Origin of the sequence: Candidatus Methanodesulfokora washburnensis, from assembly GCF_003947435.1 — an archaeon.
GTDB lineage: Archaea > Korarchaeota > Korarchaeia > Korarchaeales > Korarchaeaceae > Methanodesulfokora > Methanodesulfokora washburnensis.
Genome location: NZ_RCOS01000027.1, coordinates 1 through 52380, shown reverse-complemented (window position 1 = coordinate 52380; position 52380 = coordinate 1). Strand labels below are relative to the sequence as shown.

The 52380-nt window shown below is 41.7% G+C and carries 52 protein-coding genes, 1 tRNA gene and 1 pseudogene; 22 read left to right on the top strand and 32 right to left on the bottom strand.

Annotation, left to right across the window (positions count from 1 at the left end; translation table 11 throughout):
* From D6D85_RS02040 to D6D85_RS02000, 9 genes are all read right to left on the bottom strand, one after another.
* A partial coding sequence (locus D6D85_RS02040; protein WP_125670417.1) for a CDC48 family AAA ATPase occupies positions 1 to 1628 on the bottom strand: 1628 nt, incomplete at its 3' end.
* Positions 1629 to 1688: 60 nt separating this feature from the next.
* Complete coding sequence (locus tag D6D85_RS02035; RefSeq protein ID WP_125670416.1) at positions 1689 to 2822, bottom strand: nucleoside-diphosphate kinase; 1134 nt, start codon at positions 2820 to 2822, stop codon at positions 1689 to 1691.
* Positions 2823 to 2846: 24 nt separating this feature from the next.
* On the bottom strand, positions 2847 to 4877 hold the full coding sequence (locus tag D6D85_RS02030; protein WP_161969634.1) for an STT3 domain-containing protein: 2031 nt from the start codon (positions 4875 to 4877) through the stop codon (positions 2847 to 2849).
* A 4-nt stretch (positions 4878 to 4881) separates the two neighbouring features.
* Positions 4882 to 5169 carry an RpoL/Rpb11 RNA polymerase subunit family protein gene (locus D6D85_RS02025; protein ID WP_125670414.1) on the bottom strand — a complete coding sequence of 96 codons (288 nt, stop codon included), beginning with the start codon at positions 5167 to 5169 and terminating at the stop codon, positions 4882 to 4884.
* Positions 5170 to 5742: a DUF2067 family protein gene (locus D6D85_RS02020; RefSeq protein ID WP_161969633.1), complete on the bottom strand. Its 573-nt coding sequence runs from the start codon at positions 5740 to 5742 to the stop codon at positions 5170 to 5172. It abuts the gene before it with no gap.
* 22 nt (positions 5743 to 5764) lie between these two features.
* Positions 5765 to 6319 (bottom strand): exosome complex RNA-binding protein Csl4, encoded by a 555-nt coding sequence (locus tag D6D85_RS02015; RefSeq protein WP_125670412.1) that lies wholly within the window; start codon positions 6317 to 6319, stop codon positions 5765 to 5767.
* Positions 6304 to 6918 (bottom strand): METTL5 family protein, encoded by a 615-nt coding sequence (locus D6D85_RS02010; protein WP_125670411.1) that lies wholly within the window; start codon positions 6916 to 6918, stop codon positions 6304 to 6306. The genes D6D85_RS02015 and D6D85_RS02010 overlap by 16 nt, the downstream gene beginning before the upstream one ends.
* On the bottom strand, positions 6899 to 7423 hold the full coding sequence (locus D6D85_RS02005; protein WP_125670410.1) for a 50S ribosomal protein L16: 525 nt from the start codon (positions 7421 to 7423) through the stop codon (positions 6899 to 6901). Before D6D85_RS02005 ends, D6D85_RS02010 begins: the two co-directional genes overlap by 20 nt.
* Complete coding sequence (locus tag D6D85_RS02000) at positions 7395 to 8138, bottom strand: RNA methyltransferase (protein ID WP_125670409.1); 744 nt, start codon at positions 8136 to 8138, stop codon at positions 7395 to 7397. Before D6D85_RS02000 ends, D6D85_RS02005 begins: the two co-directional genes overlap by 29 nt.
* Between D6D85_RS02000 and D6D85_RS01995 the strand changes: the two genes are divergently transcribed.
* Positions 8129 to 8797 carry a CDP-alcohol phosphatidyltransferase family protein gene (locus D6D85_RS01995; protein WP_161969632.1) on the top strand — a complete coding sequence of 223 codons (669 nt, stop codon included), beginning with the start codon at positions 8129 to 8131 and terminating at the stop codon, positions 8795 to 8797. The genes D6D85_RS02000 and D6D85_RS01995 overlap by 10 nt on opposite strands.
* A gap of 9 nt (positions 8798 to 8806) precedes the next feature.
* Here D6D85_RS01995 and D6D85_RS01990 read toward each other — a convergent pair whose 3' ends face one another.
* Entirely contained in the window at positions 8807 to 11017 is a 2211-nt protein-coding gene (locus D6D85_RS01990) for an elongation factor EF-2 (protein WP_125670407.1), read from the bottom strand.
* A 266-nt stretch (positions 11018 to 11283) separates the two neighbouring features.
* On the opposite strand from D6D85_RS01990, the gene D6D85_RS01985 reads away from it, so the two are divergent.
* From D6D85_RS01985 to D6D85_RS01975, 3 genes are all read left to right on the top strand, one after another.
* The gene (locus tag D6D85_RS01985) at positions 11284 to 12558 is read left to right on the top strand and encodes a hypothetical protein (RefSeq protein ID WP_125670406.1); all 1275 of its coding nucleotides are present in this window, start codon (positions 11284 to 11286) and stop codon (positions 12556 to 12558) included.
* A 175-nt stretch (positions 12559 to 12733) separates the two neighbouring features.
* Positions 12734 to 13441 (top strand): acetate--CoA ligase family protein, encoded by a 708-nt coding sequence (locus tag D6D85_RS01980; RefSeq protein ID WP_125670405.1) that lies wholly within the window; start codon positions 12734 to 12736, stop codon positions 13439 to 13441.
* 6 nt (positions 13442 to 13447) lie between these two features.
* The gene (locus tag D6D85_RS01975) at positions 13448 to 13648 is read left to right on the top strand and encodes a PRC-barrel domain-containing protein (RefSeq protein ID WP_125670404.1); all 201 of its coding nucleotides are present in this window, start codon (positions 13448 to 13450) and stop codon (positions 13646 to 13648) included.
* A 4-nt stretch (positions 13649 to 13652) separates the two neighbouring features.
* Here D6D85_RS01975 and D6D85_RS01970 read toward each other — a convergent pair whose 3' ends face one another.
* Positions 13653 to 13982, bottom strand: coding sequence for a transcription factor S (locus D6D85_RS01970; RefSeq protein ID WP_125670403.1), 330 nt, complete (start codon positions 13980 to 13982; stop codon positions 13653 to 13655).
* Between the two features lie 129 nt (positions 13983 to 14111).
* Here D6D85_RS01970 and D6D85_RS01965 point away from each other — a divergent pair, with 129 nt between their 5' ends.
* Positions 14112 to 14663 carry an NYN domain-containing protein gene (locus tag D6D85_RS01965; protein ID WP_237558713.1) on the top strand — a complete coding sequence of 184 codons (552 nt, stop codon included), beginning with the start codon at positions 14112 to 14114 and terminating at the stop codon, positions 14661 to 14663.
* A 6-nt stretch (positions 14664 to 14669) separates the two neighbouring features.
* Here D6D85_RS01965 and D6D85_RS16760 read toward each other — a convergent pair.
* The 4 genes and pseudogenes from D6D85_RS16760 to D6D85_RS01945 all read right to left on the bottom strand — a co-directional run.
* Positions 14670 to 15620 (bottom strand): annotated as a pseudogene (locus D6D85_RS16760) (DUF373 family protein); the annotation flags it as partial.
* A 127-nt stretch (positions 15621 to 15747) separates the two neighbouring features.
* Complete coding sequence (locus D6D85_RS01955) at positions 15748 to 16650, bottom strand: coiled-coil protein (RefSeq protein ID WP_125670400.1); 903 nt, start codon at positions 16648 to 16650, stop codon at positions 15748 to 15750.
* A 117-nt stretch (positions 16651 to 16767) separates the two neighbouring features.
* On the bottom strand, positions 16768 to 17178 hold the full coding sequence (locus tag D6D85_RS01950) for a methyltransferase RsmF C-terminal domain-like protein (RefSeq protein ID WP_125670399.1): 411 nt from the start codon (positions 17176 to 17178) through the stop codon (positions 16768 to 16770).
* The gene (locus D6D85_RS01945; RefSeq protein ID WP_125670398.1) at positions 17175 to 18128 is read right to left on the bottom strand and encodes an NOL1/NOP2/sun family putative RNA methylase; all 954 of its coding nucleotides are present in this window, start codon (positions 18126 to 18128) and stop codon (positions 17175 to 17177) included. Before D6D85_RS01945 ends, D6D85_RS01950 begins: the two co-directional genes overlap by 4 nt.
* Before the next feature lie 97 nt (positions 18129 to 18225).
* Between D6D85_RS01945 and D6D85_RS01940 the strand changes: the two genes are divergently transcribed.
* Positions 18226 to 19983 (top strand): redoxin domain-containing protein, encoded by a 1758-nt coding sequence (locus D6D85_RS01940; protein WP_125670397.1) that lies wholly within the window; start codon positions 18226 to 18228, stop codon positions 19981 to 19983.
* On the opposite strand, the gene D6D85_RS01935 is transcribed toward D6D85_RS01940, so the two are convergent.
* The 4 genes from D6D85_RS01935 to D6D85_RS01920 all read right to left on the bottom strand — a co-directional run bounded on the left by D6D85_RS01935 (position 19942) and on the right by D6D85_RS01920 (position 23544).
* Entirely contained in the window at positions 19942 to 21498 is a 1557-nt protein-coding gene (locus D6D85_RS01935; RefSeq protein WP_125670396.1) for a PEP/pyruvate-binding domain-containing protein, read from the bottom strand. The genes D6D85_RS01940 and D6D85_RS01935 overlap by 42 nt on opposite strands.
* A gap of 371 nt (positions 21499 to 21869) precedes the next feature.
* Complete coding sequence (locus D6D85_RS01930; RefSeq protein WP_125670395.1) at positions 21870 to 22634, bottom strand: SAM hydrolase/SAM-dependent halogenase family protein; 765 nt, start codon at positions 22632 to 22634, stop codon at positions 21870 to 21872.
* A gap of 6 nt (positions 22635 to 22640) precedes the next feature.
* Entirely contained in the window at positions 22641 to 23204 is a 564-nt protein-coding gene (gene thpR / locus D6D85_RS01925; protein WP_125670394.1) for an RNA 2',3'-cyclic phosphodiesterase, read from the bottom strand.
* A 10-nt stretch (positions 23205 to 23214) separates the two neighbouring features.
* Positions 23215 to 23544: a cupin domain-containing protein gene (locus D6D85_RS01920; protein ID WP_237558711.1), complete on the bottom strand. Its 330-nt coding sequence runs from the start codon at positions 23542 to 23544 to the stop codon at positions 23215 to 23217.
* A gap of 208 nt (positions 23545 to 23752) precedes the next feature.
* Between D6D85_RS01920 and D6D85_RS01915 the strand changes: the two genes are divergently transcribed.
* Both D6D85_RS01915 and speD read left to right on the top strand, forming a co-directional pair.
* Positions 23753 to 24760: a hypothetical protein gene (locus tag D6D85_RS01915; RefSeq protein ID WP_125670393.1), complete on the top strand. Its 1008-nt coding sequence runs from the start codon at positions 23753 to 23755 to the stop codon at positions 24758 to 24760.
* 280 nt (positions 24761 to 25040) lie between these two features.
* On the top strand, positions 25041 to 25460 hold the full coding sequence (gene speD / locus D6D85_RS01910; RefSeq protein ID WP_125670392.1) for an S-adenosylmethionine decarboxylase: 420 nt from the start codon (positions 25041 to 25043) through the stop codon (positions 25458 to 25460).
* Here speD and cas6 read toward each other — a convergent pair.
* A complete protein-coding gene (cas6, locus tag D6D85_RS01905; RefSeq protein WP_125670391.1) occupies positions 25389 to 26234 on the bottom strand; it encodes a CRISPR-associated endoribonuclease Cas6 in 846 nt (281 codons plus the stop codon). The genes speD and cas6 overlap by 72 nt on opposite strands.
* Positions 26235 to 26323: 89 nt before the next feature.
* On the opposite strand from cas6, the gene D6D85_RS01900 reads away from it, so the two are divergent.
* Positions 26324 to 26890 (top strand): AAA family ATPase, encoded by a 567-nt coding sequence (locus D6D85_RS01900; RefSeq protein WP_125670390.1) that lies wholly within the window; start codon positions 26324 to 26326, stop codon positions 26888 to 26890.
* Here the strand turns inward: D6D85_RS01900 and D6D85_RS01895 are convergent, their stop codons facing one another.
* The gene (locus D6D85_RS01895) at positions 26891 to 27952 is read right to left on the bottom strand and encodes a radical SAM protein (RefSeq protein ID WP_125670389.1); all 1062 of its coding nucleotides are present in this window, start codon (positions 27950 to 27952) and stop codon (positions 26891 to 26893) included.
* Positions 27953 to 28259: 307 nt separating this feature from the next.
* Between D6D85_RS01895 and D6D85_RS01890 the strand changes: the two genes are divergently transcribed.
* From D6D85_RS01890 to D6D85_RS01845, 10 genes are all read left to right on the top strand, one after another.
* Positions 28260 to 29102, top strand: a complete 843-nt coding sequence (locus tag D6D85_RS01890; protein WP_161969630.1) for a TIM barrel protein — start codon at positions 28260 to 28262, stop codon at positions 29100 to 29102.
* Positions 29103 to 29221: 119 nt separating this feature from the next.
* Positions 29222 to 29295, top strand: a tRNA-Asp gene (locus tag D6D85_RS01885).
* A 28-nt stretch (positions 29296 to 29323) separates the two neighbouring features.
* Positions 29324 to 29830, top strand: a complete 507-nt coding sequence (locus D6D85_RS01880) for a DUF1947 domain-containing protein (protein ID WP_125670387.1) — start codon at positions 29324 to 29326, stop codon at positions 29828 to 29830.
* A gap of 102 nt (positions 29831 to 29932) precedes the next feature.
* Entirely contained in the window at positions 29933 to 31555 is a 1623-nt protein-coding gene (locus D6D85_RS01875) for a cytochrome ubiquinol oxidase subunit I (RefSeq protein WP_125670386.1), read from the top strand.
* Positions 31556 to 31557: 2 nt separating this feature from the next.
* The gene (locus D6D85_RS01870) at positions 31558 to 32712 is read left to right on the top strand and encodes a cytochrome ubiquinol oxidase subunit I (protein WP_125670385.1); all 1155 of its coding nucleotides are present in this window, start codon (positions 31558 to 31560) and stop codon (positions 32710 to 32712) included.
* A 222-nt stretch (positions 32713 to 32934) separates the two neighbouring features.
* Positions 32935 to 34302 (top strand): acetate--CoA ligase alpha subunit, encoded by a 1368-nt coding sequence (gene acs / locus D6D85_RS01865; protein ID WP_125670384.1) that lies wholly within the window; start codon positions 32935 to 32937, stop codon positions 34300 to 34302.
* Between the two features lie 64 nt (positions 34303 to 34366).
* Entirely contained in the window at positions 34367 to 36265 is a 1899-nt protein-coding gene (gene iorA, locus D6D85_RS01860; RefSeq protein WP_161969629.1) for an indolepyruvate ferredoxin oxidoreductase subunit alpha, read from the top strand.
* Between the two features lies 1 nt (position 36266).
* Positions 36267 to 36866 (top strand): indolepyruvate oxidoreductase subunit beta, encoded by a 600-nt coding sequence (locus tag D6D85_RS01855; protein WP_125670382.1) that lies wholly within the window; start codon positions 36267 to 36269, stop codon positions 36864 to 36866.
* 34 nt (positions 36867 to 36900) lie between these two features.
* The gene (locus D6D85_RS01850) at positions 36901 to 38670 is read left to right on the top strand and encodes a ribosome biogenesis/translation initiation ATPase RLI (protein ID WP_125670381.1); all 1770 of its coding nucleotides are present in this window, start codon (positions 36901 to 36903) and stop codon (positions 38668 to 38670) included.
* Between the two features lie 11 nt (positions 38671 to 38681).
* A complete protein-coding gene (locus D6D85_RS01845) occupies positions 38682 to 39371 on the top strand; it encodes a YIP1 family protein (RefSeq protein WP_125670380.1) in 690 nt (229 codons plus the stop codon).
* On the opposite strand, the gene thyX is transcribed toward D6D85_RS01845, so the two are convergent.
* The 7 genes from thyX to D6D85_RS01810 all read right to left on the bottom strand — a co-directional run bounded on the left by thyX (position 39313) and on the right by D6D85_RS01810 (position 44316).
* On the bottom strand, positions 39313 to 40194 hold the full coding sequence (thyX, locus tag D6D85_RS01840; RefSeq protein WP_125670379.1) for an FAD-dependent thymidylate synthase: 882 nt from the start codon (positions 40192 to 40194) through the stop codon (positions 39313 to 39315). The two genes, D6D85_RS01845 and thyX, sit on opposite strands and share 59 nt — an antisense overlap.
* Positions 40191 to 40727 carry a dCTP deaminase gene (dcd, locus tag D6D85_RS01835; protein ID WP_125670378.1) on the bottom strand — a complete coding sequence of 179 codons (537 nt, stop codon included), beginning with the start codon at positions 40725 to 40727 and terminating at the stop codon, positions 40191 to 40193. The genes thyX and dcd overlap by 4 nt, the downstream gene beginning before the upstream one ends.
* Positions 40728 to 40775: 48 nt before the next feature.
* Positions 40776 to 41882 (bottom strand): inositol-3-phosphate synthase, encoded by a 1107-nt coding sequence (locus D6D85_RS01830; RefSeq protein ID WP_373695737.1) that lies wholly within the window; start codon positions 41880 to 41882, stop codon positions 40776 to 40778.
* Positions 41883 to 41924: 42 nt separating this feature from the next.
* On the bottom strand, positions 41925 to 42152 hold the full coding sequence (locus D6D85_RS01825; RefSeq protein WP_125670377.1) for a hypothetical protein: 228 nt from the start codon (positions 42150 to 42152) through the stop codon (positions 41925 to 41927).
* A gap of 34 nt (positions 42153 to 42186) precedes the next feature.
* Entirely contained in the window at positions 42187 to 42444 is a 258-nt protein-coding gene (locus D6D85_RS01820) for a hypothetical protein (protein WP_125670376.1), read from the bottom strand.
* A 68-nt stretch (positions 42445 to 42512) separates the two neighbouring features.
* Positions 42513 to 43862, bottom strand: coding sequence for an acetyl ornithine aminotransferase family protein (locus tag D6D85_RS01815; protein ID WP_125670375.1), 1350 nt, complete (start codon positions 43860 to 43862; stop codon positions 42513 to 42515).
* 49 nt (positions 43863 to 43911) lie between these two features.
* On the bottom strand, positions 43912 to 44316 hold the full coding sequence (locus D6D85_RS01810) for a transcriptional regulator (protein ID WP_125670374.1): 405 nt from the start codon (positions 44314 to 44316) through the stop codon (positions 43912 to 43914).
* Positions 44317 to 44458: 142 nt separating this feature from the next.
* On the opposite strand from D6D85_RS01810, the gene D6D85_RS01805 reads away from it, so the two are divergent.
* Together D6D85_RS01805 and D6D85_RS01800 are read left to right on the top strand one after the other, a co-directional pair.
* Positions 44459 to 45223 (top strand): hypothetical protein, encoded by a 765-nt coding sequence (locus D6D85_RS01805; RefSeq protein WP_125670373.1) that lies wholly within the window; start codon positions 44459 to 44461, stop codon positions 45221 to 45223.
* The gene (locus D6D85_RS01800) at positions 45220 to 46365 is read left to right on the top strand and encodes a hypothetical protein (RefSeq protein WP_125670372.1); all 1146 of its coding nucleotides are present in this window, start codon (positions 45220 to 45222) and stop codon (positions 46363 to 46365) included. The genes D6D85_RS01805 and D6D85_RS01800 overlap by 4 nt, the downstream gene beginning before the upstream one ends.
* On the opposite strand, the gene D6D85_RS01795 is transcribed toward D6D85_RS01800, so the two are convergent.
* Positions 46304 to 47449 (bottom strand): FAD-dependent monooxygenase, encoded by a 1146-nt coding sequence (locus D6D85_RS01795; protein ID WP_125670371.1) that lies wholly within the window; start codon positions 47447 to 47449, stop codon positions 46304 to 46306. The genes D6D85_RS01800 and D6D85_RS01795 overlap by 62 nt on opposite strands.
* Positions 47450 to 49171, bottom strand: coding sequence for a tetraether lipid synthase Tes (tes, locus tag D6D85_RS01790; RefSeq protein ID WP_125670370.1), 1722 nt, complete (start codon positions 49169 to 49171; stop codon positions 47450 to 47452).
* Positions 49172 to 49253: 82 nt separating this feature from the next.
* Between tes and D6D85_RS01785 the strand changes: the two genes are divergently transcribed.
* On the top strand, positions 49254 to 50513 hold the full coding sequence (locus tag D6D85_RS01785) for a tRNA (N(6)-L-threonylcarbamoyladenosine(37)-C(2))-methylthiotransferase (RefSeq protein WP_125670369.1): 1260 nt from the start codon (positions 49254 to 49256) through the stop codon (positions 50511 to 50513).
* Here the strand turns inward: D6D85_RS01785 and D6D85_RS01780 are convergent, their stop codons facing one another.
* Positions 50514 to 51653: an RNA-guided endonuclease InsQ/TnpB family protein gene (locus D6D85_RS01780; RefSeq protein WP_125670368.1), complete on the bottom strand. Its 1140-nt coding sequence runs from the start codon at positions 51651 to 51653 to the stop codon at positions 50514 to 50516. It abuts the gene before it with no gap.
* A gap of 22 nt (positions 51654 to 51675) precedes the next feature.
* On the bottom strand, positions 51676 to 52338 hold the full coding sequence (locus tag D6D85_RS01775; RefSeq protein ID WP_161969628.1) for an AAA family ATPase: 663 nt from the start codon (positions 52336 to 52338) through the stop codon (positions 51676 to 51678).
* Positions 52339 to 52380 lie beyond the last annotated feature (42 nt).

The following is a 52380-nucleotide window of genomic DNA, read 5'->3' as shown; positions in this document are numbered from 1 at the left end:
AATATCTCCCTTATCGCTTTCTCGCTCTCTCCAACCCACTTGCTCATTATCTCAGGTCCTTTAACGCTTATGAAGTTTGCACCGCTCTCATTTGCAACTGCCTTTGCCAACAATGTCTTTCCAGTTCCAGGAGGTCCGTAAAGGAGGACTCCCTTTGGAGGCTCTATTCCAAGTCTTTTGAATGCATCTGGTCTCTTAAATGGAAGTTCCACAAGCTCTCTTAGTTCTTTCTTGACTTGCTCCAGATCCCCTATGTCAGACCATCTCACTTCAGGGACTTCTACCGCTATTTCTCTGAGTGCAGACGGTTGAACCATTTTTAATGCCTCATTTATGTCTTCTCTTGTGACTTTGAGCTTTTCCAGAACCTCTAATGGAATAGATTCTGCATCTACATCTATACTTGGAAGAACTCTTCTCAGAGCCGCCATTGCTGCCTCTCTTACCAGAGCTGCAAGATCCGCTCCTACAAAACCGTGTGTTATTTCTGCTATCTCATCTATCTTTACATCTTTTGCAAGAGGGACATTTCTCATGTGAATTTGTAGTATCTCCTTTCTGGCCTCCTTATCAGGAACTGGTAGTTCTATCTCCCTGTCAAATCTTCCCGGCCTTCTTAAGGCTGGATCTATTGCATCTGGCCTGTTTGTCGCTCCTATAACTATGACATCCCCTCTTGACTTGAGTCCGTCCATCAGGGAGAGAAGCTGGGCAACTACCCTTCTCTCCACATCCCCCATTGCCTCATTTCTGTTCGGAGCTATCGAGTCTATCTCATCTATGAATATTATACTGGGTGCATCTCTCTCAGCCTCTTCGAATATCTTTCTCAGTCTTCTCTCGCTCTCCCCGTAGAACTTGCTCATTATCTCAGGACCGCTTATGCTTATGAAGTTTGCACCGCTCTCATTTGCAACTGCCTTTGCCAACAATGTCTTTCCAGTTCCAGGAGGTCCGTAAAGGAGGACTCCCTTTGGAGGCTCTATTCCAAGATGCCTGAACAGCTCTGGCTTCTTTAGAGGGAGTTCTACCATCTCTTTTATCCTCTGTATGGCTTCCTTTAACCCTCCTATGTCGCTGTATGTCACCATTGGAACTTCTACTTTCTCCATCTCAGCGGGTTGCTCCTTTATCTCTAGGACAGTCTCCTGTCCTATTCTTCCGGATACCCTAGGACTAGTGCTCACCACAATTAATGGAACAAACTTCTGAAATGTGGGTATGTAGACTAGATCCCCTCTAGTGACAGCCATGTCCATAAGCTTGCTTTTAGCCCATTTAGGGAAATCTGCCCCGAATCTCACCATTTTATCCTGAGGTGCTAGTACAACCTTGCTTAACTCAACTATCTCCTCTTTCTTTACTCTTACTTTGTCTCCTGTCTTGACTCCTGCATTTCCCTTTATTAACTTGTCCATCCTTATCAGCCTTGTCCCGTAATCCATCGGCACAGATGGAAGGGCTCTAGCCACAGTTACTCTCGAACCAGTTAGCCTTACATAAGAACCGCTCTTTATACCAAGCTCGTTCATAGCTTCAGGATCTATTCTAACCACTCCTCTTCCAAAATCGCTTTGCCTTATTATATCCTCCACAATAAGCACTATCTCCTTGTTTTTCTCTTCCATTCTAGGCCCCTCTTCAACCTCATTTTCTCAAGAAATTAGGAGCTTTTAATACCTTCTTCGTTATTTAGTAGCTTCTAATATTGTTATTGGTTTTTTCCCAACCTTCTTCAGATCTGCCATCATTTGAGGTGCTACTGCCCATGTGCTATGAGCCACTACCTCTTGATAGTTCTCCGTTATTATTCCAGCTGAGATTCCTTTTAGCAATAGAAAGTCGAAGTTTTTGTATCTGGAGAGTTTCTCCTCATCGCTTAATAACTCTATTATCCTGAGGGAGACGAGGGATTCCTCCATCCTTTCAGAGAATGAGATCTTTCTCCCTATATCTGCTGGAGATCTAGCCTCTACTACAGCTGAGTTCAGGATCTCTCTCCTTATTTTCTCTGCCTTTGCGGAGATTGCTCTCTCTATCTCCATAAGGCTTTCTCTCTCCTCATCTATAGGCAGATCCATTTCCACTATCTCAGCTTCTTTATCCAGAAGGGAGAGAATATCCTGTCTTCCCTGCTCCAACAGGTCAGCTGCCTCAAGTTTTATCTCATTAAATACCCTCCACCTTCTGAGATCCATTGGCTCCTCTGGCGTGAATTCCCTACTTTCCACATCTAATGGCTCAAATCCACCGCTTAAAACATCAAGTATTTCTTCCAAGGAGAAGAAGACTAAAGCTTCTCTTAGAGCAGAAGCTGGGTCATCAGATGCATGAATTATGTTGAGAACTCTGTTTGCCCCCTTAAGGTCATATCTCATGCCTCCAGGCCTGCCTGCATCTGGAGTGGTGGGTCCTATAAGCTCCCTTAGTCTTTCTGATAGATGATCGAATCCCATTGTATCTCCTGTCAGTATCATGGGAACAACCGGTGCCATGCTGAAGACCTTGGGCATTATCCACCAAGATTCCCTGTATTTATTCTTGACAAACATGTAGAGCTCATCTATCTCCCTGCTCTTCATCTTCCTTACATCGAATTTTGCAACGTGGAAGCCCTCCTCCTCGAGTCTGCTGATCACAGTAGGAGCAAGCCCTCTCAAGTAAGCATCCGGCTTTATCATCGCAAAGGATATTTTGGGGAGCATTTTTATCTGTCCGGGATCTGCCTCTGCCTCTAACATCTCCTTAAGTTTGCTGTAAACCTCATTTTCAAGCTGATCTTCCCTATAAAAGAAGGATAATGGATCTCTCCCTGTTATCATTGGCTATCACCAAATCTCCTTAAGTTATTCTTTTATCCCAGCTACTACTACATAAGCTAGCTTATATTCCCTACCAAGGGGGACTATTACAGGACCCCAGATATAAGCTGGTCTGAAATATATGGAGCTGTTTGTAAATGGAGATAGAGCCATTTTACAAAGTGTTGTATTCAGAAATATTCGTGTAGGATAAACTACCTGTTCAGTTTGATCTATTGTAAAATATTTTTGAAGATCATACCGATAGTAATCATATGGATCCCTGAATGGACTATAGGTAAATCTCTGTGCTATCCAAAATATTGCCTGCCATTTTCCTGTAGGTTCGATACTTATTCTTTTATTAACAATGTCATATCCAATATCTATTTCACCACCTCCAGCCATGGGAATAACGTTTACTATTGCATAGCTTGCATTATATCTCATCATCAGATCCAACATGTCCTCCTCGTTTCCAGAAAATGCATATGCTATTTCCCTTATCTGGCTGCTGTTTATCGTAAGACCATCTGCTAATGTTACCCTAGAGGCACCGAGCTGTATCCAGTACCCATAATCCCACCAAGATACAACAACAGTGCCGTTTTTTGTATTGTTTTTCAACCATGAAAATACTTTTTCCCAGCCCTCTTCAAACCCAAGAGGATATGTCCTCGAGGCTTCATATGAGAGGTATGCTGAGGCGAATATGGGAGCAATAAGCAGCAGAGCTATTAAGAGCGTTGGAAGCATGAAATTAGACAAAATTCTCCTTCTTGAGGATTTTCCCTTCCTGCTAAGAAGTTTTGATATTCTTTTAGCTGATTCTGCTCTAGATTTTGTTAATTCAACTATCTTCATCGTGATATATCCAATACCCAATCCAGCAAATGGAGCTGCAAGAGGCGGTAACCTAGTTATGCTTTCAGCAAAGTACAGGCTTATGATAGCATTTATTACTATAAAAATATGAGTCTTGTCTCTCCACATCTCCCAAGCCATCAAAGAGAGACCGAATGCTATTGGAATTAGAAGGTAGTTAAAGTATCCTAGGACAGATCCAGGAGCATGCTCAGCTACTGTCTCAACTACATTTCCAGGAGGAAGTTTTACTCCAGGAAATACCACTCTTAGGAGCCTTCCAGTCAGAGGTGCATAAGTTCCTGTCAGGAAGAAGAAAAGGAGAACTGCTAAAAAGCCTCCAGCTGCTGGAATCCTAGCATCAATTTCCTTTCTATACTTCTGAAATATAGTATACAGTATTGATGCAACTAAAACAGCCCATACAAATGTGGACTCCATCGATATCAAAACCGATCTTGAGCTAAGAGATGGAATTGATATGGATGCCAAAAGCACGTAAACAGGTGGAAGCCCAAGTGATATGACATCTTTTAGCTCAGCTCTTCTGAAGAGCATGAAGATGAAAAGCATCAGAGGATATGCATCATATAGCTGCCTAAATCCAGCCCATGTTCCAGCAGATACTGCCAAAAACAGGCCGCTGAAACCGGAGAGCACCACAGATTTCCACAGATCTCTCTCCCTCATGGACTTAACTGTGAGATAGAATGATGCTGTGAGAAATGGTATTGCTATCTGTTCATGCCTGAAGAATCCAGCTGTGGTCCTGCTCATATAAGCCCAGGATGTGATGACTCCTATTGACGTGAAAAATGCCGGCCACCTTCCCCAGAGCTCCTTTACAAGCAGATATAGGGGTATGACAACAAGAGGAGCAAAGAATGCTGGCATTAAAACCACAAAAGTGTAGAGATCAATGCTATGTATCGTAGTTACTATCTTGTACAGGTAGGCTGAGATATAGTAGTGAAGATCCGGAAGTACTTTCTCCGGATCATATCCCCAAGGATGCCATGCCAAGGCATTATACGTCGGCAATCTCCCGTTTTCCAGCAGATACTTCGTGACCCAATAGTGAATCAGGGGATCATCAGCTGTTAGATGAACTCCATAGGTGAATATAGGGAGAATTCTCAGGTAAACTCCTATTATATATGATGCTAAAAGGGATACCACATCAAAAATTATGTTGAAATACTTCTTCTCCATAAGATCACCCAACTTTCTTGAGCTGTTGCTCCACATCCGGTTTTATCTTTCCAAACTCTGCTTTCAGCTTGTTTAAGGCTTCTAAGATCACCTTATCTGGGGATACTCCATCTCTTGTTCTGACAGTGAGAACACCTTCCTCTTTAAGAGGATGCGGTACATCGTATCCAGCGAACTCAACACCATCCATTCTCAAGAGGACATCTGTCAGCGGGTCCAAGAGGGTATATGTCTCCCCATAAACTCTTATTGATAGGAGATTTTTCTCCTTTTTTTCTATCTTCAGCTCCACTCAATCACCTCCTACCAGCATTCTTATAATCTCATCCGGATTTTTCCTCAGGTAATAGATGCCGTTAACTTCCTCTATCAAGCCTAAATCAATTGCTTTTTCCATCATGTCTACGACATTAACTCCAGATATAAAAGATGCTAATACTAATACCTCCCTCACCATCTTCTGCTTGACGAAGGGCCTTATCTCATCAAGAGAGTATCTGAGTTCATTTATCATATCCGTTATCTCATCCGGCTCAAGATCAGTTATTAGCACATCCTTTCTTCTCTCCAGCTTTCTTCCTTTAAGCTTTATAGATTTCTCCACTAAACCTATGGAGACTCCTGCGGCTAGCTCTGCTATTACCTCAACAGGATACCTTCTCAATCCCATTTTTCTATCTTTCATTATATAGAAATTCCTGTATGCATTTCTTATCTTTCTCTCCGCAAATCTCTGGGATGATTTATCCCCAAAAATATCTATCACAAGTTTTCCTTTCTCATCAAGTCTGTATGAGTAATCTAGTCCGGAGGCTGCTCTCTCAAAAAACTCCAGAAAGTCCTCTCTATCCTCTTCATCTATCATCAAGACAACAGATCTCCTCAAATTACCTTCTTTCGAACGGATTAAGCCCATAATGATCACTTATCTTTCTATCAAGATATACCTGCTGACACTTGTTACAGACCAAGGTGTAGCCTACTCTATTAAGCTTAACGTTACACTTCCTACACATCGCACTTATCACCCCAAGCTCAGTAGAACCGGTCATTGTTAGATATATATCCCCTCCAATAAAGCTTTCAACTTTTGCAAGAACAAAATCTCCAGGCAGAGCTGCCCTGTTCTCCGGGGTTTTCTTCAGAATTATAGCTGACATAAGTGATTTGAGGAGCAATTCCTTTGGCTTGAACAAAGCCAGTATTTTTGCTAGAAATTGAGATCTTTCACTGCTCCATATGATGGCTATCACGATATCTCCTGCAGAAAGTGGATATCTCACCTCTCTAACGGGCTTTACTGCTATCTTTCTATTTTGAGAAATGGCTTCTCCAAGAAGGTTGGAGACCACCACTCCGGATGAGTTCAGATAAGTTCCCTCTCCTGGAAGATACTGCTCTATTACCCCTAGTTTTTCTCCAGGAATTACAATCCTTTCCATTTAACCACCCTGAATATCTCCACATCCACTGGATATACAGCTCTTAAATGAAATTTATGAATCTTGGGAATTTTTATCCTAGAGAACCATATCTCATCCACAGCTCCTCCGAGTCTCTCCACAAATTTCCTTATAAAATCGGTGTTGCCAGCTTTGTGAACAGAATACACAACTTTTGATACTGATAGTGCTTTTTCTAAAAATATTATATCCATATGTCTCCTTTTTGTGCCAAAAGGTGGATTTTGTAGCACAGTGTCCACCTCGATATTGAAATCCCTCACATCCATTAGGAAAAACTTTGTTTTGTCACTAACTTGAAGCATCTCTGCATTTCTCTTAGACTCTGATATCGCGACTGGATCTATATCTATCCCTATAACTTCAGAAGCTCCCAGTATCGCTGCACCTATCGCAAGAATTCCACTTCCACATCCAAAATCCGCCACTTTCTTACCCTCTATGTCACCCTTTTCAACAGCTGTGTATAAAATAAAAGATGCCAAATCTGGTGGAGTTTGATACTGCTCAGACCAGATGTCATACTTGGGAAGTGGAGATATTTTCTGCAGTATTATCTCAAGCTCCTTTCTTCTCATTGCCTGCTATCCTCTCTACGACGACCTTGGTCATATGAGGAAGTTTTAATTTCCCTATTCTGATAGCCTCCTTTGCCAGCTCAAGATCCTGTGCTCTCACTCTGAGCACCATTATCTCCTGCCCTTTCATTATCCTAGCTGCCCTTCCATCTGGTTTTCCGAAGGCAAGCCTCATTCCCTTTTGAAGCCTCTCAGCTTTATGAACTCCAGCAAGAGCATGCCTCCTTATCACTTGATGAGGATACGGCACCACTTTAAAGAGGAAGAATTCCTCTGGAACAGAGTTTCTAAGCTGGGATAGAACGCTCATTCTAGCAGCTTCCAGCGCATTGCTTTTAACTTGAAAGCTAGCAGTTGCAACAATCTTAATCTCGTAATCATAGGCTCCCTCTGGATTTCCGTGAACGAACTTCGTTATCTTGCTTGGTGGAATGCTTCTTATGTACTCCTTTCTTGTATAGGGTCTCTGCAAGGCCCTATAATTTCTTCCCGGTCTGGTCGACATCGATCACCACTCTCCTCAACTTCTCCTCCACTGATCTCAACGCACCTAATAAATATATAGCCTCATCCCTCGCTAGACCGCATGGATATATTCTCCCAAGTATCCTCTTGCAGAGGGAGGAAAGCCTTCTTTTCTTGTAAGCAGGAAGATCTGTCATTTCTATTATATTTTTAATCGATTCCAGCATCAGCTCCCTGATTTCTCTTGGCACAGGTTCATATAACCTGTCCTCTTTCTCCTTCTTTAAGATAAAAAGCTCATAGAAGATTATGGATGCCGCGTTAGATAGATTCAGCGTTGGGTATTCCTCGGATGATGGTATATTCAAGACAACATCACACATCTCCAATTCCTCGTTTGTCAGTCCTGTTGACTCTCTGCCGAAAACAAATCCATAGCTAGTATCAGCACGGATCTCGGAAACAAACTCCCTTAAAGAGACAGCTCTTCTGGATATCACCCTTATGGAGGGCTTGGCTGTCGTCCCAACTATTACATCTATCCCTTTTATTGCCTCTTCCAATGTGCTGAATATCTTTGCCTCTCTTAGCACATCCGATGCCATCATCGCTGCTACATAAGCTTTTTCAAAAGATTCAAACATGGGTGCAACTATCCTCATGTCCCTGAGGCCAAAGTTTTTCATAGCCCTAGCAACTAGACCTACATTTAATGAGCTCTCAGGTTCAACGAGGATCACGTGATATGTCGGCATCTAGTAGCACCAGAAGGTATATAATCCCGGATATTATAACCCTTACAGCGCTAGCCACATCATTTGAGTCGATCATATCAGCTGCAAAGCTAAATTTTGAGCTATCATCCAGACTTTTCTTCTTTGCTCTCTTCTTGGATTATTTAGATGGAGCAGTAGCCCGACTTCTCAATGCCAAAAGCCCCCATGGAGAGATGTTAGACAGGTTTACGGATAGAGTAAATCAGTGTATTGCCCCAGCAATCCTTCTATCGATGAGGGATGGTTTTATTGCCCAGATTCCATCAGTACTTCTAATAATAGCAGGTGCTATTAGGATATCGATGCCAAAAGGAGAGAGGCATTTCAACGGCGCTCCTACATTCATACCAGCTCTTCTGATAGAAACCCCTGTGCTTGGAGGTATGAGCATACCAATTGCTCTAGTGATAATATCGATTATAATGACATTAGTGCCCTTGAGGTATCCCAGATCCAAGGAAACTGCAGGAAGTGGGTTTTTGTGGGATCTCAGGTTTTTGCCTCCCCTGATAATATCCATCGCACCTCATCCTTTAGTGGATGTGATATGCACTTTTGTTTCTATCCTCTCTCTCCTTATTCTATTCATAGGGCCATTTATATACAGAAAACAAGAAGCAAAGGGAAAAGAGGAATAAATTGTTGGGTCAAAGGGTGTCCATAAATTCTTCTGCCCTTGGAATCTCCTCTTTCATTCCCTTTCTCCTTCTTATCTCCATTATTGTCTCTATCATCAGGTTCTTTGGCATGGGCTCCCAGTGAGAGAACTTTGTCTGCCAGAAGGCTCTTCCACTCGTCACACTTCTCATCTCATTGCTGAAAGTTCCAAGAGTTTCTCTCACAGGTATCTGTCCTTTCACTATGCTTATCCTCCCTCTCTCCTCTATTCCCTCTACCTTTCCTCTCTTCTGCGATATCAGACCTATCACATTTCCTATGAGTTCTGGAGGGGTTGACACCTGAATTTCGTACACTGGCTCAAGCAAAACAGGATCAGAGCTAAGCATAGCACCATATATAGCCCTTCTCATCGTTGGAGTTATCTGGGCTGGTCCTCTGTGAGCTGGATCCTCGTGTATCATTGCATTGACAAGCCTTATGACAACCCCCATTACAGGCTCGCCAGCCAAAGGCCCTTCTTTCATCGACCAGATGAATCCCTGCTTCAATAGCTCCTTGACTTCGTCTAATCTCTGCACTCCAACTGTTCTATTTATAAGCAAGTTGTAGTTCTCCTCATCTATCTTCATGACATTTCTGGCATCCTCGGTCTCCATTCCCCCTCTTTCCCTAAGCACTGTAGCAAGCGTTCTTCTGTCAGTTCTCTCATCTATCTCCCTCATTTTTATCATGTTAACGACTTTATCGTCTAATCTTGCTGCTGTCACCCATATTCTGTTTAGCTTGTTTGGAGATTTGGCCAGAACAACATCGCTTGATCCTCTTATGCTCTCCCTATACACAACAGTGGGCTCGCCAACTTCGAACTCTAAACCCTCCTTCTGAAGCTCGTACATCGCTATTTCGAGATGAAGCTGCCCTGTTCCCTTGAGCAATATCTCACCGGTTTCAGTGTTGTGTATCATTATCAGGTTTGGATCCTGTATAGTGAGCCTTCTAATGGCATCCACGAGCTTTGGCAGATCCTGAGGTTTCTTTGGCTCTATCGCCACTGTTACAACGGGCTCTGTGACGTACTTTATCGACTCAAATCCCTGAATAACCCTATCCCTTATATCCTGAGTTATAACGGTCTCCCCTGGACTTGCATAACTGAGCCCCATTATCGCCACTATATTACCAGCAGGAACTTGCTCGGATCTTATCCTGTAAGGTCCCATGTAGAGAGATGCCTGCTGTACCCTTTGAGTCTGCCTTGCATTCACAAGATATACCTCCTCTCCCTCTCTAAGAGTTCCGCTGAATACCCTGCCTGTCACAACTACCCCTGCTTGTGGCTCAACCTTTACTGCATTTACCCCAATTACAAGGGGCCCGTTTGGATCGCAGTTTTTCATTGCATTTATTATATCCTCCGCTTCCTTGTCCCTCCATATCTTGTCTATTCTGTAGCTCTGTGCTTCCTTAGGGGAGGGTATGTGTCTGATAACCATGTCCAGTATTGCATCATACACGGGAATTATTGGCTTTAAATCAGTCCCTTCCTCATATGCCTTAATTATATCAGAGAACTTAATTCCCTTCTTCTGTGATATGCTATTGTTCATCCCCCATCCGTGAAGAGCCGAACCAAGGGCAACGGAGTCGTTTTCCCAGCTCACCTTCCAGCTGTCCTTGAATTGTTCCTCTGCATAAGCCTCTATTAAATTATTAAAGTCTTTTATTATTCTGACTATTTTCTTTTGCACTTCCTGTGGGGTGAGCCTGAGCTCTTTTATCAGCCTATCTATTTTATTTATGAAAAGTAGGGGCTTTACTCTCTCCTCAAGCGCCTGCCTAGTAACAGTCTCTGTCTGAACCATGACCTCCTCCACTGCATCCACGACCACTATTGCACCATCTATAACTCTGAGAGATCTGGTCACATGGCCTGTAAAGTCTATGTGGCCTGGTGTATCTATCAGATTTATTGCATATTCCCTTCCATCTTTTTGATAGTACAAAGATACATTCGCAGCTTTCACTGTCATCTGCCTCATTTGTTCTATCTCCAGATAATCTAGCATCAGCATTTCCCCAGCCATCTTATCACTTATCATCCCGGCCCCGGAGAGCAATTGATCGGATAGTGTGGTCTTTCCATGATCTACATGAGCCATTATACCTATATTTCTGATGTTTTCTTGATTGCCCATTAGATCTTTTAGATGGTCAACTATTTTCTTATACTTCTGCAATATCACCACCTCTTCGTTCCAGATAAGAACTTGAGTGCAGTTAAAAATGTGTCTGAATGCTTTTTTCTTACAAATATATAAGTCATGAACATATTGAGAACTGAAAGAAAATACTTAAATAAACTTTTCTGTATAACTCCTAGTGAACGAGATGCCTCATATAAAGCCCGATGTTATGCTGCAGAAAATGTCAAGTACTTTTATGGAAAGGCATATCTATTGCATAAGTTGTTCTGCTCTTAAAAAGCTTCCAAGAAGGTGATCTAATGGGAACAAGCCCATATTATGTGGACAGATATTCTAGCATACTTGGCTTATCTAGGAACCCTTTTACAAGAAATCCTCTTTTAGAGGAATCTGATCCTATCAGAATATTCTCTAAGCAGGAAAGTGACTCATTACTGGAGCCCTTAGTGGATGAAGCTCTATCAAATGTAGGATCAAGCTTCCTAGTGATAACAGGTTCTACTGGATCCGGCAGAACTATGAGATTGAGGGTTATATCGCAGATATTCAGGGAGAACGGCGCTTCCACCATGTATTACCCAACTGAACCGATGATAGGCCAGCAAATAGTTGAGGAGATAATTCTAATGGCATATAGAAACTATAGAGGAGTAGATAAGGTCTTAAAGAAGACTATCTTTGGAACTAGTGACCAGCTTACTAAGGAAGAGATGAATGAGATAATAAGCTCTGCTAGCAATGCCGGGAAGGTTGTAGTTAAATCGCTAAAGTCCACCAGACCATCATGCATTCTTTTAGATGATATACATAATGTATTCTTTACTGATGAATCTTGGATCTTCTTCATCTTCGAGATGATAAGGGAGGTGGTCTCCAACATGCCTGAGGGATCAATTCTAGCCATGACAAGCGGAAGAGAGGCATTTGATGAAATAGAGCGCAGATTTCCTGCTCTTTCCTCTAGGATTCATGACATCATAAGAGTAGAGCCTTTAAGGGATCATGAGGCCATTTCCTTGGTGTCAAAAAGAATTGATCTGGTGAAATCAAGGAATTTTCAATCCCCTCTTGGACCTATAGATCAAGAAGTAGTCGTAGAAGCCAATAAAATAGCTAGTGGAAATCCAGCCAAGCTTTTATCTATTTTAGAAAGGGCTGTAGACTTGGCAGTGGTCCTAGGAAAAAGCACTGTAGATATGAGAATTCTCGAAAGCATAATGGAGACTGAGGGTCCTCTCTTGGAATTCCTCTCCAGTCTTCCTGCTGATATTAGAGATACAATGGAGGTTATTATAAGAAAGTTCAATGGAGGACCGGTCTCTGTAGGAGATGTAGCCATAGAAATAGAGCTACCTGTATCCAAAACGTTCTCCAGACTTGAGGCAATGACAGCAAAGAATTTGCTAAAAAGGGATTCATCAGGAAATTACCTTGTTCCAGAGGACATAATAGGAAGGATGAAAGAGGTAAAGGAATCCCTAATCAAGGAGAAAAAAGAGAAGACTGAGAAAAAGATAGATGAATTGAGAAAGAAGAGCCTAGACAGAATTATGAGGAGACTAAAAGCAAAATAACATCCTTCACGGCTAAAGCCAGAGTTCCCGGTTTTGCTAGGCTTTACATAGCTCTCATCCTGCCGAGTTTGGGATGAACATACAATGCATATGTATACATTTTTATCATGATATTATGCTTCATGGCACGACAAAGTTAAAAAAGCAATGCCTTCTCTGCTTGGAGGTGTCCATCATGACTCAAGTTAGTAAAATCGTCCCAGAAGAGATAGGAATTGCTTTAAAGGAGGGCAGGAAGTTATTACTAGAGCACGAGGCGAAAAATCTCGTCAGCAGATATGGTATACCTGTTACAAAGATCCGGGTTGCAAAGAATGAGGAGGAAGCTGTGAGAATCGCCGAGGAAATAGGATTTCCCGTTGTTCTGAAGATAGTTTCCCAGGATATAGTCCACAAGAGCGATGTAGGGGGAGTTCTCGTTGGAATTAAAAACGAAGATGAGGTAAGAGCCGGTTTCAGAAAGATAATGGAAAATGTGAGGAAAAACAAACCCAATGCAAGAATAGAGGGCATAGCCGTGCAGGAGTATGCACCAAAGGGAGTAGAGGTAATAATAGGGTTGATAAGAGATCCGCAGTTTGGACCTGCTGTGATGTTTGGCTTGGGAGGGATTTTTGTAGAGATATTTAAGGATGTATCCTTTAGAATAGCACCTCTAACAGAGAGGGATGCTGATGAAATGATCAGGGAGATAAAAGGATATCCTCTTCTCTCAGGGTACAGGGGGTCCGAGCCTGTGGATATAAACTCCTTGAAAAAAGCTTTGATTGCTGTCGGGAAAATGGGCCTTGAGATAGAGGAAATAGCTGAGATGGACCTGAATCCAGTGATGGCTTATCCAAATGGTATAAAGGTTGTGGACGCCAGAATTCTACTAAGGTGATCTCTTATGGTCAAGAAGATATCTGAGCTATACAAAATGCCAGTTTTTTCCACGGAAGGAAAATATTTAGGAGAAGCTGAGGACTTTATAATGGATGATGCAAAGGGTCAGATAGCCGAAATAGTGGTTTCTCAGAAGAAGGAGAAGAGAAGGATACCATATGAACTAGTAAAAGCATGTGCAGATATCTATATAGTTCAAGTATAAGGTTTTATGTATATTCTCTCCAAGTATACTTACATTTTGTACATGTATATATCCTAGTTGGAGGTTCATCAGCGCTTCTCGTCTGCACTACTTGTACATATGCCCCACGATTGCCACATTTGGGACACACGACATCCTCATCTACAGGCAACGCTATGAGCTTTTCCGGATTATCTATTACAATCACATTATCCTCCGGTCTTCTAGCGACATGTCTTGATACCTTCAAATTCCCATTTCCGGCAGAGATAAAACCACAAACCGGACATTCAAAGACAATAGCGTTTTTCTCTTTTTTGGGTCGCATTAAATGACCGCACTTGGGACAGATCATATGAGACTTTGACTAGTGCCCTAATAAGCTTTTTCCCTAAAGAATAAGTTATTAATTTATTCATATAAGTTTAAATAAAAAATATCCTTTTTAAATTCCAGCTAGCTGATAGAGGGATCAAAGTTGAAGGTGCTGAGAACTGTTAAAAAAGCTGTTAAGAGGAAACAGGTAGCTGTTGTAGTTGATGGGCCTAATATGCTCAGAAAGGATCTTAATGTCGATTTAGAAACAGTTAGAAAGATAATAATGGATATAGGAAGACCTGTTATTTCAGCAGTTGTCTTGGACAGAAAGGCCTCAGAAAAGCTAGTGGAAGCGGTAAATAATGCCGGTTTTAAGCCTATAATATCTGCTGGCAAGGTGGAAGTTGACTTCACAATAGCAGCAATGGATGCAATCTACATGGATAAGATAGACAGCCTGATAATAGTCGCAAGAAGTGCCGCATACCTTCCTCTCATACACAAAGCGAAGGAGAAGGGAAAGGAAGTTATTGTAATAGGAACAGAGCCAGGATTTAGCATAGCTTTAAAAAAGGCAGCAGATAAATTTGTTTCACTGAGTGAGTCCGCCGAACTTCCTCCATCCGAGGTGAAGAGTGAGGAAGAAGAGGGCTATGAGGAAGAGTATTATACTGATCTCGAAGAAGATGAAGGATTGGAGGGAGATAGTTCCGAGTAAATACAGGGATGTATACTGAAGAATGGGCCATATTGTCATCATAGCAATAGCTCCGAATAGTCTCTCGAAAGCATCCTTTGATTTCTTCTGAAATTTCTCCAAGAAACTTCCCCAGAACATGATGGATAAAGATATTGCTATATGCAAAGAGAAATCTTGAAGGAGCTTGGGAAGAAGGATCTCAAACGGATAATTCCTTATCAGATAAATTGCCTCATTATACATCAATATTATTGATATAGTAAGTCCGGATAGACCTCCGATAAAGGAGATAAGGCCCAAGCTTCCACCAAAGTACCCTATTGCTGACTGAACTCTCCTTGATATATCAAATGCCTTGTCTAATAGAATTAAACCTATGAGCAAACCGGCACCTGCATAGAAATATCTCTGTATGTTGAGAATATAGAACAATGCCCCTAAAAACAGGATTACTCCTGGTATTCCAAACGCTATAGCCCTGTTCTTTGGATTCTCAAAAAGCTTTTCTAGATACCTCTTAAGCAGGAAGTACATGTCCTCCATCTCCCTGCTCTGTTGAACAAGCACTCTTCTGATGCTTATTGTGTTTGAGAATCTGCTCAATAGGGGTATTACTCTTTCATCATCAGCGCCATCTGAAACAAGTATTATCATGTCTGGACGGAAATCCTTTGTTATCTCGCTCATCTGTCTTATTATCTCCCTGTCTGCCAGAAATTCACTCTTATTGCTACCTGTAACGGTTGCTATTAGTAAACTATCCTCAGAAAGCTCCTTCAACATTTCATCATAGACTTTTACGGCTCCAAAAATAGCATTGGCATCTGCTTCCGAGGGATCCGCCATCGCCAATCTGGAGGCTGCTTCAACATTTCTATCTCTTCCAACTATTGGGCCCTTTATTCCCGTCTTAACCCCTACATCGTCGTCTCTGTCAACGCAGAGCACCAAGACCTTCTCAGGATTGCTCACCATGTGCTCTCATCTGGATATCTCCTGAGACACTTTTAAGTGTTTCTACATATCAAGATTATTCAGGAAAACTCAATGGAATACTGCAGTTAAAAATAAATATGCTATTTAGAGGAGAATATTAAAGAACTTAGCCTTTGGATTCTCCAACTATTCCAGCCTCCATAAGGGCCTTGAGTTCCTCTAAGGAAAGCTTTTCTCCTAGTTTTAGCTTTTCTTTAGCCTCACCTACTATTCTGCTCCTCACCTCTTCCTCCTTTTCTCTTGTTTCGAGTTCTATCTTCCCCACATGTTCCTCTATCTGGCTTCTTATTGCAACAATTTTGTTGAATATCTCGTCCATCTTGCCTTTCATCTCATCTACTTTCCCACTGAGCTCCTTTATTTTAGCTGTAATCGCCTCAACCTCAGGTCTTCTAGCATCAAGTTCCTCTATTATCTTAGAGATAGTCGAGTTTATCTCCTTTATTCTCTGTCTTTTTGCCCTTATCTCCTCAGATGCATCCCTTATGAAGAATCTCCACCTCTCAAGATCAGCCAGAAATTCTATTTGTTTTCTCTTTATTGCCTTTGCTCTATTTATATCCTGAAGAAGAGATTCTAGATGACTTATTCTCATTACTATGTCTCTTTCTGCATCCTTTGAAAGAGGCTGCGTCTCTATTCTCTTCTCAAGTCTCTGAATCCTCTTTCTTATCACTCTTTCCGGTATGCCTATGGAGTTCATTATGGACTCATATTCCTGTCTTATTTTCTCTACCTTCTCCTTGGCTTCCCTGAATTTAGCTAAAGCCTCTTCTTTTTCCTTCTCTAGTTTTTCTATCTCTTCTCTGAGCTTTCTTTTTTCCTCAAGCAGCTTACTCAGCTCATCCCTCTTAGCTCTCAGCTCATCTATGATAGATCTTCTTTGTTCTCTTAACTCCCTCAGCTGGCTTATAAGTGCTCTTCTTTCATCCCTTAACTGGATTAATTGCCTTCTAAGTTCATCTCTTTGGCTTCTCAGCTCCTCTAAGATTCTCTCGGCGTCCTCCATCTGACTTCCTCCTTATTTAATACTAGAATCCGGAGTGAATAATCTATCAAGGCAGTGATCGAGGGAGAGTGTAGAATATAAACCTTTTTCTGTCAGCACTTAATATATTGAAATATATTACTCCAGCCTTCTCTCACCAGGAACATAGTTTCTCACTTTCTGACCATCAAAGTATCCGCTCCCCATGAACACCCACTTGTATTTTACCATCACAGTCCCTTTTTCCATGCTATGATCCCCCAGAGGAATATCCTCGCCTTTCATCCACATTAGTGCTACTTCCTTGCTAAGGTTAACTACATTCTTTCTAGCATATTTCCCCAGTATCTGAGATCCCTCTATACTTAGAGAAAAGCCGAATGGCGTTATTTTTGCTATATAAATTCCTCTTATCGCTCCATTAATCTCTCTAGATTCTGGAGATATCATCCTTATCCTTTTTTCTCCCGAGATTATAAGAAAATCCTTTAAGTGGCTTATATCTCCTCCAAATCTATCCTTAAACCAAGCAATAAATTCATCTATCATACAGGCACCTTTCTAATTAGGGCTACATAGAAACCCTCTGTGTCATTTAGGTGTGGGTATATTCTGTGCGTATATGCCAGTGAATCATCAAGCTTCACACCATTCCATTCAACAAGTCCCTCTCTTGTCCTCATACCAGGGATTTTGGACTTCACTATTTCTGCTCCTTTATCTACCAAACTTTGAACCACAAACTCATTTTCTTCAGGATCAAATGTGCAAGTTGAGTACACCATTAAGCCTCCTGGCTTTAATGCTTTATACGCAGCAATTGCAAGACTCTTCTGAAGCACCGATATTCTCTCCACTAGGTTTTGATTCCACCTTTTAAGAGCTTCCCAAGACCTTCTCACCTGTCCTATAGAGCTACAAGGAGCATCTAGGAGAACCCTATCGAAGATCTCACCATACATCCTGTATATTCGTCTCCCATCAGCCCTGCTTATCACCACATTTATACATCCCATCCTCTGAACATTTGAAGAGAGCGCATTTATCCTAGAGGGACTTACATCGTTCGCCACTATTACTCCTCTCCACTCCATCATCTCAGAGATCTGAGTTGTCTTTGAGCCAGGTGCTGCTGCTAGATCCAGAATAAATTCCCCTGGTTTTGGATCTAACACAACAGGTGGAACCATGGATGCCGCTTCCTGCACATATATAAGGCCTAGCTTGTGGGCAATCGTATTTCCTATTCCCTCTGCTTGAGGCTCTATCCAGAAGCCATAGCTATACCATGGTATCTCCTTGAGATTCCAGCCATCCTCACTCAACAGAGCAATTATGTCCTCTTTTTTCCCCTTCATTTTGTTTATTCTTATGCTTTTCCTTGTTCTTTTTGCAAGAAAGGACAGGAATTCTCCATACTCATTTCCGAGCATTTTTCTGTACTTCTCCTCGAAGGAAGGCTTCAACAATCCGCTCGGGATTTCATTTGATGAAAACATCCAGATCCCTGCTGCACAGCAACCTTCACGGCATGTCTACAAGTTGTTTAGAAAATAGCTCGGAGGAATTTTTAAAGGATTCCCTATCTGACACTCAATGAGGATATATTGGATATTATTTTTCATCATAATAAATGTTACTATAATTCTGGCTCTGCCTCAGACTAAGGCACCTGATTTTTCCGTTAAAACATACGATGGAAAAACCATAAGCACTAATGATCTGAGGGGAAAGGTCATAATATTGGTTTTTTATCAGTACTACTGCCCTCATTGTCGCGTGGAAATTCCAAAGCTAAGCGCAGGTCTATCCGGCTGCGATGGAGATTATATCGTTTTAATGGATGGGCTTGGAGGAGATGTAGAAGAAGATTACAAGTTTTTCTCCTCTTATGCTAATGAAAACTGGTTCTTCATTCCGGAGGATTTCGATCTAGCTAAAAAGTATGATGTGAGCGGAGTGCCAACTATAGTAATAATAGATATTAATGGAAATATATTTAAAATAATTTCTGGTGAAAGCAATGAAAGTTTCTGCGATCTGGTTACCGCTGCTGGTGGGGCGAAAAGTCCTTCTGTAGGCAGAGCTCAGATGCCCATACCTACTTATATATCCCTGAGTGCTGAAATCAGCTATCCAGAGAAAGTAATAGTAAAAGGTAGGTTATACAGCGAAACATTTGGTATCCCCAGCAGAGTTGTTATAATAAGCCTAGCTGAGATGGAAACATGGACGTTAACTAATCCAGAGGGAGAGTTCTCCGCAACTCTAGATATAAGCCAGCTTCCTGACGGAAATTATGTTATTAAAGCTAGATTTCCTGGAGACCAGAATTTTTCAGCTTCAGAAGCAAGCAAGGATATCCAAATATACAGGGAGAAAAATATTTCAGTAAAGTTGTCCAGTCAATTGATCGACCTCGATAGAAACAGCTGTTTCTATGTTGCTTCGGATAAAGATATAGATAATATATCTTTTGTTTATAATTATAATAAATTTAATTTTCACTTGGAAAAAATTAATAAAACTTCTTACAAAATATGCATAACCCCTGTTGAGGAGTTCTTTGGGAATCTATCGACCAAGCTTCAGGTTAAATCAGGAAAAACAGATGAAAATATTACTATATTCCTTTTCAGGAAACCACCAGGGGAGATTCTCAACAAAAGTGCCTGGATAGAGAGAAAGAGAGTGCTGGAGAATATAATAGAGAAGATCAACGGAACGACACCATGTGAAAACTCCTCTGAGGAATGTTTAGCGGCTCTATTAATAGCAAGAAAAGCAAAGGACTTGATAAATAAGATGTACTCTGATGTGTCCTCACTTTTAGATTCAATTCAAGAGGAAAATCTAACAAGAGCACATGCATATTTCATCTCATACTTATCGGAGGCAAGAAGACTGAAAGATGTTGTTGGGAATGCTACCAATGAAACGCTAGAGCTAAATATGAGCCGTTATGTGAATAAAGGAGAATTTATATCTTTTGATATACCTATGCTTTCTAATAGTATTAAAAATTTATCTATTTATATAAAGCAAGAACCACTACCTCAGCTATTGCTTGGAATGTTCGGAAAGCCGGAGAGTGATGTGGTAATACATGCAGGCAATCTCGTTGAAAAGTACAGCCTAGAATGGGATTATGGGTATCATCTCTTCCTTTCCTACGCTGATATCCCAAGCAAGAAATTACATATTGATATAAACTTCAAAAGTTTAGGTTCTGAGAAATGGATATTCATATTTCCAATAGAAATGAAGAAAGCAAGGGTAGATATTACTATAACTGTGAATTATAATAATGTATTATTGATTAATTACATTAAAGTTCTTTTTCCATATCAATGATATAGTGCTCAGAAGGAGCTCTTTCTCTATCTCTCTCAGCCTGAGCATTTTTTCCTCATCTATAGATCTGAGGACAATTCCTGTGATCCCAAGGGACATCATGATCTTAACTGTATCAACATCCGGTATCTCATCCAGCTGAGCTAAGACCAGCCCCCCTTCCAAGGGATCCACTATTTTTCTTATCATATTGAGCAATTCCTTGTATCCCATATCTAATTCTTTAGAAATGACATCTAGATACATCACCATACCAGAAAACCCTCTTTTATAGAGTAGAAGGTCTTTTAGGCTTTCTACCTTAAGCAAACTTCTTTTTCCAGACTCTTTTGACAGGAAGTAAACCCTTTGCGCCAAGTCCTGAGGGATCTCTAGCTCTCCATCTATTATTATAGTATGTCCTAATTTATATATAAAATTCAATATTTTCTGAGCTATCTTACTATCAATTATAAATCCATCCACTATACTTTCAAGACTCTCGGCTTTTACAGGATCGTCCACCCAGAGAAACAACTTCAGTATAGCAGGAGGTGGAATAACTGAAGGCAGCTTTATCTTTTCCTCCTCTTTTTCGGTGTATATCTCCTCCTTCTTTATTCCTATTTCTACCTCCTTTCTTTTCACAGCAAGAAGTATAATTGGCTCCTCTCCAATGGCCCACTGAAGGATAATATTACCTCCCAGGTGCCACTCAACATCTAGACCAAGCGTGGCCAGTTTTATTAGCATATCCTCGCTTATAGAAGAAGATACTGCTTCCTCACTTCTCATCCTCTTGATCACCTTGAATCCTCCCCTCTCGATTATGATTTTCGTGCTTTTCTCAGCTATTTTTCTCTCTTTTATCGAGAGATTTGATCTATTTATGGTAAATAAATCATATCCCTGATCATTAAACCCCTTGGGATAGCCAAAGGAGGATTTTATCAGTATATTTAACTCATCCGTTACAAGCCACCCAGATAAGCCAATCTCTACCGGATCCAGCATTATAACAGAGCTTAAGATTATGTTTAGATCATTTCTAGCCAGATCTATAGCCCTAGGCATGAAGTTCAGTTTCCACATCTCTTTTAATCCTTCCTCCAATCCTTTCAAGCTAACTCCATGCATGAATATATTCCCTTCATTCCATAAAATCGGCAGGAGCTTGTGAGAAGGAGAGGCTATTAATGAGACCCATCCTAGTTCATTGGCTTTCTCCATGTTATAATCTATGCTTTCCAATAAGCTTTTCATTAACTGTTGACTAATAACTCCAGATGTTATCATCTTGGAGATTCTCTCGGATACCTCAGCCCCGCTCCTTCCAGATTTCATCATGGAAAACAGCTCATGTGCAATCCCATTTTCCCTTAAAAAGGAGTCAAGTACCTTATTTGATACTACTATACCTTTTGGTACAGGGTATCCGCCAGATTCCAGCTCACCCATCCATACAGCAACTGGTCCTAGATCAGGAGTCTCTTTTCCAGCCGATCTCAGGTTTTTTATGAGCTCGTGTTCCTCCATGAACTCACCTTTTATTATAATAAATTTTTAAGTGGAGCAGAACTCTTCTACGGGGTTTACAACTACACACAACAATCCCTAAAATCTCTGAGGAAATCCTTTATGTGAGCTGCTTCACGACCGAAGTCGGGAGCTTCCAGCGTTCAGGGAGGCTTTGCGCCTATCCCCTCATCTGCTGGTTCGGGGGGCTCACAACTCCCCCATCCCGCAGATCTCATTAACCTGCGGGCTAAGGACATATCCTCGCTGACCCGGAACATCCGAGCCATGGATTTCAGGGGAGGTTTGTATTTAAACTTTGCCCATCCATCCCAGAGCTAAAGCTCTGGGTTTTCTGGGCTCCCATTTCATAATTTTTGTGACTGAAATCCTCATGGAATAATCAGCTCTATGGGATCGCCTACTTCTAGACCTGTTATTTCTGCAGCGCTTCTCATCTTAGAGGATATCTCCAAAAGCCCCGAGCTTCCCTCAACTAGAAAAACTTCATCCTCGGCCTCAGCATAGGAACTCATGGTCTTCACAGGAATCTCAACATTCTTTATCCTCATAATCATATTATTAATATTTAGATTTGGTATGTTTGTTACTATGTTCCCGAATCTGTCTATATGCAGGATCTTGCCGTATACAGTTCTTCCAGCTTTTCTCCAATCAAATAAATCTATTTTGATAAAGTTATCTATTCTAACCCCTATTTCCTCTACAGGAACTCCTCTTGATATATGAGCAGCGACAGGCGCAAATATATCCCTTCCATCGAATGTCCCCGACCTGTGTAAAGTGTACTTTCCCTCCACTATCTTGAACACCTCTAGTTTATCTGACAACTTTTTTGCTGCGGGAAAAAGAAGTCCATTATCAGGTCCAACTAGGAAACTTCTTCCAGCTCGGATAACTATGGGATTCCTCCCTGTTCCAACTCCAGGATCCACAACACCCACATGCACAGACCCATCGGGAAACCAAGAAACTGCTTGCCATAAAATAAAAGCTCCCTCCAGTATGGAGAAGGGCCTCACCTCATGAGTTATATCCACTATATCTGCCGCTGGATTTATGGATTTTATCACACCTTTCATAGCTGAGACATAGTAATCCTTCGTACCGAAATCTGTTAGGAGAGTTATTATCATTTCTCATCACACCAAGTGAATTGTAGTTAGATCCTTGTAAATAGGTCCAGAAGGAGTTAATGTGCTGCTCTTAACCTTCACATCTGATACCTCCATGGAACCTATTTCTATGTCTGAGAGGGATCTCAGAAGAGAGGATATGCCATCCTTTGATGGTTTTTTAACTCTCGCTATTGTAAGATGCGGTACTGGCTCTCTTTTCTCCCTAGGAAAACCTATTCTCGCAAGATAAGTTTCCAGTGTTGTCATTATTTTAATTAAGCTTTCCATTCCCTCTCCAAGCCCAATCCATATCACCTCAGGCCTCGTAACAGAGGGAAAAGCGCCTACTCCCCGCAGCACTATCTTAAATGGACTTGCACCAGACAATGCCTCTTTAACAGTATGAAATACTCTTTCCATTCTGCTTTCATCAACATCGCCGAGAAATTTAAGGGTTATGTGAAGATTTTCTGGCTCAACTAGCTTTAGCACATAGTCTGTTGATTTCTCCAATCTAGACTGGATATCAACTACTTTTCCTCTCAGAGAGTCATCCAAATCCACTGCTATAAATGTTCTTATTCCCATATAATACCACCTAAGGAGCACCCTTTAGCGGTATCATGCAGAGAAACTCAGACTCCTCAATAGCTAGATAGGAATGGGGAATGTTTGGAGGTACGTATATAGCGTATCCCTCTGATACCTCTGCTTTCTCCTCTCCAGCTGTCACAATTATCCTCCCCTTCACCACATAGATTTCATGCTCCCAGTCGTGAAAATGCTCCTTTATCACAGATCCCTTCTTCATGTGGAAATATCTCATTGCAAAATTTGGCACATTCTCCGGCTTGCTGAAGATCCATCTCACAGTTACTCCCTCGGCATCCACAACAGGCTGGGGCTCTACATCAGAGACTTTTCTCACTATCAGATTTCCTCACCCCATTAAGGTAGTTATATTCAAAGATAAAACTTTTACCTTCAGTTTTTAATAAGTGCTAAACCTAATTCTAAGGCTAAGGAGAACTTAAGGAGACTATTTCGTAGAGTTATTACGACATCGTGGCCCTGAGTATTGCAATAAGTTTATTAAAAGGGCAACTATTGAAAGCAGAAAGTGATGAGGTAATCGCATGCGAACACCAAGAAAGTTATTCTCAGGGATTTTAAGAGATATAATGGAGGAGAAGAGCTCTTGGAATGTAATTGGGATAGCTGGAATGGATATAGAGGCAGAAAGAGATTTTTACCACAGGAATCTGTTGATAAAGCTGTGTGTTAGATGCTCTCTTTCCTATGACAAGGAGCTAAGATATTTCACCTATGCACTGAAACCCATTGTTGGCATTGAAGGCGCAGATGGTTGGGTTGTAGTTGACTCTCCTGGATCCCTCACTAGATTGTATGGACAAAATTTCCTGAAGGGAATGGATGAAAATCCTGCCTTGTTTTTAGACGAGTCCAGTGTGGCTTTACCCATATTGGAGAGATTTTATGAGGGTTATGATGGATCTTACATCGGAGATTTCTCTGATAGAAGAGAGGGAGGATCCTTCGTAAAGAGGATAGCACCATTCGAGCAGGAAAAGATCGAGGAATTGCAACAAATAATTTTAAGAACTGCAATTAGCCTTATATCAGATCAAAATGTAGGAATAAAGGGAGAAATTCCCCTTATTTTCGGCATATGGCCGGCTGAAAAATTTGCAAAGGAGTTTAATATTGGAGTAGAGGATCTAATGTACATTGAGGAGCGTATGCAGGAGTCTGTTGATGGAAGCAAGGTTGTAACAAGACTAAGTGGATTTGCAGGTATTGTGAGAATCTCCTTCCTGTTTAAGAAGCTATCAGAGGTGGGAAGCCTAGCAAACAAGCTGGAGCTTCATGCACTCGGCACTTTCTTCATGAAAGGAGATACAGGACCGTTTGTTGCAGAGCTTCTGAATTTTCTTGCAAAAAAGAAGGTTAATCGGCTGTTGATAGATGATGCAAAAGCTGTAAAAGAGCTTGTTCATGATGAAATGAATGAAATAGTGAAGGAATTGGTCAGAAGACGCAGAAAAGAGGTCAGCAGACCTGAGATACTGGGATCCAGCGGGACCTCCGTGGCTAGGGAGATAAGCGGAGCGAAAAGCATTTAAAATTAGAATTTAACGAAGTTAGAGACTTATCTCCTTTTTGTTCGCTAATCTGGCAAATAATACAGTTTATCTTGCATGCATTCCTCAGAATTCTAAAAAGAACTCTAATCCGAGGTCTGATCAATGGGGGATTTTTCAGAGGCTAAAGAGACATTTTGGACAAATTTGGCTGATTTTGGCCAGCTTTGACGCAGAGATTAATCCCTTGACTTGCCAGCATAAAATTTTTATTTGAACCTATTGTCCATTTCATGTACTCTCAAAGGAGGTGACTTGTACTATGGTCAGAGCCTTCGAGTTTCACGTGATAGGGGAAATTCACAATGCCGATAGAGCTCTAATGGATGACATGGGGTTCCTACAGGAGGCCATAGTCTCGTCCGTAGTCAGAGCCGGACTCACTATATTCGATGTCTATGTGCACAGACAGGTGGATGGACTGCTGGGAATAGGAGTTATAGGAGAATCTCACGTTGCTGTGAGGACATGGATAAGCAAGGGCCTCGTGACAGTGGAGGTCTCGTCCTGTAAGGATCCGGAGAGCACATGGGAGGTATATTTCAACTTGGTAAGATTCTTTAAGGGAAAAACAGGATACTCACTAGAAATCAGGACTGGAATGGGTCTTTTAGGAGCGATTTTCGAGGAAGTAGGCGTCAGACCTACTGGCGCTATATCTTATCTTGCCAAATCCAGCTGATCGTGCAATACCTATGCCCGATAGCTCACCAAGTCTGAGAAGCGTCTGTGTCCAAGCTGCCATCATAATATGATCCTCCCTGCTCCATTCTGGATGATCTGCTATTCTGTAGTTAACCCATCCGACAAACCCCACGAGATAGCGGTTTCCCTGCAGTTGTATGGGCCTGCTGGTGCACAGTTCATATCCTGTTTCTATTAGACTTAGGCTAGCCCAAGTTCCTATAGTTCTTGGATCCGGGCATTTTGTTTCAGCTCTTCTATTCCATATCGATGCAAGGGATGATATTATGGTCCTCACATTGGGATACAGGTAACAAAGCTGTGGTTCTGATCTTTTCAAGCACGTTGGAGTCATAAAAACCAACCTAAATGATTTAGATGGTTCCTTTATAATAAAGGAATCATAATTTAACTCTGTCCAGCTCACATCACCTAAAAGGAAGCTTATATCTCCTATCCTGATGGCAGGTTTTTTAAGAAGCCAAGATCTCACCAAATTAAACACTTCCTCATCGAAGATAACTATCTTTGACTGAAAACGCTCTCCATTTGACACATGCATACCTTGGTACTTACACCAAGATCTCCATCCATCCTTTGGCATAAAGGGGTATACTGATATTTCGTTCAGTTCAGCCGATCTTGCTACGATTGGATCCGAGGACATTATAGCTTTTCTTATGCTATCTATTATATAAGGACCGGAAAATGGTATTTCTCCCTCCCCTCTACTTGAAAATGATAGATCTATCAGGTATATTTTTCCTTCCATGGTGGATCTTCCCTTGATATTTCCATTGACAAACTAATAACCTCTCCGTTCATCATAGATTTTAAAGCGTGTATCGACACAGGAAATAGATGAGTGAAAATATTGTGAGATACCATTATGTGGCTCTTCTAGGCCTACCAGGATCAGGAAAAGATGCTGCTGCCGATATAATATCAAAAGAACTTGGATTTTATCAGATAAGGATGAGCGAAGTTCTTTCTAGCTATCTAAGCGAACTAGGTGTGACTCCAACTAGAGAAAGTTTAAGAGAATATGGTATTAGGCTTAGAAAGGAGAAAGGTCCTCATATAGTGGCTGAGCTAACTTATCACAGAATAATAAAGGAAAAAGCACCAGGATTCGTCATAAATGGCATAAGAAACATAGAGGAGGTGGATTTCTTCAGAGAGAAGTTTGGAAGTGATTTTGTCTCAATAGCAATATACTCTCCAAGAAAGCTGAGATATTTAAGACTAGTCCAAAGAAACAGATCTGGATTTGATAGAAGGGATTACAGCTCTTTTCTCAGGGATGATAGAATTGAAGTGGAGCTCTTTGGTCTAGGAAACGCAATAGCTTTGGCTGATGAGCTTGTGGTGAATGATGGCTCTATAGAGGATCTCAAGAAATCCCTTCTGAAGATACTCCTTATTTGATTAAGAGACGCTTCTCCACCTGAGTTTTAGATTTTCAGCTTTTTTCCTGGCCAGTTTTACTTCCTCCCAGCTTACAGGCCTGTTCACCTCATATTTGTCTGCAATATATTCCGGCCTGTATTGCTCCATCACATTTACAAGCACTTTCGGTGTGTTCTCCGCTATCCATTCAAGTATAGGATAAGTACAACATTCTAAGTGTCCTGGAAGGACTAGATGCCTTATCAAAATCTCCCCCTCTCTTCTATATATCTCACTCAGATTTCTGGTGATTACCTCCCTGTAATTTCTCACCTTGCTCAGTCTAAGAGCATGATCGTCATCCCAATACTTAAAATCTGGCAACCATACATCCACAAGTCCTATTAAAAGCTTCAAGGATTCCTCAGATAAATACATGTTTGAGTTCCACACTATGGGAACATTCCTTGTCACAAACCTTAGAGAGCCTATTATCCAAGGAATGTTTGGAGTTGGCTCCCCTCCAACAAGGTTTATATTCCTAGCTCCTTTCTCCCTTAGCTTATCCATCAGTAGAGCGAGCTCCCTTTCACTTACCTCCTCCCCTCTACTCGGAAACTGAGAAATATCCCAATTCTGGCAGTAAACGCATTTAAAATTGCACCCGGAGAAGAATATAGTGCCCGAGGGCGTTATAGGAGGTTCCTCGCCCATATGTATGAAAGCAGTTGCAACTCTAGGCTTTTCAACACCACAAGTGCCTATTTCTCCTTTTATCCTGTTAACACCACACTTCCTCTCACATAGCTTGCATTTGCTTGCTAGCTCAAGTGAAAGCCTATATTTCAGATCTAGCAATGAGAACTTAGGCTTTTCCTCAGGGAAATATCCCTCTTTTGCGATTTTTAAAGCTTCATTTACTGCTCTATCATGCTCTCTCCATCCATCCTCTCCCTTGAGATCTTCTACTTCAAGGCTTCTAGACACAATGAACATGGCAGGCCTCTTTCCTCTCGAAACATCTATGTATCTTGACAATACCTCCTTTATTTCTGGATCATCAAAAGCCTGAAGAGCATCTGGCCTGAGGAACCAGGCCATTTAAATTCACCTGAAGATGGGGACCGCCCGGGTTGGCACCGCACCCAAGTGCGGCGTCTCATGTGCCTTGGGCGGGGATCAATATGGGATCCCCTTTATCCCCCCGAATGGGGGCGGTTGCCCCTTCCTTTCAGCACAGAAGGGGAGCGACTCCAAGGCCCTGGGCGGTCCCAATATAATTATGGGATGATCGAGTATATAAGCTTCACCATTTAGCTCCTGATAACCACACAGGAGGAAACCAATTCTTATAAATAACCTCTAGCGAACAATAACTAAGCAGCCTTAACATATGAAGGGTGTGAATTTGATCCTAGATAGGGTTAGGTTTGGTCCTGCTGGTTTTCCAATAGATGCCCCGAAGGAGAGAGCTTTTGGATATTTGAGAGAAATAGGCTTGAGTGGGATGGAATACCAAGCGGTAAGGAGAGTACCAACGAACGAAAAGGAGCTGAAAAAGTTAGGAGATGAAGCAAGGGAAAATGATATAATATTGACCCTTCATGCTCCTTATGCCATAAATCTATCTGCAGAAACTGAGGAGAAGATAAGAGGCAGCATAAACAGGCTTTTATCTGCAGCAAAAGCTGCTAAAGCTATGGGAGCAGGACATGTAACTTTCCATCCGGGTTACTATCTCAGGAGAAGTAGAGATGAAGCACTGAGGATAGCAATATCTGCGCTCAAAGAGCTTAGGGAGACAATGATATCCGAGGGTATAGATGTTGAGCTTGGACCTGAAACTATGGGGAAGCCCTCCCAGCTTGGATCCTTGGATGATGTTCTAGAAATGGCTAAATCTGTTGATGGAGTCAGTCCAACAGTGGATTTTGCCCATCTTCACGTAAGAGAGGGCGGAATTATAAAAAGCGAGGAGGATTATAGATCGATACTGAACAAAATAGAGAAAGAGCTTGGTGATATTAATGGTTTGGTTGTTCACTTTACTGAAGTTGAAGCCACTTCATCCGGCTATGGTGAGAGAATGCACCACGAATTAGGTTCGGGTTATGGACCAGATTTCCGTCCTTTGGCGAAGATAATGGCAGAAAATGGTTTAAAATGGTTTGTCGTATCAGAGAGCCCCATACTGGAGAGAGACTCTGTCAAAATGAAGGAGATATATGAGAGCTTCCTGAAGAACAAGTAATGTTCTACCCCTATATTGAAACTATTAAGAACAGCGAAAACTCATGTCTAGCATGAGGGGAAAAGCTTATATTAACCTTGATCCACCACAATTACAGCAAATGTTAGACCGTGAAGAGTGCCCGGGTGGTGTAGTCCGGTCAGCATAGAGGCCTGTCGAGCCTCAGACCCGGGTTCAAATCCCGGCCCGGGCGCTATAATAAATAATTTGAGGATAGACGTATGGAGAAGCTTAGGAAATATAAAATCTCGACAAAGGAGAGCAAAGGCATTATCGATGATGCTATGTCCAGATACCCTCAGCTTTCCAGCCTGATAACTAAGAGAAAGACGTCATTAGAAGTTGTTGATCTTGGAGAAGCCTTTGTTTACTTGTATAATGGACTTCCTGTTCTTGTGAGAAAAGAAAATTTTCTTATCCCTTTTATAGGTATAATAGATAAGTATGGACTAGATATTCCAAAAATTACTGTTGACCTAGGCGCTGTGAAATTCATCTTAAATGGTGCTGATGTCATGGGACCTGGTGTGAAGGACGTGGATGAGAGGATAAAAGAGGGAGACATTGTCAGAGTTGTAGCCGAGGAATACAATAAGACAATAGCCCTAGGTATTTCCCTGAGAAACTCGGATAAAATTAAGGAAAGGGGAAAATCAGTGAGAAATATACACCATCTTGGAGACAGAATATGGAAGTCCATTAGGGAGCATATTACCAGCGATAAATAGCTATAAGTGGATTTATCAAACATGATGGTTAATTATTCTAACAATAAGCTTATAAAGAATCCTTCTAATGGCTTCTAAATTAAACCCTATCGGGGTGATATTTTGGACCTAATTGGTCAATGGCTAAGTTATCCTGCTTCCCTAGACAGGATATTGTCGATTATAGGGATAGAGCTTCACTGGCTTATATTGCAGTATGTCCTCGGCCTACCTCTCTTTATTATCCTGTCACTTCTGCTCTATGCAAAGAGCAGGGATGAGAAGTGGTATAACATTGCTAAGACTATGGCAAAAGCCTTGGGCATAATATTTGCAGTAGGAGCCGCTAGTGGAACAGTAAGCGAATTCGGCTTGGTTTTAATATGGCCCAACCTGCTTGAGGCCGCTGGTAGGTATATATTTTTCCCTCTCTATGCCGAGATCTTCGCTTTTATCATTGAGATAACCTTTATATACTTCTTAATATTTGGATGGAATAAGTTAGGGGTTAAGGGAAAGCTGATTCTGGCATTTCTAGCACTACTGGGAGCTTGGCTTTCAGGTGCTCTAATAGTAAGCGTTAACAGCTATATGGTTGCTCCTACCGGGATAAAAGCTTCCTACGACCCGATAAGCGGATGGAAATATGATAATGGGTATCCTAAGGTGCTATTAGTTGTTCCTAAGGAAATAGTAAATATTCTAGATGTGAATAAGCTTCTATCTCTCGGCATGGAAGTTTTAGGAGAGAAAAACGATGGTGTTGCTGTATTACTCCCGTCTAAAATAGTATCTACCCTAGCAAGTGAATCTTGGAGGAATGTCAAAGTCGGAGACAGCATTCTATCCCTTGTTATAAAGAAAGAGGCTCTTGGAAGCGTAAAGAATCTGCTCGTAAAGGATGTCGTTGATGCTATACTGACTAACACGGTCAAGAGTGTTGGATATACTATGGTTACTTTCCTCTCTCCAGTTTACGCAGGAAGCATAATACACGCTTTAGGAGCTGCATTAACGGTAACAGGATTCACTATAGCTGGAGGATACTCACTATTACTCCTTAAGTCTAGAAGTGACAAGAAGAAAGTTTACTATGCCAGCGGGCTGAAGCTGGGAATTACTTTGGGCTTGTTCTTTATAGCAATTCAGGGCCTCGTTTTCGGACATCTTCTCGGAACTGAAATAGCGTCATACAATCCTGAGAAGCTAGCAGCGATGGAGGGAACTAGTAAAGAAATATTCAGCCTCAGCAGAGCTCTAGGAATAGAGAAAATCATGAGTTTCCTATCCTATGGAAGCTTCGAGGCGAAACTACCTGAATATGATTTGATACCTCAAGATTATTGTACGTTAACTGGAGTTACCTCAATATCGGACTGCAGACCTCCTCTAATGGTACATTATCTATATTATGCTAAAACCGGTTTAAGCATCATTCTGGGCCTTTATGCCTTGATCTCAGCCATATTAGTCCTAAGGGGGAATTTATCACCAACTTTGCTCAAAATAAATGTCATAACACCTATAGTAGCTCAAATTATCAGCTTTCTGGGCTGGGCAGTAAGGGAGATAGGAAGGAAGCCATGGTCTATATATGGAGTAATGACAGTTGATGTAGCCCACACGATAAACCCTGGAAATCCCTTATCTTACGGCATAATAGCTTTGATATTGATTTCTGTGGCTTTAGTCCTAATCTTGGCCGTTTTTAAACTCCTTTATGTTCCATCAGTCAGGGAGGTGTGAGCATGATCCCCTATGTTTATTTTATAGCACTTGTTTTTGGCATACATATAGTGGTCGTCAATTTAGGAATAGCCCTATCAACAATTATACCTTTGCTAAAGAGAAAGGCCGATCTTAGCGGGAATAAGGAGCTAGATGAAATAGCTAGAGGAATCTTCAGGATATATGCTGCTACATATGCAATAGCTGGAGTCATGGGAACAGCTTTCACTGTATTCCTGCTAAGCTTTTATCCTGAGTTTATTGGAGTTGCCGGCAACATAACCTTACTACCCTTTGGAATAGCAATAGTTTCAATATTAGTTCATTTCCTAGCTATAGTGCTCTATTATTATGGCTGGGATTCCTTTCCGAGATGGGCTCATTTCTCCTCCGGGATCTTGTTAGCTCTCACAGCTTACACTATACCTTTAGGTTTCAGACTGGTTTTTGCCTTCCTAAATACACCATCTGGACTCAAAATAGATGACAAGCCTTATATAGATGCCTTTGGAGCTCTTGCTAATCCAACCTTCATGCCACTCTACCTAAAGAGCATCTTTGGTGCCGTAACGTTCGGCTCCCTTTTCATCTCAAGCTTATTAGCTTATCAGATAACCAGAAGAAAAAGTGAGAAGGGTCTCCAAATTTACTCTACTTTCTTAAGGATAGCCATAATAGGAATTTTCATAATGCTGATACTGGGTCCCTGGTATTCCATGTCCCTGATATCTACACCAGTGAAGTTTAACAACATCTTCAGATCCTTCGGATGGGGACTTAGTGGAATTGAGACCATAAATATGGGATGGCTCTTCGTAATTAAGATCATCCTTATAGCAATCCAGATATATGCTATATTAAAGCTTACCGTATTTGGCAACGGCGTTAACTTCAGGCTCTCTGCTATTGCAACGACATCAGCAGCACTCACAGTATTAACTGGAGAATATCTGAATATGTTCAGCCAATATCCATACTTTCTGGCTAATCTGCCAATAGTAGCTGAGAGTATACCTGAACCATGGAGAACAATACTCGGAAGATCTTTATCTCTTGAGAACGTTAGTCCTTTGGCCAAAGACCCTACTATGCTCTTGGTGAGCGCTATCGGAATAGCAATTCTGCTTGCTGCAATAGGTTACTTCATATATGAGACTTTGTATAAAGGGGATTAACCCCTCTCTTTTTTTTAAATACAAATCCCCTAAATAAATTATTTTTGGTTTAATATCCGATATTTCCCTGAGAAACTCGGATAAAATTAAGGAAAGGGGAAAATCAGTGAGAAATATACATTATCTTGGAGACAGGATATGGAAGTCCATTAGGGAGCATATTACCAGCGATAACGTTAAAAGTATTTAGTGATGTCTCATGCCTGATGGGGGGATCAATGTATGGATGCACTATTCAACCCGAGATCTATAGCAGTTATAGGTGCCTCTAAGACTCCAGGCAAAATAGGTCATGCTATCCTGACAAATATAGTAAAGTATGGTTTTAGAGGGCGTGTTTACCCAGTAAACCCGAAATACGATGAGATAGAGGATTTAAAATGTTATCCAACGGTTCTTGATATTCCTGATGAAATAGATCTAGCGATTATAGTTATACCTGCTGAACAGGTTCCAAAGGCAGTAGGAGAGGCTGGTGCAAAAGGAGCAAAAGTGGCTGTGGTGATATCCAGCGGTTTTAAGGAGGCAGGCAGAGCTGATCTTGAGGAGAGTTTACTTGAATATGCAAGAAAATATAATATAAGAATCTTAGGACCTAACATATTCGGGTTATGCTACACTCCTAAAAGGCTCAATGCCACATTTGGGCCACAGGACGTCATACCTGGATCGATAGCACTTGTTTCTCAGTCAGGAGCTTTGGGAATAGCACTTATGGGCTGGACAATTGTCGAAAAAGTTGGACTCTCTGCTCTGATAAGTTTGGGAAATAAAGCGGATATAGATGATGCAGACCTGTTGGAGTGGCTTAGGGACGATCCGAATACATCTGTTATACTGATATATCTTGAAGGAGTAAAAGATGGAAGGAGGTTCATGGAGGAGGCAAGAAAAACATCAGTTAAGAAGCCGGTTATAGTTATAAAAGCTGGAAAGACAAGAAGAGGAATGCAGGCTGTTGCCTCACATACAGGGTCTCTTGCCGGAATGGACAGCGTATATAACGCAGCATTTGAACAAAGTGGTGTGCTTAGAGCCGGAAGTCTGGAGGAAGCATTTGATTGGGCTAGACTTTTCTCCACAAAGAAGGTATCGAAAGGAGAGAACACAATCATAATAACAAATGGAGGAGGAGTTGGCGTCTTAGCCACGGATGCCTGTGAGGAACTAGGAGTTAAGCTTTTAGACCCTACAGAGGATCTTAAGAGGGAGTTTATGGCCTATATGCCTCCTTTTGGATCACCGAGAAATCCTGTCGATATAACAGGACAGGCAACTCATGTGGAGTTTGAGGGAGCTATAGACGTGGTTATAAGAAAAGATATTATTAATAATATAATAGTGCTTTACTGCCAAACTGCTGTAGCCGATCCAATAAAGTTAGCAGAAGTCCTGATAAAGGCAAACAAGTCGACGGATAAGCCCATTGTGGCAGCGATGATAGGAGGAGAAAAGGTTTCAGAGGCCATGGATATACTGAAGAGAGAGGGATTCCCAGTATACCCAACTCCAGAGAGAGCAGTAAGCTCTATGGCAGCAATGATAAAATGGTCTATGAAAAGAAGAGTTCTAGAGGAAAAGATAGGTTAGCATTGGTTTCCCCTGAGAAGAAAAGTTTAAATCATTAACCAAAAAAATGAAGAGGAGGTTAATTATGCCGGAGGTAGAGCTATTAGCTCCTCCTGGTTCTAAAGCATTACTTCTTGGGAATGAGGCAATAGCGAGAGGGGCAATAGAAGCAGGATTGGATGTAGCTTCTGCTTATCCTGGAACACCTAGCACAGAAATAGGAGAAGCCATATCGTCTGTAGCAGAGAAGCTCGGAATATACTTTGACTGGGCTATAAATGAGAAAGTTGCAGCCGAGATAGCAATAGCTGCTAGCTGGTCCGGCTTGAGATCCCTCACCATGATGAAGCATGTAGGCATGAACGTGGCTGCGGATGCTATCTTTACGCTTACATATGCAGGAGTAGTAGGTGGCATGGTCATAGTAGCTGCGGATGATCCCCAAGCACACAGCAGCCAGAATGAGCAGGATAGCAGACATTTCTCTATCGCAGCGAAGATACCCACTCTTGAACCCTCGAACTCGCAGGAAGCAAAGGATTTTACTAAAGTTGCATACGATATATCTGAAAAGTATAAATTACCGGTAATGATAAGGACTACAACTAGAATCAGCCACCAAAGAGGAATTGTCGAGTTAGGAGAGATTCAGGAAAGAAGGAAGAAGGGATTTTTCAAGCCAGATGAGCCTGATAGATATCTACAAGTGGGAAACATAGCGGTTAGACATCATAAAGAGCTTGTGGAAAAGCTAAAGAAAATAGAGGAAGAGGTATCGGAGAAAGAGTATTTCAACAGAATTATCGGAGATGAATCTGATTACGGCATAATAGCTTCAGGTGTTTCCTACTCTTATGCTGCTGAGGCCTTGAGGAGGTTTAATTTGAACATAAAAATACTGAAGATAGGAATGTCCTATCCATTTCCAAGAAAGATGGTCTCTGAATTCCTCAAGAGCTGCAAAAAAGTTGTTGTTGTGGAGGAGTCGGATCCAATAATGGAATCCTACGTCAAAATGATAGCAAAGGATGCAAATCCTAGTGTGGAGATATACGGAAGGGAGACAGGGCATTTACCATGGTCTGGAGAGTATAGACCGGGAATCGTGATAGAAGCCATAAGAAAGGCTTTTGGAATAGATCTGAGCCTTCCGGCAATAAACCCAATAGCTGCTGAGATTTCAAAAAAGGCCCCTGCAAGAAGCCCAACTTTATGCCCTGCATGTCCCCACAGATCCACCGGATACGCCACAAGGAGGGCTGTTAAGGCAGATTCAATAGTTCTCGGAGACATAGGTTGCTATGCTCTTCTCTTTCAGAAGCCCTTCAGCTTAGCAAAGGTAAGTCATGCAATGGGATCCTCGTTTGGATTCGCAAATGGGTTTAGTATAGCTACAGAACAGCCTGTAGTAGCCTTTATAGGGGATTCTACTTTCTTTCATGCAGGAATACCAGCTCTTGTTGAGGCTGCCCATCACAACAGGAAAGCTGTCTTCATGATACTTGATAACAGAATAACTGCTATGACAGGACACCAGCCACATCCGGGGGTAAACTATACAGCAACTGGCAGACCTGCCAAGGAAATAGATTTGGAAAAGCTTGTGAGATCCATTGGAATAGAGCATGTTGAGGTAATAGATCCATTCGACCATAAGAGAATGGAAAAAGCTGTAAGGGACTCCCTAAATAGAGAGGGCGTTTCTGTCATAATAGCAAGAAGGGAGTGCGCCCTCTTGACTGTAAGAAAACTCAGGCAGAAGGGAAAAATAGTTCCATACAGAGTTGATCCGGAGAAATGCACTTACTGCAGGGTCTGCATAAATACATTCGCATGCCCGGCATTTGTTGACACTGGAGAAAAGGTCAGAATAGACCCTGCCGTGTGTTTCGGATGTGGTGCCTGTGTTACTGTCTGTCCTTACAATGCAATAGTTCCATCTGAGGGTTCCGTAAACTGGTTTAAGGAGGGGATAGGTGTTTAAAATGGATGAATTAAATGTGATTATAGCAGGAGTTGGGGGCCAAGGTATACTCTTCATGAGCCGAGTTTTGGGTCATGCAGCTGTGAAAAGAGGCCTTAACTTCATTCAAACAGAGATTCACGGACTGTCTCAGAGATATGGATCTATTCATACAGAGATAAGAATTGGAAAAGATGTACAAAGTCCTTTGATTCTCGAGGGAACTCTCGATCTTCTAATAGCACTGGAGCCATTGGAAGCTCTTAGAAAGGCCAATTATGTGAACCAGAGAACCACTGTTGTGATGGATGTTCACGAGATAACGCCTGTGACTGCCTATATAGAGAAGGCGAGAGTACCGGATGTTGATGAGATAATATCAGATCTAAAAGCAGTAGGAGCTAAAAAGATCATTACTGTCAGCGCAACAGATATTGCAGTTGAGATAGGAGATCCGGTCTTGGCTAACTCCGTTATGCTAGGGGCTGTATCTACTGCAGGAGTTCTACCTTTCTCTAAGGATGAGATAAGAAGTTCTTTGAGCGAACTATCTCCTGCAAGATATAGAGAACTAAATCTGAGAGCTTTCGATGCTGGATTAAAAGAAGCAAAAGATAGGTAGAATGGTTTTAAGTAGTGTAAGTGCAGTGTGAGTGATGCGAAGAAGAATAGCTGTCGTGGATAGGGAGAGATGCAACCCGAGAAAATGCGGAGAAGAGTGCATAAAGTACTGTCCACAGGTGAGAATGGGGTACAAGGAGACTGTAAGATTGGAAAATGATCTCCTGCTGATAGATGAGGAGCTCTGTACGGGATGCGGAATATGCGTGAGAAAGTGTCCATTTAGCGCTATAAGTGTAGTTAACCTACCAGCACCGGTGGAAGGAGAGGAAATTCACAGATATGGGCCCAACGGTTTCGTTCTGTACAGAATACCTCTGGTTAGGTTCGGATCTATTGTAGGAATTGTAGGACAAAATGGTGTTGGAAAATCTACAGCCCTGAAGATCCTGTCAGGAGAGTTAAAACCAAATCTAGGAAGGCAAAGGGAGCTGAGCTGGGACGAGATATTGGAGAGATTCCGAGGATCTGCCCTTAAGGATTATTTTGAGAAAATATTGAATAAAAAAATAAAAATTATAAGGAAGCCTGAGAGAATAGACTTAATTCCAAGGATAGCCAAAGGAACAGTAAAGGATCTGTTGAACAGTATAGATGAAAGAGGTGTTCTAAATGAGGCAAAAGAGCTATTAGAACTAGAGAAGATAATGTCAAGAAGGCTGGATGAATTGAGTGGAGGAGAACTGCAACTTGTGGCTGTGACTGCCCTCTACTGTAGGGAGGGAGATGTGTATGTTGTGGATGAACCATCAAACTATTTGGATGTCTATCAGAGGTTCAGAATGTCGGTGCTTTTGAGAAGACTCGTATCTCATAATAGAGCAGTTATTGTCGTAGAACACGACCTTGCTGTGCTCGACTATCTAAGTGATTACATTCATGTGATGTATGGAATCCCCTCCGTCTACGGTGTGGTAAGTCTGCCTCACTCCACCAAGGAGGGCATAAACATATTCCTTGACGGATACCTTCCGGATGATAACGTTAGATTCAGAGATGAACAGATAAAAATCCTCTCTAGATCTCAAATAAAACAGGAAACAGCAGTTCTTATGTCATATGGAAAGATGAAAAAGAGTTTCAATGGATTCAGCATAGAGATAAACCCAGGAGATATACGGGAGGGAGAGATACTAGTTGCTGCTGGTCCCAATGGGATAGGAAAGACGACCTTTATGAGGATGCTTGCTGGAGAGATAAAGCCAGATGAGGGAGAAACTCCGACATCTGGTTTGAGGATATCATATAAGGAGCAGTACCTCAGAGTGGATTCGGATGATAATGTCCGGAATTTTCTAATTAAAAATATACCAGATTCCCTTAAATCGAACTACTTCAACTCTGAGGTGGTGAGCAGGCTCAGAGTGGATATGTTGATGGAGAAGAACTTGAGAGACCTCAGCTCAGGGGAGCTACAGAGGGTAATGATAACGGTATGTCTGGGTAGAGACGCCGATATATACCTGATAGATGAGCCCAGCGCATTCTTGGATGTAGAGATGAGATTAGCAGCAGCAAAAGCAATAAAGAGAACAATAGAGGGCAAGAAGAAAGCAGCTTTTGTCGTGGAACATGACTTAATAATGATGGAGAGTATTGCAGACAGGATAATACTGTTTGAGGGAGTCCCTGGTTTAGAGGGGAAGACAATTGGTCCGATGAGCGTAGTAGATGGAATGAATAGGTTCTTAAAGGATGTCGATATAACTTTTAGAAGAGATCCGGAGACAGGTAGACCTAGGGCCAATAAGCCCGGCTCTAAGTTAGATGAACTCGCTCGAAAAACTGGAAGATATTATATATAAAGGTGGTTTATTTGTTAGAAGATATAAAGAAGGCAATCATTTCGCCGAGCACTTTGTTTAGAGAGATGCTTTTTGATGAGAAGAGGATATCTGGCCTTCGGTCTGTGGTTATCGTCACTATAACAACTTATATAACTGCAGAAGTTATCAGAACTAGGATATCCTGGATAATACCCTCAGAATCCCTTGCTTGGAATTTATGGTTTGCTTCTTTGCTGTTATCAATCTTTCCACTCGTATTCTGGATCTTGGACTCATTATTGGTTTTTCTCCTAGCATGCAGGAGTAAAAGTGAGGAACTTCCTAGAATTCTATCTGGAATAGGACTGTCTATGACACCTGTACCACTTGGGGAGATTTTATCCGTGCCTTTTATACTAGCATCACCGGGAAAGGCTGTGGAGATACCAGCTGGATCTACTGTCGAGGATCTACCGAGAATTATTTCACCGGTTTTTGAGTTCATCGAAAGCCCAACTTTTCTAATAGGAATTATAATTATAATAGCCTCTTTACTATGGTGTATTTATTTAACTAATCTATTTATAAAGATATCATTAGGAAAAGATAAACCTTGGCTCTACTCCGTGACGGCTGGATTTACCTCTTTGATCACAATAGCAGTTGTTGCCTCTGTGATAGCTACTTACTCGTATGCTGCATTAGAGAGAGCTCTTCTGCAGCTTTTAAGACGAGGCTAGCAAGTTCTCTAATTTCCCATTGAGCTGATTTATCCAATCTAAGCTTGAAGAAATTCTTAAGGGATGAAACTGTTGCTGTAACCGCTATTCTTGTTGATATTGCCTGAGGAATTATGTATCTTGCATCCTCCTTGTTTATTCCCATCTCAACAAGCTTTCTGTAAGCGCTTAATGATCTATCTATCATCTCAAAGTATAGTTCTGCTGCCTTTCCCTCCACAGAAGGTGGTTTTATAAAGTCTAAATTGGATACATCAACAAATCTCTGGCTCTGCTGTGTGAAGCTCATGGATCTATGCCTCACTAGCTGATGAGAGGTGACCCTAGATATTCCCTCGGCAATAAATGTCATGGAGGAGAGATCTCCAGGGGCTTTAAGGAAGTCTATCACAGAGAGCTTTATTCCCAGAGGGGATGAGTAACTCTTAAGGAACATTGGTTCTCTTACTCCTCTGTATTCAACACCAAATTTTCTGGAGAGAAATCTTGATATTGATAAAAACTCCAAAGCAACATCCCTATAATCTGGATCAGCAGCCATTTCTATGGCTGTCCTCATATTTCCAGAAATTATAATTTCTTTTGATTCCTCATGCCAGTCAAGATATCTATACTTAGCAAGCATGCGGATGTACCTATCGGAGAACTCCTTTCTCACCAGAAATCTACCATGTTCAAATACGCTCAAATGTCCCATTGTAAACAGGCTTTCTAGCAACTTCTCCTCGTATTCAGGGTTCACCTCCATCAATATATCCTTAATTGGTTTTTTTGATCTGGATATCCTGGCGCAAACAGATATTATTGTGTCCGGATCCCTCATTTTTTCTCATCTCCTAGAGGTTTAGGAAGTCTTACTCCGCTCTGGCCTTGATAAACTCCCGTATATGGCCTGAGAACAACACCTGTTGTCTTTGAAAATACGACATGCAGAAACCTTATCCCCTTGTAGATTCTAACAGGGTAGTTTTTTGACCAGAAGAGCTCTATAGTCAGCTGTCCATCAAAGCCTGCATCCACATACGTCACCGGAGCTATGAAGCCCATCCTAGCTATAGTGCTTCTTATTCCACATATTGCCATTACATCAGGTGGAAGCGTTATTCTCTCCTCCGTGTGGAGTAGAAAGGATGTCATAGGCTCTATGACTATCCCCTCATCCGGTATCCTTTTTACAGAGAAGAAATCCTCTGCCTTGCTGCTTTTTATATCATATATGCCACCCTGCTTAGGAAGAGCTATCTCCTCTCCTATTCTCATGTCTACTCCATTTTGCTGAATAGAGTCCTCGTAAAGGGGATTTATCTTGAGCCAACCCAGTTTTATATATTCCATAAGGTCTCTATCGGAGAGCATAGAGCTTTGCAGATGGAAAGGAAAAAAAGTTTATTTAAAAAATAATACTTATTGTCCTTTTATAAATTTCTCAATTAGCTCCCTAGCTTTATAATCCGGCATCTGAACAGGAGGATGCTTAAACAAGTATGCACTTATCTCCACTAAAGGTCCAGATATTCCTCTGTCCATAGCAAGTTTTACAGCCCTTATGGCATCTACAGCTACCCCTGCAGCATTAGGAGCATCCATAACACTCAGTTTTACATCTATGCTTGCTCTAAACCCCCCAAATTGTTCGAATTCCATCCACATATACATTATTTTTCTGTTTCCTAGAAATGGAACATAATCACTAGGTCCTATCCTAGTCCTTGTCTCATATGGTATTAAGCTTGTCACAGCTTCAGTTTTGCTTATCCTTTTAGAATGCAGCCTGCTCTCCTCTATCATGTTGAGGAAGTCCATGTCACCTCCTATATTAAGCTGATATGTATCGTATATCTTCAGTCCTCTCTCAACAACCAAGTTTGCTATAGTCCTATGAAGTATTGTTGCTCCCAACTGGCTCTTAAAGTCGTCACCTGCAGCAGGCAGACCCGCTCTCCTGAATTTCTCCCCCCATTCCTTGTCACTCACTATAAACTCTGGTATTCCATTGACAAGCCCTGTTCCAGCATTTATGCATGCCTCAGCATATGCTCTAGTGGCCTCTCTGGAGCCGACTGGTATAATGTTCACAAGCACATCAGCTTTCACTTCCCTCAATACCTCTGCAACATCAACACTTTTCTGCGATTCATCGACTATAAAGCCCTCTCCATATCTGAAATCCCTCATGTGCTCAGCTACCCCATCCAGTACAGGACCTTTAAGAACCTCGACTCCAAGCTTTGGAACATCAGAAAACTTCGGAAGAACGTTTGGAGGGGAGAAAATAGCCTCACTAAGATCCTTTCCGACTTTTCTTTTGTCCACATCAAAAGCAGCCACAAACTCTATGTCTCCTATATGATAGGGACCAAATCTAGTGTGCATTAATCCAGGAATTGGGATATCATCAGGAGAATCCTTGTACTTGAACACTCCCTGCACTATGGCTGATGCCACGTTTCCCACTCCAGCCAAAGCCACTTTTACCTTGCTCATGCCACCACCTAGACCAAGTTTTACCATCGCAAAATATAAGTTTTTCGGTTTATCAAGAAGACAAAAAGGCTAAGGAGACTCTTCTATTGCTTTTTTAATCTTTTCTAGACCTTCTAGACTCAATATTCCAAGCCCTTTTACATGTCTTTCAACTCCCTCTAATAGGAGGATAGCAGGAAATCTTCTGTATATTATAACCTTCTTTTCCCCTTTTATCAGCTCTATGCGATCATCCACATTCCTCGCGACATAACCCTTTGACAGCAGATATCCCTTTATTTCATCGAGATCCTGCATAGCGACACCTCTAGATATGTTAGAATAAAAAAGATTATATGGGGATAGGTCGGGAGCCAAACGCCCCCGTGTATTCCCTTAGGAGCATTCTATAGAGTTTTGCCTCAAAGGCTATTGTGATAAGCGGAAGTTTATTTGTCTTAGAAACATTCTCTTTCTGATAAACTGGCTGAGCAGGAGCTGGTGGATCCACTAAAGGAATAACAAGAACCGATATTGGAACTGCCTGATTTTCAGCCATTACAAGCAGAGGGGAGAGCAAGAGAAGCAGAAGGGGGATTATCGACTTCATCACATTAAATCCCCTTCATTGATTAAAAAGATATTTCGACCCAAGGCTAACCACTGTTTTATAAAAAATTAAGTTGAGAAGAGGGACTCGACCTCCTTTATCTTGCTCTCCACTATGTCAATAGCCCTATCAAGGTACTCCTCTGGTATGTTCAGCGGAGGAGCTATTCTCAGCACATTCCTCCCAGCAGTTATTATGGCAACTCCAGCCTTCCATGATCTTATCATGACCTCATTTGCCTCTTCTATTCCAGGTTCTCTTGTTCTTTTGTCCTTTACAAGCTCAACCCCTATCATCAGACCCTTTCCTCTTACATCACCTACTATTTTGCTCCTCTCCTTTAATTCATTGAGTCTCTTCATTACCTTCTCTCCCAAGTTCTTAGCTCTCTCCAACAAGCCTTCCTTTTCTATAACCTCTATTGCTGCCAAACCAGCAGCGCAAGAGACTGGGTTTCCTCCGAATGTGGATGCGTGAGATCCGCCCTCCCACACCATTATCTTCTCCTTAGCTATCATAGCTCCAAGCGGAAAACCAGCCCCTAGAGCCTTGGCTGAGGCCATTATATCGGGCTCAACACCAAAGTGTTCTATCGCCCACCACTTCCCGGTCCTTCCCATGCCAGCTTGAACTTCGTCGTCTATAAGGAGGATATCGTGCTCGTCCGCAATTTTCTTAAGGCCAGGTATGAAGCTATCCGGAGGGACTACGTATCCTCCCTCCCCTTGTATGGGCTCGAAAACTATTGCTGCTACCTCCTCCGGTGGAACGTACCTTTTTAACACCCAATCCTCTATGAAAGCTAAAGTCCTCTGAGAGCATTCCTCAGGGTCATCTTTTGAGCCAAATGGGCATCTATATACATAAGGATATGGAACATGTATCACGCCTGGGACTAAGGGACCGAAATACTTCCTTTGAACAGGCTTGCTTGCAGTCAAGCTCATTGCACCGTAAGTTCTTCCATGAAATGCTCCTATGAAGGCTATAATGTACTGCCTCCTCTTATACCATCTCGCTAGCTTTATAGAAGCTTCTATAGCTTCAGCTCCGCTATTTCCATAGTAAACCTTCTTTGAGGAGTTTCCTGGTGCTATCTTCACAAGCTTCTCAGCCAGAGATATAGAGGGTTCATAGTAGAAATCTGTGTTTGAGTAGTGAACCAGCTTTTCCATCTGCTTCTTGGCAGCTTCTATTACCTTTGGATGCCCATGTCCCACGTTCATAACGCATATACCTGCATTAAGGTCGATGTATATGTTTCCATCAACATCATATATAAGAGAGCCCTCAGCTCTGTCCACTACAAGAGGATAGAACCTGACATAAGAGGGAGATATTACTTTTTCGTCTCTTCTCAGCAATCTTCTCGCATTAGGGCCCGGAGGAGTCACAACTATCTTAGGAACTTCTTCCATGACACCACCTAGGAACTTATAACCGGAATAATAAAAAGTTTTTCCAAAGCTATACGCTTTTCGTCTCAGGCTCGGGCATATATCTGTAGCATATTAGATCAGCTATCCTCATATACTTCTTAGCTATGGGCTTCCTGCAGAACACTCCCTTTTTCCTTGCAGTATCGCATATATCACATACCAATTTCATTGCCTCATCTTCCCTTAAACTTCCTGTTGCAAGGCCATTGATCAATTTATCTAGAAGTTTTCTTATCTCTGGAACTTTCTCCAGATCCACGGAGCTTCCTCTATAACCTCTGACATATTGGCTTACTGCCCCTTGAGTCACTCCTAATATCTCTGCTACTTTGACTTGGGTCATGTTGTGGTTTAACACGAGTTCTCTTGCAACTATCGCCCTTATGCATGGTATTATTATCTTGACCACAAGTTCACATGGTTGTGCTATCAACTCAAGGCACCTTGGGAACTGCCATTCTTCTATTTAAATTGTTTTGTAGATAGCAAGAAAGTTATCAGAGAAGATAATAGAGGATAATGAGCTAAATTCTTGATAATTAAAAGTTTAATATCCATCGGTTAGCTTCCAGTTGATGCGATATAGCTTTATCCTCATAATCTTGCTAGTAATTCCAGCTCAATTTTTACTGGCCGGTGGAGAGCTGATTTATGCCAAGATAAATCTGGATACCAATCCACCTTATGTAATGGAGCTGGATCTCAGTGTGGATAACACTGCTGGAAGCTCCGACCTGAATATAACAGGAATAGAAATAAAGTTATATGGAATATCAAATATAACGCTATATAAACTCACTGGATCGTCTGTCACGGAGCTAGCTACATATAGCTACCCAGTTAACTTATCAGTCAGGAGAGGGGAAAAGGCAGAGATTAGGAGATATCTCACAGTGCCCGAGGTTATCCTCCTTTATGAATACATGAATGTAGTTATATTAGTAAATACTTCATCAGGTATGATTCATGAGAATTATGAAGCGAAAGTGGAGAACAAGCCATCCTATCTCTTGGCTGTTGCCCTTGTGGGCACTATATTTAGTGGATACTATGCAATATATATCTATAGAAAAAGAAGAATAGTTGATTCTAGGAGATTTGGAGTAGAGCTGTACAGGAAGTTCATGAGGGAAAGGGATCTGTATCTTAAAAAAGCAAAAAAGATAAGAGAGAAAAAAATGAATGATAGTGAGAGCAGCATAGAAGCATCCGTAATACTTCCCTTGGAGAGACTTTCTGAAAAAATGAGAAGAGAGGCCTCATACCTCAGAAAGATAAGCGAGGATATAGAGAAGGAGGCTGAGAGAATAGAGAGAATTTTGAAGGAAGGGAAAATATGAGGATAGTTCTGACGAAAGTTAACCTGAGGACAATTTCTTTTATCCTTCTATTCCTCTTAGGAATTGTTATTTTCATAGCCGAAGCATATTCTGGCAGAAAAGCCGGATTTAGCTCGTTTATTGCCGGAATTATGGTATCCTTCTCTATCATCCATCTGCTTGGAATTGAAAACAAGGAGTTAAGAGTTGCATTAATCCTCTTATCCGGCATAATAAGTCTCCTCGGACCAGCAATAGGTATGTCTCTCTCCATCCTTCTTCCGACAATCTCACACTTAATAGGCAGAAAGAAAAAAGAACAGAGAATAAAGCAGATTAGAAAGCTCCATTCAAGAGGGATTCTTGTTGTGGCTCCATCGATAGGATCTATATGCAATCTTGTTGCCAAAATATCGCTTGATCTGGCACTTTCCGGGAAAAAGCTAGTTGTAGTTGACTGGGATGGTTCTGTACCGGGTTTATTGAGAGAAAGAGGTGTGCCTTTCAGACAAGCAGAATGGAGAGACATATCTCTGTCATACTCTGGGAGACTTGGTCCCAACTATCTCACAGTTGCCAGCATATTATCATCCCTGATAACCGGCATAGGAGCTGAAGTGATAGCAAGTGCTGTAAAGGAGAGAGCTAGTGTGGAGCTTCCTGAGACAGTGAAGCTAATAAAGGACATTATAATCCATGAAGGAGTTCTGCTGGATGATGCTATGCCAGGACTGGGTCCTCTTATCATAAATACATCCGATCTAGATCTCATGTCGAAGGATCTCGTCTCCGCCTTGGTCGTGTTGCAATCGCTATCTTTTGGATACAGGGATTTTGTCCTAGTAGTTCCAATCATAAGCCCTATATCGGAGAGCTCCTTGAGAGCGGCAGGCGGCCGAATTGACGTTGTTGAATGGATTTTGAGAGAGACCATAAAAAAGGGTTGTATTGTCATAACTGGACCGGAGCCCAGCATAATTGCGCTTAGGGAGTTTGACTCGCTTTTAATAACAAGAGGAGTTTACAATGTGATGGGCAGAGATTTAAGCAGATTTTTGCCTGATAATATTAAAAAGCTCATTAAGAGCGAGGTTGATGTTCTTATATCGGACGGCACAGCTCAGCAACTCCAGATAGAAACTTCATTGCTGGATATACTCTGAAGCTTTTCTTCATTGCTATAATATCCCTTATTATAAATGATGGAACAATTTTTGATGTAATTCTTATCCTTCTGTCACTAAAAACAATAAGATCTGCGGCCTTTCTATATACCAAACCTGTATTCACTATTTTTCCAATAGTTTTGGCCAAAATATCCTCATAACTCTCAGGAACACCATCTCTAATAACTCTGTACAGCACATGAGCTGATATCATCGCTGTATATAGACCGCCACCGTTTATAGGAACGCACATTCCAGCAGAATCCCCCAGAAGAAAAACCCTCCCAAATCGGGCCTTTCTCATTCCTCCAACTGGCACGAGCCTACCAGCTTCTTTCTCCTCTATATTAAATTCTTTGAATCTATTTATAATAAAATTTCTTAGGGATAACACTGGATTCATCCTAGAGATAAAGGGAAGCCTTGCCCCCAATCCAACATTTGCCCTGCCATTTCCCATCGGTATTATCCAAATATAGCCACCTGGAGCAATATGGGGATCGATCTCCATCCTAACTGAGTTATCTATGGATATACCTGACACAATTGTTCTGAGAGCAAAAGCCATGTCCATGTCATTCACATTGAACATCTCCCTGTAAAAAGATGCCCCAGCCGCTATCACAAGATTTGACCCCCTTAAGAACTGTTCACCCTCTTCTGTAACAACCCTAACCTTCACCTCATCCTGTTTCTCCAACCAAGAGGAGAACCTGCCCAACAAAAATTTGCAACCCGAATTCATAGCCCTGTTTGATAAATATTCAACAAGTCTAGCTCTGTCGATGCTCATCATCCCATAATCAAGTCGATGCTCCTTGTTTCCAATCTTGAAGATTATATTTCTCATTCTATTTCTAGCAAACTGCTCTGATAAGGAAAAAGTCTCCTCAATAGACTCATCCTCATCTATAGCCTCCAGCAGATACTTTTTCTCCGGAATAATCTCCCCACATATCGATCTTTTTGAGAAAAGGGGATCTCTCTCTATTATGGCCACTTTTTTACCGAGCTCAGACAACAGGTATGCTGAAAAAGAACCCGCCGGACCGGAGCCCACTATTATAAAATCAAACTGCATTTATTGCGCTCCCGGCGGATTTCTGAAGAGGTGGAAGAACTGTTTATATGTCTTTATGTACTCCTCTCCTCCTACAAGCTTGCGTATATCCCTCTTATACTTTGATATCTCCCCCACTTTGCCCGGATGCTCCTCAGCATACTCCTCAAGAGGGGTTTCATATTCACGTTGTATTCTGTCTCTGTATATATCAGGCATCACATTAAAAGTGCAGAAAGGTATCACCTTTCCTCCAGGAACCAAGTAGTGTATATCACATTTTATCACTCTCTGAACATCATAATTATAAAGATCCATAAAATGCATCATTCCTAAAAATAATGCCTTGTAGTGAAACTCTCCAAGTGCGCTGTAGTCCCTTCTCAAAAATATCTTCCTCAGAGTGCTCATGAGGTCTATCCCCTCAGGTTGTTTATCCTTTCTTATGAATTTTCCTATGTTAAGTAAAACCTTCATTGCGGTTATGTACTTATTGGCACCCTTTCTTATTTCATCTGCCTTCTCCTGTAGATAATCATGGAAGCCCTCCACATCAACGAACTCCGTTATTGGAACAAATCTCTTTAGCACCTTCTCCCCATTTTTGTAGGAGAACTCAGGAAACACATACGTTGCCATACCACAGGCAGGATGATTTGTGAATTTATACTGCGGTCTGCCTGTTAAGGCCTCAACAAAATCGCTTATAGCAGTTGAAAACGGCACTGTATACCATGCGTCCCTTGGGATCTGCCCATTTGTCTGCTCCTCTATCTTCTTTATCACATCAGGTATCGTTATCCTGTACTTGTCCCTCTCCTTTCTTGGCATCTGACCGACTAATGATACTGGCTGGAAATTAACACCTCTTACTATGTCGATATTCAGTGCCGCGAACTCTATTATTGCTCCAAGCTCGTGGTCATTTACTCCCTTTATCACAGTCGGAACAAGCACTATGCTGGTCATTCCTGCATCTCTTGCAGCCTTGAAGATATAGGGAATCTCCCAGTGGTTCTTTGGATTTGACTCAGGAGTGACCCCATCAAATGAAAGATATAGTGTGTTCACGCCGGCTCTTCTCAACTCAGCCAGATACTCGGGCCTTTCCACAAACGTTATACCATGAGTGTTGAGCTGCACATGGTCTACCCCCATTTCCTTTATCATTTTGACTATTTCCACGAGATCTTCCCTTAAAGTAGGCTCCCCTCCAGTCAGCTGGACTGCGTTTCCTGGAACAGGTCTTTCACTCCTCAGAACTTTTATCATCTCCCTTATCTCATCTACTGATGGTTCATAGACAAATCCAGCTTTCTCAGCATAGAAAAAGCAATACCAACAGCTTAAGTTACATCTGTTCGTAAGAACTATGTTCGCAAGAGCCGTCATATTCTTGTGGAGAGGGCAGATTCCGCAGCTAAATGGACAAACTCCCTTGAACTCAACTTGCGGGGATATACCCCTTCCCGGCCCCTCGTACTTAAAGGCCTTTTTCAGCATCTCTGCATCTCCCCAGTAAACCTCTTCTATCTCTCCATGATCCGGACATATCCTCCTTATGAATGTCTTCCCTTCCCTCTCCACGATAATAGCAGGAAGATATCTGTAACAATCTGGGCAGAGGGAAGCAGTTCTTCTCACCAGCTTCTCTCCTTCCTTTGGCTGAGGTATCGGACCTCCTATTTTTATTATTTTATTATTAACTGTTATATATTTTTCTTCTAGCTTCGCCACAGCCATACAGGTCCAGCACCGGAGCGTGAAGAGCTTATTAATTTAACTCCCCTAAAGACTAAATAATGGGTCTTCCAAGCAAGATCAGATGAGGATCTACATAGAGACACATGGATGCACAATGAACATATCCGACTCTGAGATAATGGCTGGAATACTTAGAAGAGCGGGTCATGTGATAGTGGATAACCCAGAGGATGCGGATATTATCGTACTGAACACCTGTAATGTCAAGCTGCCAACAGAACAAAGAATGATCCATAGAGCAAAGGAACTGAGCTCAAAAAAGCCCTTAATAATAGCAGGGTGCATGGCTAAGACACAACCCGAGAAGTTGATAAAATATGCTACTGCTCTACTTGGCCCAAAGTCAATACATCTAATAGATAAGGCTATCTCTGGAGAAAGAGCTGAGGAGGAAGCTAATCTAATCAAGGTATCCATGCCAAGAGTGAGATTCTCAGGTTTAACAGCGATAGTTCCAATAGCAGAGGGATGCCTAGGGAACTGTAGTTATTGTATAACGAGATTCGCCAGAGGAAGATTGTTCAGCTATCCGATGGAGCTTATAGTTGATGCAGTGAGGAATGCAGCTCTTGATGGGTACAAACAAGTCTTTCTCACAGCAGAGGATACAGCTGTTTATGGACTTGATAGGGGAACTAATATAGCTGAACTTGTAAAATCCCTTGAGGGAATAAGAGGGATCTTTATAAGACTGGGAATGGCAAATCCTGCTTTCCTTAAGGTTTTTATTGATGATTTGCTTAAGAATATGCCTGAAAACATTTACAGATTCTTACATGTCCCTGTCCAAAGCGGAAGCGATAAGGTGCTGGCTGATATGAGAAGAGGGTATAAGAGCTCCGACTTTCTGGACATTGTGAGGAAAGTAAGGATGCGTTTCGGAGATGAATCAACAATAGCAACTGATATAATAGTCGGATTCCCTACAGAGGATGATGAGGACTTTGAGAGGACCATTAGACTTCTTGAGGAGACCAAGCCAGAGGTGATAAATATAAGCAAGTATGGAAGAAGACCGGGCACTGATGCTGCCAAATTGAAGGATCTTCCAGCAGATATAGTCACAAGAAGGAGCAAAATACTAACGGAGATATCATATGAAGTCAAGATGGAGAGAAACTTGATACATGTGGGAAAAGATTATCCTGTGTTAATTACAGAGAGGATCGGAAGCAATCTATTTCAGGGAAGAACTGAGTTTTACAGACCTGTTATTATTAAGGGGGATCTTAAGGCAGGGGATGTCGTACTTGCTAGAATAGATGAAGCAAAGAGCAATTATCTCATTGCAGGCAGCTATTCTGCAGCCGTTGTCGGATAGTTAACATTTTATAACTATCCGTTCCATCTCGGATAGCAACGGACTGCTATCCTCATTGATGGCTTTCAGGGGCAACGGGGCTCCCCTCATCCTGAGCATATTAATGCCTGCGGTCACATCCCTATCACTTTCATAACCGCACCGCAGGCATCTCAGAAGCCTGTGCCCATTCGGAGCTAGTTTTCCCCCACATATCGGGCACAGGCTAGAGGTCCCCCTCGGATTCACATACTCAACAGGCAATCCGTTAAGCCTAGCCTTGTAATCAATATAAAACTGAAGATCTCGGAAATTCCATGAATGAAGCCTTCTGTTCATCTGCCTCCCGTATCTGATGCGTTTTCTTATCCCCTTCAAGTCCTCCATCACTATCCCGAGATTGTTTTGCCTGGCGAAGTTCACAATCTCTTTTGAAATTTTGTGGCATAGATCCCTCGTTCTGTTCTTCTCCCTGTCGGAATAATTCTTCAGAAGCCTCCGAGCAGTCTTTGGCTTATATCTGGCAAGCTTCTGAATCTTCCTTCTGATGATAAAGTATGTTGTATGTATTGTTCTAAGCTCATGATCTACCCTTAAAACGTGGGGATTTGAGCTTACAGCCGTTACATTAGATTCATTTATATCTATGGCTATCCATTCCCTAGGGTTCTGAAGATCAACTTCCTTCTTGAATGGAATAATAATCTTATTCTCGTTTACCGTTATCTCACCTGTCTTGAGCTTCCCCTCCCTCCAAGCATCAATGAACTTCTTCTGATATTCCCCGAATTTCAGATTTATGAAGATGAATTTCCTTGGCCTCACCGAGATCCTGATCTTATCTCCATAAAACCTGTAGAGCTGGGGATCTAGCTGCATGAATAACTTCTTGGCCTCAGGCTTTCCCTTTTTATGCTTCTTTCTGTGTTTCTTGAGCATTGCCAAGGCTATCTTGCATGCAGAGTGGCAGAAATGGGTTGAGTAATTCCATCTCCGTTTCCACTCCCCATAAACTCCTCTCCTCAGCCTTGCATATGATGTTATCCTTCTTTTATAAGCATAATCTATGCAGAAGTTTATCATCTCCCTGAAGTCTTCCAGGAGCTTTCTCATCTCATCGTCCGGTTCATATCCGAAGGGAACCCCTAGGTAGACTTCCACAAGTAGAGTATACACACAGAAGTTATATAAAGTTGACTTTTTGGGGACTGCTGACGTACCCTATTTCAAGGAAGTGTTTAACTTCAGCCAGGACCATGTTAATTGCGGCATCGATTATCGAATCCATGGATTTCAACCCTCTCACATAGCTATATCCAAAGTATGTTAGCCAACCTATAACTCCATTAAAATTCCTCAAAGCTTCATCAATCAACTCATCGCCTACATCTACACCCTCCTGTTCAAATCCCCTTCTGAGGAAGTTTGATGCAGCCTCCTTGGTTAATGGTTTGAGCTCTATGGTCTTATGTGGCCTGCCGTAGAGTGGCGCCTCAGGATCCTCAACCCTCAAGAACTTATGTAGCAAACCAACCTCCGAGCCTGAAACCACAATTCTAATGCTCAAATGATCCAATGCATACGCTAGGAATCCATCAAACCTAAACTTCAGATTCCTCAATTCCTGAGCCTCATCAAAAACTACAACTGTATCCCCCAAATTCTCGAAGATTTCGAGCAAAACATCGGGCCTCCTAAACTTAAATTTAATAACTCCACCGACCTCAAAATAGTCAATATTCCCAATAAGCCTCCTAACCCAGCTATTCCTACTAATCTCGGCCTCAATTATGCGTAAAAAGTTGTCAAAGGATGTTGTAGCCGATCTCAGCAATCTGCAATCCAAGAACAAGTACTTACAATTAGCTGTTTTCAATCAAGTGAGGAT

Coding starts and splice junctions, on each gene's coding strand:
- D6D85_RS02005 (WP_125670410.1), bottom strand. CDS start 7,423: ATGTCGACCAGACCGGGAAGAAATTATAGGGCCTTGCAGAGACCCTAT.
- D6D85_RS01830 (WP_373695737.1), bottom strand. CDS start 41,882: ATGGTAAAACTTGGTCTAGGTGGTGGCATGAGCAAGGTAAAAGTGGCT.
- D6D85_RS01785 (WP_125670369.1), top strand. CDS start 49,254: ATGAGGATCTACATAGAGACACATGGATGCACAATGAACATATCCGAC.
- D6D85_RS01995 (WP_161969632.1), top strand. CDS start 8,129: ATGTCGGCATCTAGTAGCACCAGAAGGTATATAATCCCGGATATTATA.
- D6D85_RS01945 (WP_125670398.1), bottom strand. CDS start 18,128: ATGTTTTCATCAAATGAAATCCCGAGCGGATTGTTGAAGCCTTCCTTC.
- thpR (WP_125670394.1), bottom strand. CDS start 23,204: ATGGGAATAAGAACATTTATAGCAGTGGATTTGGATGACTCTCTGAGA.
- D6D85_RS01800 (WP_125670372.1), top strand. CDS start 45,220: ATGAGGATAGTTCTGACGAAAGTTAACCTGAGGACAATTTCTTTTATC.
- D6D85_RS01980 (WP_125670405.1), top strand. CDS start 12,734: ATGACTCAAGTTAGTAAAATCGTCCCAGAAGAGATAGGAATTGCTTTA.
- D6D85_RS01895 (WP_125670389.1), bottom strand. CDS start 27,952: ATGGCCTGGTTCCTCAGGCCAGATGCTCTTCAGGCTTTTGATGATCCA.
- D6D85_RS01955 (WP_125670400.1), bottom strand. CDS start 16,650: ATGGAGGACGCCGAGAGAATCTTAGAGGAGCTGAGAAGCCAAAGAGAT.
- D6D85_RS01985 (WP_125670406.1), top strand. CDS start 11,284: ATGGGAACAAGCCCATATTATGTGGACAGATATTCTAGCATACTTGGC.
- thyX (WP_125670379.1), bottom strand. CDS start 40,194: ATGAGGGATCCGGACACAATAATATCTGTTTGCGCCAGGATATCCAGA.
- D6D85_RS01950 (WP_125670399.1), bottom strand. CDS start 17,178: ATGATAGATGAATTTATTGCTTGGTTTAAGGATAGATTTGGAGGAGAT.
- D6D85_RS02020 (WP_161969633.1), bottom strand. CDS start 5,742: ATGATAGATGAAGAGGATAGAGAGGACTTTCTGGAGTTTTTTGAGAGA.
- D6D85_RS01930 (WP_125670395.1), bottom strand. CDS start 22,634: ATGATAATAACTCTCCTAACAGATTTCGGTACGAAGGATTACTATGTC.
- D6D85_RS02015 (WP_125670412.1), bottom strand. CDS start 6,319: ATGGAAAGGATTGTAATTCCTGGAGAAAAACTAGGGGTAATAGAGCAG.
- D6D85_RS01870 (WP_125670385.1), top strand. CDS start 31,558: ATGATCCCCTATGTTTATTTTATAGCACTTGTTTTTGGCATACATATA.
- D6D85_RS02000 (WP_125670409.1), bottom strand. CDS start 8,138: ATGCCGACATATCACGTGATCCTCGTTGAACCTGAGAGCTCATTAAAT.
- D6D85_RS01820 (WP_125670376.1), bottom strand. CDS start 42,444: ATGAAGTCGATAATCCCCCTTCTGCTTCTCTTGCTCTCCCCTCTGCTT.
- D6D85_RS02035 (WP_125670416.1), bottom strand. CDS start 2,822: ATGATAACAGGGAGAGATCCATTATCCTTCTTTTATAGGGAAGATCAG.
- D6D85_RS01880 (WP_125670387.1), top strand. CDS start 29,324: ATGGAGAAGCTTAGGAAATATAAAATCTCGACAAAGGAGAGCAAAGGC.
- D6D85_RS01900 (WP_125670390.1), top strand. CDS start 26,324: ATGAGTGAAAATATTGTGAGATACCATTATGTGGCTCTTCTAGGCCTA.
- tes (WP_125670370.1), bottom strand. CDS start 49,171: ATGGCTGTGGCGAAGCTAGAAGAAAAATATATAACAGTTAATAATAAA.
- D6D85_RS01935 (WP_125670396.1), bottom strand. CDS start 21,498: ATGGAGGAACACGAGCTCATAAAAAACCTGAGATCGGCTGGAAAAGAG.
- D6D85_RS01850 (WP_125670381.1), top strand. CDS start 36,901: ATGCGAAGAAGAATAGCTGTCGTGGATAGGGAGAGATGCAACCCGAGA.
- D6D85_RS01940 (WP_125670397.1), top strand. CDS start 18,226: ATGAGGATATATTGGATATTATTTTTCATCATAATAAATGTTACTATA.
- cas6 (WP_125670391.1), bottom strand. CDS start 26,234: ATGGAAGGAAAAATATACCTGATAGATCTATCATTTTCAAGTAGAGGG.
- D6D85_RS01975 (WP_125670404.1), top strand. CDS start 13,448: ATGGTCAAGAAGATATCTGAGCTATACAAAATGCCAGTTTTTTCCACG.
- D6D85_RS02030 (WP_161969634.1), bottom strand. CDS start 4,877: ATGGAGAAGAAGTATTTCAACATAATTTTTGATGTGGTATCCCTTTTA.
- D6D85_RS01805 (WP_125670373.1), top strand. CDS start 44,459: ATGCGATATAGCTTTATCCTCATAATCTTGCTAGTAATTCCAGCTCAA.
- D6D85_RS02010 (WP_125670411.1), bottom strand. CDS start 6,918: ATGAGAAGAAAGGAGCTTGAGATAATACTGCAGAAAATATCTCCACTT.
- D6D85_RS01815 (WP_125670375.1), bottom strand. CDS start 43,862: ATGGAAGAAGTTCCTAAGATAGTTGTGACTCCTCCGGGCCCTAATGCG.
- iorA (WP_161969629.1), top strand. CDS start 34,367: ATGCCGGAGGTAGAGCTATTAGCTCCTCCTGGTTCTAAAGCATTACTT.
- acs (WP_125670384.1), top strand. CDS start 32,935: ATGGATGCACTATTCAACCCGAGATCTATAGCAGTTATAGGTGCCTCT.
- D6D85_RS01825 (WP_125670377.1), bottom strand. CDS start 42,152: ATGCAGGATCTCGATGAAATAAAGGGATATCTGCTGTCAAAGGGTTAT.
- D6D85_RS01795 (WP_125670371.1), bottom strand. CDS start 47,449: ATGCAGTTTGATTTTATAATAGTGGGCTCCGGTCCGGCGGGTTCTTTT.
- D6D85_RS01915 (WP_125670393.1), top strand. CDS start 23,753: ATGCGAACACCAAGAAAGTTATTCTCAGGGATTTTAAGAGATATAATG.
- dcd (WP_125670378.1), bottom strand. CDS start 40,727: ATGCTCTCCGATAGAGACCTTATGGAATATATAAAACTGGGTTGGCTC.
- D6D85_RS01970 (WP_125670403.1), bottom strand. CDS start 13,982: ATGATCTGTCCCAAGTGCGGTCATTTAATGCGACCCAAAAAAGAGAAA.
- D6D85_RS01855 (WP_125670382.1), top strand. CDS start 36,267: ATGGATGAATTAAATGTGATTATAGCAGGAGTTGGGGGCCAAGGTATA.
- speD (WP_125670392.1), top strand. CDS start 25,041: ATGGTCAGAGCCTTCGAGTTTCACGTGATAGGGGAAATTCACAATGCC.